The 57,671-nt window shown below is 58.0% G+C and carries 47 protein-coding genes and 2 tRNA genes (1 of these 49 cut by a window edge); 26 read left to right on the forward strand and 23 right to left on the reverse strand.

The features are described 5' to 3' along the window. Window positions 1-92 precede the first annotated feature (92 nt). From rplI to HMPREF3160_RS05480, 7 genes are all read right to left on the reverse strand, one after another. Window positions 93-554, reverse strand: a complete 462-nt coding sequence (gene rplI / locus HMPREF3160_RS05450) for a 50S ribosomal protein L9 (protein ID WP_070491295.1) — start codon at window positions 552-554, stop codon at window positions 93-95. Window positions 555-577: 23 nt separating this feature from the next. Continuing rightward, entirely contained in the window at window positions 578-817 is a 240-nt protein-coding gene (gene rpsR, locus HMPREF3160_RS05455; RefSeq protein WP_035755765.1) for a 30S ribosomal protein S18, read from the reverse strand. A 70-nt stretch (window positions 818-887) separates the two neighbouring features. After that, window positions 888-1,487: a single-stranded DNA-binding protein gene (locus tag HMPREF3160_RS05460; RefSeq protein ID WP_035755763.1), complete on the reverse strand. Its 600-nt coding sequence runs from the start codon at window positions 1,485-1,487 to the stop codon at window positions 888-890. Between the two features lie 53 nt (window positions 1,488-1,540). Continuing rightward, entirely contained in the window at window positions 1,541-1,840 is a 300-nt protein-coding gene (gene rpsF / locus HMPREF3160_RS05465) for a 30S ribosomal protein S6 (protein ID WP_035755761.1), read from the reverse strand. A 252-nt stretch (window positions 1,841-2,092) separates the two neighbouring features. Further along, window positions 2,093-4,342, reverse strand: a complete 2,250-nt coding sequence (locus HMPREF3160_RS05470; protein WP_070507514.1) for an acyltransferase family protein — start codon at window positions 4,340-4,342, stop codon at window positions 2,093-2,095. Between the two features lie 66 nt (window positions 4,343-4,408). Further along, window positions 4,409-5,695, reverse strand: a complete 1,287-nt coding sequence (locus HMPREF3160_RS05475) for a M18 family aminopeptidase (protein ID WP_070507516.1) — start codon at window positions 5,693-5,695, stop codon at window positions 4,409-4,411. After that, entirely contained in the window at window positions 5,692-7,287 is a 1,596-nt protein-coding gene (locus HMPREF3160_RS05480; RefSeq protein ID WP_083285462.1) for a glycosyltransferase family 87 protein, read from the reverse strand. Before HMPREF3160_RS05480 ends, HMPREF3160_RS05475 begins: the two co-directional genes overlap by 4 nt. Window positions 7,288-7,404: 117 nt before the next feature. Here HMPREF3160_RS05480 and HMPREF3160_RS05485 point away from each other — a divergent pair, with 117 nt between their 5' ends. The 7 genes from HMPREF3160_RS05485 to HMPREF3160_RS05515 all read left to right on the forward strand — a co-directional run bounded on the left by HMPREF3160_RS05485 (window position 7,405) and on the right by HMPREF3160_RS05515 (window position 16,244). Beyond that, a complete protein-coding gene (locus HMPREF3160_RS05485; RefSeq protein WP_083285463.1) occupies window positions 7,405-8,709 on the forward strand; it encodes an acylneuraminate cytidylyltransferase in 1,305 nt (434 codons plus the stop codon). A 76-nt stretch (window positions 8,710-8,785) separates the two neighbouring features. Continuing rightward, on the forward strand, window positions 8,786-9,697 hold the full coding sequence (locus HMPREF3160_RS05490; protein WP_070491302.1) for an N-acetylneuraminate synthase family protein: 912 nt from the start codon (window positions 8,786-8,788) through the stop codon (window positions 9,695-9,697). A 56-nt stretch (window positions 9,698-9,753) separates the two neighbouring features. Then, the gene (locus tag HMPREF3160_RS05495) at window positions 9,754-10,878 is read left to right on the forward strand and encodes a glycosyltransferase family 2 protein (RefSeq protein WP_070507520.1); all 1,125 of its coding nucleotides are present in this window, start codon (window positions 9,754-9,756) and stop codon (window positions 10,876-10,878) included. Next, the gene (locus HMPREF3160_RS05500) at window positions 10,875-12,377 is read left to right on the forward strand and encodes a polysialyltransferase family glycosyltransferase (RefSeq protein ID WP_070507521.1); all 1,503 of its coding nucleotides are present in this window, start codon (window positions 10,875-10,877) and stop codon (window positions 12,375-12,377) included. Before HMPREF3160_RS05495 ends, HMPREF3160_RS05500 begins: the two co-directional genes overlap by 4 nt. Then, window positions 12,374-13,441 (forward strand): hypothetical protein, encoded by a 1,068-nt coding sequence (locus tag HMPREF3160_RS05505; protein ID WP_070491308.1) that lies wholly within the window; start codon window positions 12,374-12,376, stop codon window positions 13,439-13,441. The genes HMPREF3160_RS05500 and HMPREF3160_RS05505 overlap by 4 nt, the downstream gene beginning before the upstream one ends. Continuing rightward, a complete protein-coding gene (locus HMPREF3160_RS05510; protein ID WP_052048385.1) occupies window positions 13,431-14,945 on the forward strand; it encodes a DUF6716 putative glycosyltransferase in 1,515 nt (504 codons plus the stop codon). Before HMPREF3160_RS05505 ends, HMPREF3160_RS05510 begins: the two co-directional genes overlap by 11 nt. A gap of 213 nt (window positions 14,946-15,158) precedes the next feature. Continuing rightward, the gene (locus HMPREF3160_RS05515) at window positions 15,159-16,244 is read left to right on the forward strand and encodes an inositol-3-phosphate synthase (RefSeq protein ID WP_035755750.1); all 1,086 of its coding nucleotides are present in this window, start codon (window positions 15,159-15,161) and stop codon (window positions 16,242-16,244) included. Window positions 16,245-16,341: 97 nt separating this feature from the next. Here the strand turns inward: HMPREF3160_RS05515 and HMPREF3160_RS05520 are convergent, their stop codons facing one another. Continuing rightward, window positions 16,342-17,754 carry a CCA tRNA nucleotidyltransferase gene (locus tag HMPREF3160_RS05520; protein WP_083285465.1) on the reverse strand — a complete coding sequence of 471 codons (1,413 nt, stop codon included), beginning with the start codon at window positions 17,752-17,754 and terminating at the stop codon, window positions 16,342-16,344. 113 nt (window positions 17,755-17,867) lie between these two features. Here HMPREF3160_RS05520 and HMPREF3160_RS05525 point away from each other — a divergent pair, with 113 nt between their 5' ends. The 5 genes from HMPREF3160_RS05525 to trxA all read left to right on the forward strand — a co-directional run bounded on the left by HMPREF3160_RS05525 (window position 17,868) and on the right by trxA (window position 23,830). After that, window positions 17,868-18,419, forward strand: coding sequence for an NUDIX hydrolase (locus tag HMPREF3160_RS05525; protein ID WP_083285482.1), 552 nt, complete (start codon window positions 17,868-17,870; stop codon window positions 18,417-18,419). Continuing rightward, complete coding sequence (murJ, locus tag HMPREF3160_RS05530; RefSeq protein ID WP_083285466.1) at window positions 18,409-20,130, forward strand: murein biosynthesis integral membrane protein MurJ; 1,722 nt, start codon at window positions 18,409-18,411, stop codon at window positions 20,128-20,130. The genes HMPREF3160_RS05525 and murJ overlap by 11 nt, the downstream gene beginning before the upstream one ends. 119 nt (window positions 20,131-20,249) lie before the next feature. Beyond that, window positions 20,250-22,130 carry a hypothetical protein gene (locus tag HMPREF3160_RS10015; protein WP_070491311.1) on the forward strand — a complete coding sequence of 627 codons (1,881 nt, stop codon included), beginning with the start codon at window positions 20,250-20,252 and terminating at the stop codon, window positions 22,128-22,130. 292 nt (window positions 22,131-22,422) lie between these two features. Further along, window positions 22,423-23,367, forward strand: a complete 945-nt coding sequence (gene trxB / locus HMPREF3160_RS05540) for a thioredoxin-disulfide reductase (protein WP_035755745.1) — start codon at window positions 22,423-22,425, stop codon at window positions 23,365-23,367. A gap of 139 nt (window positions 23,368-23,506) precedes the next feature. Further along, window positions 23,507-23,830, forward strand: coding sequence for a thioredoxin (gene trxA / locus HMPREF3160_RS05545; protein ID WP_070507522.1), 324 nt, complete (start codon window positions 23,507-23,509; stop codon window positions 23,828-23,830). A gap of 1,586 nt (window positions 23,831-25,416) precedes the next feature. Here trxA and HMPREF3160_RS09670 read toward each other — a convergent pair. From HMPREF3160_RS09670 to rpmH, 8 genes are all read right to left on the reverse strand, one after another. Then, window positions 25,417-26,961: a ParB/RepB/Spo0J family partition protein gene (locus tag HMPREF3160_RS09670; RefSeq protein ID WP_083285469.1), complete on the reverse strand. Its 1,545-nt coding sequence runs from the start codon at window positions 26,959-26,961 to the stop codon at window positions 25,417-25,419. Between the two features lie 1,586 nt (window positions 26,962-28,547). Beyond that, on the reverse strand, window positions 28,548-29,348 hold the full coding sequence (locus tag HMPREF3160_RS05555; RefSeq protein ID WP_070491389.1) for a ParA family protein: 801 nt from the start codon (window positions 29,346-29,348) through the stop codon (window positions 28,548-28,550). 118 nt (window positions 29,349-29,466) lie between these two features. Beyond that, complete coding sequence (gene rsmG / locus HMPREF3160_RS05560) at window positions 29,467-30,228, reverse strand: 16S rRNA (guanine(527)-N(7))-methyltransferase RsmG (RefSeq protein ID WP_083285470.1); 762 nt, start codon at window positions 30,226-30,228, stop codon at window positions 29,467-29,469. Further along, window positions 30,228-30,812: a Jag family protein gene (locus tag HMPREF3160_RS05565; protein WP_035755738.1), complete on the reverse strand. Its 585-nt coding sequence runs from the start codon at window positions 30,810-30,812 to the stop codon at window positions 30,228-30,230. Before HMPREF3160_RS05565 ends, rsmG begins: the two co-directional genes overlap by 1 nt. After that, on the reverse strand, window positions 30,812-31,783 hold the full coding sequence (gene yidC, locus HMPREF3160_RS05570; protein WP_035755736.1) for a membrane protein insertase YidC: 972 nt from the start codon (window positions 31,781-31,783) through the stop codon (window positions 30,812-30,814). Before yidC ends, HMPREF3160_RS05565 begins: the two co-directional genes overlap by 1 nt. After that, complete coding sequence (gene yidD, locus HMPREF3160_RS10320; RefSeq protein WP_370977480.1) at window positions 31,780-32,448, reverse strand: membrane protein insertion efficiency factor YidD; 669 nt, start codon at window positions 32,446-32,448, stop codon at window positions 31,780-31,782. The genes yidC and yidD overlap by 4 nt, the downstream gene beginning before the upstream one ends. Next, window positions 32,342-32,698 carry a ribonuclease P protein component gene (gene rnpA, locus HMPREF3160_RS09675; protein ID WP_083285471.1) on the reverse strand — a complete coding sequence of 119 codons (357 nt, stop codon included), beginning with the start codon at window positions 32,696-32,698 and terminating at the stop codon, window positions 32,342-32,344. The genes yidD and rnpA overlap by 107 nt, the downstream gene beginning before the upstream one ends. A 72-nt stretch (window positions 32,699-32,770) precedes the next feature. Beyond that, window positions 32,771-32,908, reverse strand: coding sequence for a 50S ribosomal protein L34 (gene rpmH / locus HMPREF3160_RS05580; RefSeq protein WP_035755734.1), 138 nt, complete (start codon window positions 32,906-32,908; stop codon window positions 32,771-32,773). 588 nt (window positions 32,909-33,496) lie between these two features. Here rpmH and dnaA point away from each other — a divergent pair. From dnaA to HMPREF3160_RS05625, 9 genes are all read left to right on the forward strand, one after another. Continuing rightward, the gene (dnaA, locus tag HMPREF3160_RS05585; protein WP_035755733.1) at window positions 33,497-35,233 is read left to right on the forward strand and encodes a chromosomal replication initiator protein DnaA; all 1,737 of its coding nucleotides are present in this window, start codon (window positions 33,497-33,499) and stop codon (window positions 35,231-35,233) included. A gap of 472 nt (window positions 35,234-35,705) precedes the next feature. Beyond that, the gene (gene dnaN / locus HMPREF3160_RS05590; protein WP_070507523.1) at window positions 35,706-36,830 is read left to right on the forward strand and encodes a DNA polymerase III subunit beta; all 1,125 of its coding nucleotides are present in this window, start codon (window positions 35,706-35,708) and stop codon (window positions 36,828-36,830) included. Window positions 36,831-36,837: 7 nt separating this feature from the next. Then, entirely contained in the window at window positions 36,838-38,031 is a 1,194-nt protein-coding gene (recF, locus tag HMPREF3160_RS05595) for a DNA replication/repair protein RecF (protein WP_070507525.1), read from the forward strand. Further along, entirely contained in the window at window positions 38,012-38,668 is a 657-nt protein-coding gene (locus HMPREF3160_RS05600) for a DciA family protein (RefSeq protein ID WP_083285472.1), read from the forward strand. The genes recF and HMPREF3160_RS05600 overlap by 20 nt, the downstream gene beginning before the upstream one ends. Window positions 38,669-39,097: 429 nt before the next feature. Further along, window positions 39,098-41,104 carry a DNA topoisomerase (ATP-hydrolyzing) subunit B gene (gene gyrB, locus HMPREF3160_RS05605; RefSeq protein WP_141739851.1) on the forward strand — a complete coding sequence of 669 codons (2,007 nt, stop codon included), beginning with the start codon at window positions 39,098-39,100 and terminating at the stop codon, window positions 41,102-41,104. Between the two features lie 114 nt (window positions 41,105-41,218). Then, window positions 41,219-43,888, forward strand: a complete 2,670-nt coding sequence (gene gyrA, locus HMPREF3160_RS05610; RefSeq protein WP_035755729.1) for a DNA gyrase subunit A — start codon at window positions 41,219-41,221, stop codon at window positions 43,886-43,888. After that, window positions 43,885-44,424, forward strand: coding sequence for a DUF3566 domain-containing protein (locus tag HMPREF3160_RS10190; protein ID WP_083285473.1), 540 nt, complete (start codon window positions 43,885-43,887; stop codon window positions 44,422-44,424). The genes gyrA and HMPREF3160_RS10190 overlap by 4 nt, the downstream gene beginning before the upstream one ends. 298 nt (window positions 44,425-44,722) lie before the next feature. After that, a tRNA-Ile gene (locus tag HMPREF3160_RS05620) sits at window positions 44,723-44,799 on the forward strand. 1 nt (window position 44,800) lies between these two features. Beyond that, window positions 44,801-44,873: transfer RNA gene (locus HMPREF3160_RS05625), tRNA-Ala, on the forward strand. Window positions 44,874-45,209: 336 nt separating this feature from the next. Here the strand turns inward: HMPREF3160_RS05625 and HMPREF3160_RS05630 are convergent. Next, on the reverse strand, window positions 45,210-46,154 hold the full coding sequence (locus tag HMPREF3160_RS05630) for a hypothetical protein (RefSeq protein WP_052048439.1): 945 nt from the start codon (window positions 46,152-46,154) through the stop codon (window positions 45,210-45,212). 175 nt (window positions 46,155-46,329) lie between these two features. Here HMPREF3160_RS05630 and HMPREF3160_RS05635 point away from each other — a divergent pair, with 175 nt between their 5' ends. The 3 genes from HMPREF3160_RS05635 to HMPREF3160_RS05645 all read left to right on the forward strand — a co-directional run bounded on the left by HMPREF3160_RS05635 (window position 46,330) and on the right by HMPREF3160_RS05645 (window position 48,540). After that, window positions 46,330-46,872, forward strand: a complete 543-nt coding sequence (locus HMPREF3160_RS05635; RefSeq protein WP_035756067.1) for a peptidylprolyl isomerase — start codon at window positions 46,330-46,332, stop codon at window positions 46,870-46,872. A 97-nt stretch (window positions 46,873-46,969) separates the two neighbouring features. Continuing rightward, the gene (locus tag HMPREF3160_RS05640; RefSeq protein WP_070507528.1) at window positions 46,970-47,716 is read left to right on the forward strand and encodes a rhomboid family intramembrane serine protease; all 747 of its coding nucleotides are present in this window, start codon (window positions 46,970-46,972) and stop codon (window positions 47,714-47,716) included. 653 nt (window positions 47,717-48,369) lie between these two features. Next, window positions 48,370-48,540: a DMT family transporter gene (locus HMPREF3160_RS05645; RefSeq protein WP_070491326.1), complete on the forward strand. Its 171-nt coding sequence runs from the start codon at window positions 48,370-48,372 to the stop codon at window positions 48,538-48,540. A 97-nt stretch (window positions 48,541-48,637) separates the two neighbouring features. Here the strand turns inward: HMPREF3160_RS05645 and HMPREF3160_RS05650 are convergent, their stop codons facing one another. After that, window positions 48,638-48,955 (reverse strand): cell division protein CrgA, encoded by a 318-nt coding sequence (locus tag HMPREF3160_RS05650; protein WP_232219275.1) that lies wholly within the window; start codon window positions 48,953-48,955, stop codon window positions 48,638-48,640. Window positions 48,956-49,137: 182 nt separating this feature from the next. Between HMPREF3160_RS05650 and HMPREF3160_RS05655 the strand changes: the two genes are divergently transcribed. Next, on the forward strand, window positions 49,138-49,878 hold the full coding sequence (locus tag HMPREF3160_RS05655) for a class E sortase (protein WP_070491328.1): 741 nt from the start codon (window positions 49,138-49,140) through the stop codon (window positions 49,876-49,878). Between the two features lie 259 nt (window positions 49,879-50,137). Continuing rightward, window positions 50,138-50,791: an anthranilate synthase component II gene (locus HMPREF3160_RS05665; RefSeq protein ID WP_070507588.1), complete on the forward strand. Its 654-nt coding sequence runs from the start codon at window positions 50,138-50,140 to the stop codon at window positions 50,789-50,791. 122 nt (window positions 50,792-50,913) lie between these two features. Here HMPREF3160_RS05665 and pknB read toward each other — a convergent pair whose 3' ends face one another. The 5 genes in view from pknB to HMPREF3160_RS05690 are tightly spaced (at most 8 nt apart) and all read right to left on the reverse strand, a layout consistent with a single transcriptional unit that may run on beyond the window. Then, window positions 50,914-52,842 carry a Stk1 family PASTA domain-containing Ser/Thr kinase gene (pknB, locus tag HMPREF3160_RS05670; protein ID WP_070507529.1) on the reverse strand — a complete coding sequence of 643 codons (1,929 nt, stop codon included), beginning with the start codon at window positions 52,840-52,842 and terminating at the stop codon, window positions 50,914-50,916. Window positions 52,843-52,850: 8 nt separating this feature from the next. Then, window positions 52,851-54,551 (reverse strand): protein kinase domain-containing protein, encoded by a 1,701-nt coding sequence (locus HMPREF3160_RS05675; protein WP_052048436.1) that lies wholly within the window; start codon window positions 54,549-54,551, stop codon window positions 52,851-52,853. Continuing rightward, on the reverse strand, window positions 54,548-56,005 hold the full coding sequence (locus HMPREF3160_RS05680; protein WP_035756059.1) for a penicillin-binding transpeptidase domain-containing protein: 1,458 nt from the start codon (window positions 56,003-56,005) through the stop codon (window positions 54,548-54,550). The genes HMPREF3160_RS05675 and HMPREF3160_RS05680 overlap by 4 nt, the downstream gene beginning before the upstream one ends. Next, on the reverse strand, window positions 56,002-57,627 hold the full coding sequence (locus tag HMPREF3160_RS05685) for an FtsW/RodA/SpoVE family cell cycle protein (RefSeq protein WP_070507531.1): 1,626 nt from the start codon (window positions 57,625-57,627) through the stop codon (window positions 56,002-56,004). The genes HMPREF3160_RS05680 and HMPREF3160_RS05685 overlap by 4 nt, the downstream gene beginning before the upstream one ends. Then, on the reverse strand, window positions 57,624-57,671 hold the 3' end of the coding sequence (locus tag HMPREF3160_RS05690; protein WP_070507534.1) for a PP2C family protein-serine/threonine phosphatase. The gene runs 1,434 nt beyond the window's last position; 48 of the gene's 1,482 nt are visible here — the last part of the coding sequence; its start codon lies off the right edge, out of view; the stop codon is at window positions 57,624-57,626. The genes HMPREF3160_RS05685 and HMPREF3160_RS05690 overlap by 4 nt, the downstream gene beginning before the upstream one ends.

Raw genomic sequence — 57,671 nt, forward strand, 5'->3', positions numbered from 1 at the left:
TTCACGCCCCTCGCGGGGCGCGTCTCAGACTGTTTCACACGTGAGCTGACACGCGGTTCACATTATGGTTCCGCGCGCTGAGTGCTTGAGTGTTACTTGCCCTTTGGTGCTGCAACAACGTGCAGCGTGGTGTTCGCGAGAACGTCTTCGTGCAGGCGGACGGTGGCTTTGTAGTGGCCAGTGGTCTTGACCTGCTGTGCGATCTCGATGGTGCGCTTGTCGACCTTGCCCAGGCCGGCAGCCTCGATTGCTGCTGCAACGTCGGCCTGCTTGACGGTACCGAACAGGCGGCCGGTGTCACCAGCTTTAACCTCGATGCGGATCTCAGCGTCCTTGAGGCCGTCTGCGATCTTCTGTGCTTCTTCGAGGTTCGCGATGCGGTGGGCCTCGCGAGCAGCCTTGATGGACTCGATGTCCTTCTCGCCACCCTTGGTCCAGGTGATCGCGTAGCCGCGTGGCAGCAGGTAGTTGCGTGCGTAGCCGTCGCGTACTTCGACGATGTCGCCCGCAGCACCCAGGCCGGTTACCTCATGCGTGAGAATAAGCTTTGCCATGTTTCTTCTCTCCTCCTTCTTGCTTAGCCGCGGCCAGCGCCGGAGTATGGAAGCAGGGCAACTTCGCGCGCATTCTTGATCGCCTGAGCGATCTTGCGCTGCTCCTGCACGGTAACGCCAGTTACACGACGAGCGCGGATCTTGCCGCGGTCGGAGATGAACTTGCGAAGAAGGGCGACATCTTTGTAGTCAATGTAGTCGATGTCGGCGGCCTTGAGCGGGTTGGCCTTAGGCTTAGGCTTGCGAATTTCAGGCTTAGCCATCGTGGAGCTCCTTAGTTTGTTTTGGAGCCCGCAGTGTCAGCTGCGGGATGGGTATTGGTTTGAAAACGATTTAGAACGGTGGTGCGGACTGGCCGGGGTTTGCGCCCCAGTCGCTTGAGCCGCCAGAGTTACCCCACGGGTCGTTAGCTGGAGATTGCTGAGGCGCACCCCAGTCTCCGCCGCCGCCCTGGTTCTGCTGGCCGCCGAAGCCTCCGCCTTGGTTGCCGCCACCAAAGCCGCCGCCGGTGTTTCCACCGAAGCCGCCCTGGTTGCCGCCGAAACCGCCTTGGTTACCCCCGCCGCCTCGCTGGTTGCGGGTGACTTGTGCGGTTGCGTAGCGCAGGGCTGGGCCGACTTCGTCGACGTCCAGTTCCCATGCGGTACGGCGGTTGCCGTTCTGATCGTCATAGCTGCGGGCACGGAGACGACCCTGGGCGATGACGCGCATGCCCTTGGTCAGTGATTCCGCCACGTTTTCGGCGTGTTCGCGCCATACGCTGCAGCGCATGAAGAGGGCTTCGCCGTCTTTGAACTCGTTGGCCTGACGGTCGAAGATCCGCGGCGTAGAAGCGACCGTGAAGTTCGCTACCGCGGCACCGGAGGGCGTGAAACGCAGTTCCGGATCAGCGGTGAGGTTACCCACCACAGTGATGATGGTTTCTCCAGCCATGATTCCCCTTAGCGTGAAGCGTTGAAACGTGGTTGTGCCCGCTGAGGACGCGCTTACTTGATGCGCTGGTCCTCTGGGCGGATGATCTTGGTGCGCATGATGGACTCGTTGAGGCCCAAAACACGGTCAAGTTCGGATGCGGTCTGTGGCTCAGCGGTGAAGTTAACCACTGCGTAGATGGCCTCAGCCTTCTTGTTGATTTCGTAGGCCATGCGGCGACGGCCCCAGATGTCGATGTTCTCGACGGTTCCGCCGTCCTTGGTGACGACCTCGAGGAACTTGTTGAGCGTCGGTTCAACGGTGCGCTCGTCGACCTCGGGGTCAACCAGCAGCATCAGTTCGTAGTTACGCAAGTGAACCCACCTCCTTTGGACATAAAGCGGGCACGGTCTTTCCGTACCAGGAGGTTCTATTGCGGTAGCCCCTACCCTGCCATGCAGGGCGTGCAAGCCTGCTGAAGTGCGCATCACGATGCGGTTACCAGCAAAACTTGAAAGTGGGCAACAGCACCAGTCTACCCGCAGTACGGCTCAAGCCATAACTCTTCACTGTGCGTGTGGGTGCCATCATGCACTGCGATGTGCAGCGCGCGTGGGCGGGAGGAGTCAGTCCTTGTGGTCGCGTAGCTGTTGAGGGAGGCGGCGCTCCAGGACGGGTGCGAGGCTTCTCAGGTACGTGTTGGTCACGTGATTTCCATCCCTGTAGATCAGCGTGTTGCCCGCGACCACGGAGCATTCGTCTTTGCTGCAGAAGTAATCGGTCATATCAAGGAAGTAGACGTCATCGAGCCGCCCGGCCGCCTCTACCGCCGGGTCATCAAGCAAACCTTGTTCAACACTGAAATCGCACTCGTGTGGCTTGTCCATGCTACCGGAAACGCACGTGCGTGGAATCGGAATATCGTCATCACGCGACGGGACCGGGGTGTCTCGAACCACCACAAGCTGCGCCCCGCTCTTCTGCAGTTCCTTGAACGTGCGTTCGTAACCGTCCGCCGCATCGCCGCGGAATGTTGATCCTGCAAAGTTCTTGGTGATGATCACATCAGGCTCATCCTCAATTACCCGCTGGATGGATTCCTTATTCGGTTCAACGCACCGCTCATCAGCTTTACCGAGCTCACGAGGTTCAAGTGACATGGGGCATGAAGCCTTGGTGTAGGTGATGATCCGCCAATCGTGGTGCTTCGCTAGCTCCTCTAGCGGCTCCACGAGCATCCGGGCGTGAGAATCACCCATTATCGCGATCGTCTTCTCGCCGTCTTCCTTACCCTTCACGCAGCGCGGCGTGTGTTTCTTGCCGTTGCCCGCGAAACACTCCTGATCCGTGCGCGCATCGTCCTCAGCTTCCGCAGGGGTGGGCGTGATGACCGAGCCATACGTGAGCGCCGCTGGAAGCTCGTCTGCGCGCTCCCCTTCAGTGACCAACCGGCCGCCCGGGCTATCCGGATGCCCCGCATCGAGCTTTTGAGCCCCGGACTTCTTGATGACCGGATCCCAACTACCGGCAGCGAACTCCGGCCGCTCACCTTTTAGAAGCTCCGCAGCGAGCTCCTTCTGTTCGCGATTGATCGCATCCGCACGCACAATCGGAGTCACAGCAACCGCAACAGCAACGAGCGTTGCCACGCCACCTGCGATCCACGCTGGCGCAGGCGAGACCTTCAAACGCTTCCACTGGCGTGCAGGCTCCTCAACCCAACGCCACGAAACGTGCGCGAGCACACACGAGATCAGCATCAGCACGGGCACTTGCCACCAATACGGCTTATGCTCCGTGATCTGCACGAAAACCATGTACACCGGCCAGTGCCACAAATACAGCGAGAAAGACACCTTGCCCAGCCACTGAACCGGCGCCCAATCAACCAGCCAATTCAGCGACAACGCACCACTGGTACGGCCCGCGATGATCACCGCCACAGCCCCCAGTACGGGAACCGCCGCGCTAGCACCCGGGAACGGGGTCGCGTGCGTGTACGTGAGGATCGACCAGCACATCGCCGCAAGACCTGCCAGCGCTAGCACCGCACGCCACGAAACGCCGCCGCCCATCCGTTGCTTGCCCTTGCCGGAATCGTCCTTGAGGATGTAGGGCGCCAGGGCTGCGATCAAGCCGCCTAAGGCGAGCTCCCACACGCGCGTTGTCGTGATGAAATAAGCCGCCGGATCGTTTGAACGGACCCTATATTCAGCCCACACGAACGAGGCGAGGATCACCGCCGAAAACAGGACGATCGCATAGGCACGCACAGTGAGCCCGATGCGGCGGGCGAGCCATACGGCCAGGATCACCACGAGCGGCCAGAGAACATAGAACTGTTCCTCAACGCTGAGTGACCAATAGTGTTGGAAAGCGGTCGGCGCATTGTCTGAGGCCAGATAATCCACGGAATCAACGGCCAAAACCCAGTTCACGATGCTCAACAGGCTCGCGATGCCTTGCCGCGAAACCTGTTCCCACTGCTCCGTGGGCCACCATATGAACGTTGCAACGATGATCACGCACGCGGTCACTGTCGCGGCCGGCATGATGCGGCGGATGCGGGCAGCCCAGAACTCAGCGAGGTTGATCTTGCCGTGCACTTCGGCGTCCCGCAGAAGCTTCGATGTGATCAAAAACCCTGAGATCACAAAGAAGATATCGACACCAACAAAGCCGCCCGGAACTGCCCTGGGGTAGAAATGCCACGCCACAACGGCGAAGACGGCAAGCGCCCGCAGGGCTTGGACCTCCGGGAGGAACTTCCGGCCGTCTCTGCGTTTCTGGGGCGCATCCTGCCCATGCGTGTTCTGCCCTCGCCTATCTAGTCCGCGAGCACCGTCCCCTTGGATCGTTGTGGCGTTGTTGGACATGCACGGCATTACATCACGTCTGGGTCCCCATCTCTACAAGCCCAGGTGAAGCGCAAGTGAACTAAGTTATGCGGTATAGAAAACCTTCGCAACCTTATATAGGTCGTGAAGATCGCTCACGCCTGCAAGCTCGCGGGCCGAATGCATCGACAGAATCGGGATACCCACATCCACGGTGCGAATCCCTAGGCGGGTCGCCGCGATCGGGCCGATCGTGGAACCGCACGGGATATTGTTATTCGACACGAACTCCTGGCTCTCAACCCCAGCCTCGCGGCACCAGCTAGCCCACGCTGCAGCACCGAGCGCATCAGTCGCATAACGCTGATTAGCGTTGATCTTCAAGATCGGGCCAGACCCCAGAAGTGGCTTGACCACCGGATCATGATGCCCCGCATAATTCGGGTGGATCGAATGCCCCACATCCGATGACACATGCCAGGATTCTGCGTACGCCCGCGCCTGATCCACAGCGGATGCACCCAAACCCGCATAAATACGGTTCAAAACATCCTCAAGGAACGGGCCAGCAGCACCCGAACGGGACGCCGAACCCAGCTCCTCGTGGTCAAAAGCCGCGAACATCGCAACCCGCTGAGCATCCTGGCCCACACCTGCATCCGCTACCTCACCGAGGGCAACGCAACCGGCGTGAACGGAAGCCAAGTTATCCAGGCGGCCCGCCGCGAAAAACGCTTTATCCTTGCCGAAAGCCTGACCACGAGCCGAGTCAGCGACCACCGCATCGAACCCATCGATCTGTTCAGGATCAACACCGGCGGACGAGGCGAGCTCGGCCAACAGATCATGCTCAGCAGGCACACCCAGACCCCACACCGGCTGAGTCTGGACCTGCTTATCCAACGCGAGTTTCTCATTCACGCCGCGGTCCAAGTGGATCGCAAGCTGCGGCAAACGCAGCAGCGCGCCCGTATCAGCCAAAACCACAGAACCGTCACGCATCGCCAAGCGGCCCGCCAAGCGCAGTTCACGGTCCAGCCACGAATTCAAAAGCGGGCCACCATAGATCTCAACGCCGGCCTGCAACCAGCCGTGGTTACCCGTGGTCGGCTTCGGTTTGAGCTTGAAGCCCGGGGAATCCGTGTGCCCACCAAAAATATTCGCTGGTGTACACGGGTCCGCATTCGCCGGGACCGTCCACGCGATGACCGCGCCATCACGCACCACCACGAACTTCCCGCTCGGCTGCGCGGGCCACTCATCATGTTCAGCGAGACGCGTGAAACCCTGTTCTTCGAGGCGGCGAGCGCTTTCTTCCGCCGCGTGATAGCTCGAAGGGGACGCGTCAATGAAGTCCGCGAGGTCCTCTACATGGGTCAACGCCTGGGTCATGACTCTCCTTGTTCACTCGAAGCCGCGCGGGATGCGGATGCGCGGGTTGGGGACGTGCGGGTTGCGGATGCATCAGTTGCGGATGCGCGCGCCCGCGTTGGCTCGCTTGTGCCTGTTCTGGCTCGGGTCGGCTCGCTTGTGCTTCTACGGGGTTTGGTTCCGGCTTTGCGTCGGCCTTTCGCGGCCCTGGCACCCCGCCGTTGTGGGCTCGCGAACAGGCCGCCGAGCGGATCATCCAGCCCGACGCGCCGTACAGGGTCTTCCTCAGGGCGGAGGATGCATCTGATGACGAGGAACATCAGGGCACCGAGCGAGGCGATGTGGCCCAGGACGGTCATGCTGAAGATCCAGTCTGGGAAGAAGCCGCGCGCTTGATCCGGCTGCGCCATCCCGTAGAGGCGCATCCAGATCGCTACAAAGTGGAACACCTCAAACAGTTGCCACAGCAACAGTGCGCGCCAGCGCGGATACGCAAGGACAGCGAGTGGGACGAGCCACATCACAAACTGCGGCGAGTAGACCTTACCGATCAGCACGAACATCGCCAGGATCAAGAACGAAAGCTGTGCAACGCGCGGCCTATATGGAGCGATGAGCCCCAGCATCAAAACGCCGAGGCACCAGAAGCCAAAGAAGATGATGCCCAGCAGGGAGATCGTATCCGCCGTCAACACAAGATCAGGTGCGCTGCGGCCGATCGTCATGTTCCACAGTTCCCACGTCGAGGAGAAGCCCGCGCCGCGGTCGGAGGAGAACGTATAGAAAACAGCCCACCGTTTCGGGTCAATCAGATAGACCGGCAAGTTGATCACGAGCCAACCGATGCCAGCACCGCCTGCGATCTTGCCGAAAACATGCCAGCGGCGGGTGCGCCACGCCAACGTGAAAAACGCACCCAAAACCAGTAGCGGGAACAGTTTGACCGCCCCACCTATACCGATCAATATCCCGCCAAGCCACGGATGCTCGCGCGCAACCGCGAGCAAGCCAGTGACCATGAGGGCGATCGCCCACATGTCCCAGTTGACGGTCAACGCGAGGATGATCGCGGGAGACAACGCAACCATCGCGGCATCCCAGATGCGGCGAGAACTCATCTTCGCAACCGCGATAACAACAACCGCCCACAAAACCACCGCGAGGAACGCGTTGATGTCAAAGTAAAGGAGGCTCTGTTGGCGGGGTTCAAGTGAACGCGGCACAAACAGTGAAACGAGTGATGCGATGATCGCCATGCCCGCCGGGTACTCGAAAGGCTCCTGCCCGGAATCGAACGGCGCGAACGGGGTCTCGTTGAACCCGCGGGCCCCCCACAGTGCCGTCCAGTCCGAATAGCACATCCCTATATAGCGGTACGGGTCACCCCAACCGTTGACGCGGCACGTGGTCTTGGTGAAAATAGCAATCACGCCAGCGATCGCGACCAGCACCAACAACACCCGTTCGATGCGCCAGAACCCAGGCGAAACAACCCCCGGAGCGGTTCTGCGCCCCAGCGGACCGCCGATCGCTCCCACCAGGGACTTCACCACGGAGTCATTGCGACTCGGCACCGTTACACGCAACGGCCCCTTCTTAGGTCCTTTACTCATGCCTCTAAGCCTACTTTGAGCTAGTTAATCTATCGTTCACGCTGGCTGCGATGAGCTTCATTTACAGTTCACGTCGAGCATGAACTCCGGACACATCAAGCCCATACCTTGTCATATGTGACCACAGAAACGACTCCCCCACAGCAAGCCGCTGCACCGCAGGCCACACCGGCCAGTGTAGCCGCGCCAGACTCCCGAAGCGGCGCGACCGTCATCATCCCGGCCCGCGGCGGTTCCAAAGGTGTGCCGTTGAAGAACCTGCGCCCTATCGCAGGCCGTTCACTCGTAGGCCGCGCGATCGATGCCGCACTTGCAGCGGAATCGGTCACCACAGTCTACGTATCTACCGACCACCCAGGCATCGCTGACGAAGCCCGCCGATGCGGAGCCGGAGTCATCGAACGCCCCGCGGCGCTGTCCGGTGACACCGCATCGAGCGAATCCGCTCTGCTGCACGCCCTGGAAATCCTCGAAGCCCGCGGCGAACGCCCAGCCGTGACCGTGCTAGTGCAGTGCACATCGCCGTTCATCCGGCCAGAAGACCTCCAGGCGGCCGTGACCGCGGTAGAGACGAAGTCGGCTGATGTAGCGTTCTCGACCGTCGAAGACCACGGCTTCCTCTGGACCCGCACACCCAACGGCAACGTGACCGCGGTAGGCCATCAAGTCGCCTACCGGCCACGCCGCCAAGACCGTGCGCCTCAGATGCGTGAAACCGGTGCGTTCTACGCGATGAACACTGAAGGGTTCATCGAAACCCGCCACCGTTTCTTCGGAACCCTCACCGCGATCGAGGTTCCAGCGTGGACCGCACCGGAAATCGACACCCTCGATGACCTCGAACACGCGATCCGCATCGCCGAACTACATGAAGCACCCGTCCAAGCGCTCGATGTTGACGCGCTCATCATGGACTTCGACGGCGTCCACACCGATGATTCGGTGACCATAACCCAAGACGGAACCGAATCCGTGAAGGTGTCCCGCTCTGACGGCATGGGCATCAAGATGCTGCGCCAAGCGGGCATCCCGATGGTCATCGTCTCCACCGAAACCAACCCTGTAGTGACAGCCCGGGGCAAGAAGCTCAAGGTCGAAGTCATGCAGGGCGTGGAACACAAAGCCGAAGCCGTATCCACGTGGATCAAAGAACACGGCCTCGACCCGGCCCGGGTCGCGTTCCTCGGCAACGACATCAACGATCTTCCGGCGTTTGCCGAGGTCGGCTGGCCGCTGGCTGTCGCAGACGCTCAGCCGCTGGTGACCCGCGCGGCCCGCATCTCCATCTCCGCGCCCGGCGGACACGGCGCAGTACGCGAAGTATGCGACCGGATTCTGGCGGCACGCAACGAAAACCGCGAAGTCAATGACCCAGCGGGGCTACTGCCACGATCCATCCCCCAACCGGCACATATTGCCTAAACAGTTCAAACGTCCAAACAGTTCAACAACCAAAACTTCAAGCCATAACGGCTCCCTTGTGAAAGGACTCAAAGAAATGACGAAGCACCCAGCTAAGACCGTTCAGATCGGCGAGAAGACCCTCGGCGTAGACCAGCCTGTCTACGTCATCGGTGAAATCGGCATCAACCACAACGGTGACGTCGACATCGCAAAGCAGCTCATCGACGTGGCAGCTGACGCCGGCGCCGATGCAGTGAAGTTCCAGAAGCGCACCCCGGAGATCGCTGTCCCGGAGCACATGCGCAACAAGCCACGCCAGACCCCATGGGGCGAAATGACCTACATGGAGTACAAGCACCGCGTCGAGTTCGGTGAGAAGGAATACAAGGAGCTCATGCAGTACGCGGCAGCGCAGGACCTGCACTGCTTCGCTTCCCCATGGGACGTCCCATCCGTTGAGTTCCTCGAAGACTTGGGCGTTGTCACCCACAAGATCGCGTCCGCATCCGTGACCGATAAGGAGATGCTGCGCGCACTCCAGCAGACCGGCAAGCCACTGCTGCTCTCGACCGGCATGTCCACCCTGGCTGAGATCGACGAGGCCGTAGCGATCCTCGGAACCGATAACCTCGTTCTGATGCACTCGTGCTCGACCTACCCGATGCCACCAGAGGAAGCCAACCTCCGCTCGATCACGACCCTCGAAGACCGCTACGGCGTCCCAGTGGGCTACTCGGGCCACGAGGACGGCCTGCAGATCTCCCTGGCGGCTGTCGCTCTAGGCGCTGTGACCGTGGAACGCCACATCACCCTCGACCGCACGATGTGGGGCTCCGACCAGGCCGCTTCCCTTGAGCCACGCGCTTTCGAGCAGCTGGTCACCGACATCCGCATCCTTGAAAAGGCAATGGGTGACGGCCGCAAGCGCGTCATGCCAGGCGAGGCAGCTAAGAAGGATTCGCTGCGCCGCGTGACCGAAGACCCAATGGCTGTCAAGGTCGGCTAAGCGCACATCAACCCAGACCGCGTTTCAACCCAGACCGCGTAGATATTGGAGGAGCCGTGACTGCTGCCGCAGCACCAACCGAGGCACGCTCGGATCAGCCCGAGCAGATCTCGCTGATTGTGACAACCCACAATCAGAAACACCTGCTACCGGACACGCTCGTCTCCACAACCCGGCAGATGCCTGCCGGTCAAGAAGATCAGCTGCACGTCATCGTGGTCGATGACGGTTCCGAGGAAGACGTAGAGGACGTCATCGATTCGTTCCGTCCGCTGCTTCCGCGTCTGACACTTCTGAGGAACCCGGTTGCGCTCGGCGTCTCTGCCGCCCGCAACCGGGGCCTCGAAGTGGCCCGTGGAACCTATATCGCGTTCCTGGATGGGGACGACTGGCTTGAGCCACTCAGCCTAAGTGTTCGGGCTGAGGCGATGCAGAGGCTCGGCGTGGACTTCATCCGTGTGCCGATGATCGAGGAGAAAAACGGGACACGCACTGTACGCAACTTGCCAACCGGGCGCATCGGGACCGTGGAAAACCCGCGGGACTTCATCATGCCGCCCAACAACAGCACCATTATCGATAACCCGTGGGTCGCTGCCGGAATGTATCACCGCCGTCTCCACGACGTACTCGACGTGATGCGTTTCGACGAAAGCCTCTCGACCGCCGAAGACCGCTTGTGGCTGTGGGGCGTGATGCTCGCGGCATCCACGTGCGCTTTCATCGAAGGCCCAACCACGATGTGGCGCCGCGGCCTTGCCACAACGCTCACCCAGGTCGGCGACGAACGTCAGCTGCACTTCGCCCGCGCGTTCGGGAAGATGGCTGATCTGCTCATCAAGGACCCCGAAGGCGAGCGTTTCATGCCGAAGCTCGCCCGCCAGTTCCTAGCGATCACGTGCTTCCAGCTTGAACGTAAGGATCGGTTGAGCAGCGAACTCCAGGAACAAATGAGAACCGAGGTCCGGGCCACTGCAGCCAAGTTCGATCAAGAGCTCATCATCCAGACCGTGAAAGAGATGGGCCCTAAACGCCTCAAGCTCCTGGGCCCCGTGCTACCGGAAGTGAAAAAGGAAATTGAGGGCGCAGGTTTCATGGCCGCTTTGCTCTCGTTCCGGCCTTCCGCTTCCCCCGCCTCTGATACCGCCCCCGCTTCTGATACAGCAAAGAGCAGCCGATGACTCAGCTTTTCCAGGCTTCAACCCTCTACCAGGTGGCCTCTCTCGCCGCGATGATCGACGCCGGCGCAGTCCCTGAAGACGGCGACCGCGTGCTGTGCGTGGTTGACTCAACCCGCCAACCAGAACTGGTCCCCGGGATCACCGGGGCGACCGGTTTCGAAGAGCTCGCCTCACGCTTTGACCGTGTCATCAACCTCGGCGAATTCATTCGCCCGCTGCGTCCGCACCAGTTCTCCCCACGCCAAGTAGAGGCGCCGATGTGGCGGAAACTGTTCTGCAAGTATTTCGATCTGCCCCTGACCCAGCCGGGCCACGCATCGGAAATCTCTTTGTGGCTTGAATCCCTCCAGGTCAACCCTGGCCGGGCGCTCGCGACCGTCTTCCACGACGCGCCTATCACCGTCCACGCCGACGGGCTCATGGCCTACGGGCCGCTGCGTGATCCCCTGCCCATCGAGATCGGTTCGCGTTTGGACCGCGTGGTGCACCTGGACATCGTGCCTGGCCTCAAGCCGCTCTACGGCGCGGAATGGGGTGCAGCCTCCGATGCGGTGGGGCTTGAACACTTCACTCGCGTGATCGATGCGTGGGCTAACAAGGTTGAACCGTCAGCTGCGTGCGCGAGCATCATGGCCTCGGGTAAACCTGCCGGGCTGATCCTGGGGCAATACCTCAATGAGTTGCGGCTCATCACCGATGAAGAAGAGCACGAACTGACCACCCGCATGGCGCAGGCAGCGCTCGATGCCGGCGCAGGGGTCATCGCGTTCAAGCCGCACCCATCGGCCTCCTACACTTCACGCATCGTGACCCGGGAAGTCGTGGAATCCCTCGGCCTCGAATACGTCGAGATCACCGATACCGTGCCGGCAGAAATCGTCGCCACCTGGATCAAACCAGTCGTGGCGGTCTCGATCTTCTCGACCGCACTAGCAACACTGCGCTACGGCTACAACATCCCCGCGGTAGCGGTAGGGGCCGAGGATGTGATCCACAACCTCAACCCGTACCCGAACTCCAACCGCGTACCCGTCATGCTTGCTGACGCGCTGTTCCACCGCGGCATCCCAGCACCAGCGGACGACCCTTCCAAGGAAGGCCGCCTCCAGGCACTTCTGAACACGGTCGCTTACACGATGCAGCCCGAACGGATGAAGGCACTCTACCCAGAGGCGTTCGAGTTCTGCACATCAGACCCCGAGTTGCGAAAGCTCTACCTGCGTAAAACCCGGCTGTATCAGCTCAACCTCATGAAAACCAACCCGACCAACACCTACGAGCGCCTCGTAGGTCACCTCGGTAACGCGATGGGAGCCAAAAACTTTAACGCCCTCAAGAACAAGGTTCAGACCTCCAAACTGCTCAAGGTCCCATCCAAGGCGGCCGTCAAAGCCCTCTCCGCGCTGGGTAACCGGAACGCACAGGGTAACCGAAAAGCACAGGGTAATCGGACAGCGCAGGGTAACCGGAAACCGCCAGGCCACCAGAAACAACAATGAAAAACTCACGCAAGCCCCGGTCACCGCGCGCGGCTCGCGCCCAACAGGAAACACCTCGCCCCAGGCTCGGCACGAGCGAAATCTGGGTTGAATCCCCACTCCAGCTGCTCAGCGCCATCGAAGCTCACGCGGCCGGCCTCACCGGAACCTCAACCACCGTGCGCATCCGCCCTGGCATCCCAGGTATCGGGAAAACAGTCGAAGTCCTCAACCGGCACGTACCCGAAGGCGTCACCATCAGCGCCGAAGGCCAAGACATCACCCCCATCGGCTCAACCCCCATGAACCGGTGGGGTGCCGGGGATATGCTCTCCGGGCGAGTCCAAAGAGCGATGCTGGGCCCACTCGGCGAGCGTGAAATCATCATCGTCGATGACGGCCTCGCCACGCTCGCGTTCCTCGATAAACTCACCGACCCCAAGCCGACGCCGCTCGTGCGAGACCGCGGTAAGAAAACCATCGGGCGCCTCGCCCTCGGGCTCACGGCGTGGCACCGGCTCCGGTGGGCTGCCAAAAACAACCGCGTACTGCTCATCACCGCGCTACCGCTCGTACCGGAACTCTCGCAGCGGCTCACCAACATCGGCGTACGCGTTGAACACCATGCTTTCGAATGGGCCAGAAGCCAACCTGCAGAAGAGACCTTCTGCGAACAAACCATGCTGATCGGTTCAGCCCTCGCCTATGACGGCCTCATCGGCGCCGAGCCCTACATCGACTGGATCACCCAACTAGCCGCCGACACCCCGTTGGCCTACTTCCCGCACCGGCGAGAAAAAGGCGAACTGCTCGAGAAGATCCGCGCGATCCCGGGCGTCAACGTCCAAGACGTCACAACCCCGGTAGAACTGCGGCTCAGCGGCTTACGCCCCCTCCAACGCGTCATATCCCTGCCCTCGACCGCGGTGACTTCGCTACGCATCCTGCTGGCCGGGCGCGGCATCGACGTGACATATAAACGCATCCCAGACTCGTGGTGGACCCCGCAGGCGACACCAGCACTCAGGCAACACCTTCTTTCATCCGTCTCACTCAAACAAGGTAAGGAAAAACATGACGGTTAGGACCATCGCGGCCATCGCAGACTCCGACTCATACCTCAAATACGCCGTCCATTTCCTTGACCAGCTCAAAGACTGGCGGCGCCAAGTAGTGGTCGTGCGCTCACACGTGATCCCGACCTCCGTACAAACCCGTGCTGCACTAGCCGGAACGTTCCTCGAAGGCCGGCCGCCCGCCGTCGTACCGGTGCGCAAGCTCTCCACCAACCTCAACCCGATGCCGGACGTCGTGCTGGTTGCCGCTACCGGGCCGATCGCCCGCGAAGTACTCATCCACTTCGCGTCCCTCAAAAACCGCCCGGCGCTGATCACCGCGCTACCAGGCATCGCTTTCCCGGCAACCTCGCGCGCGCTGGGCTTCCGTGAACTCTCCGACACGTTCATGGTCCACTCCCTCGCAGAAGCCGACGCGTTTGCAATCCTCGGTGAGAAGATGAGCCTCGACGGGATCACCCCGCGCGCAGTCCTCCCGAACGGTAGCTTCGACAGCGGATTCGCTAGCCACAGCAGCTTTGGCGGCAATGGATTCGGCGCCGGGGCCTATGAAGACGAGGTCGGGGCCTATGATGGCGGGGCCGCCGGTAACGCTGAGGCCGACGAGGACGCCGAGGCTGTGGAGGAGGCCGGCTTGGACCCTGAACGCCCAGCAATCGACGAGCCAGACCCAGCCGACGCGCCAGAAATCGTCAAAGCGGCTCAAGAGCAAGGCCACGCCCCCACCCCGCCGCTCGAGGAAGAGAACATCCTTCCGCCGAGCTTCGCAGTCGGCAGGCTCCCGATGCTAAGCCACCACGAGCCGCCCGAGCCAGACGAGACCCCCGTCAACCGCATCGTCTTCGCGCCACAAGCGAAAATGCCGTTCAAGCAATTCCAGCGCCTCGAAATCCTCAAAGCCCTGGCAGAAACCAAGCGCAAACATCCTGAGGTTGAGGTTATCGTCAAGCTACGTGCGTTGCGTGGGGAACCGCAGACCCACATCGAACGCTTCCCTTACGACTACCTGTGGGAGAACTACTGCGCCGAAACCGGCGAGGACCAGAGCCTGCTGGACTTCCAGACCGGTTCACTCGCCGAACGCCTCACGCCAGGTTCGGCACTCGTGACCGTGTCTTCGACGGCGGCGGTCGAGGCGATCGACCGCGGGCTGCGGGTCGGGATCATCTCCGACTTCGGCGTCACCAAGAAGCTGCTCAACGCGATGTTCAGCGAATCCGGCCTCCTCATGACACTCGAGGAAATGCAGGACCTCAACATCCCGCACGCCAACCAACAGTGGCTGCGCCGCAACTACTTCCACACCCCGGAAGACGTCAAGGCCGCACACCGCCGCGACATGGAACACGAACTCGCAGCACTAGCCGATGCTGCACGCAAAGGCTACCTCGACGTCTCAGCAGCCGCGATGGCCCGCGCCCGCACCCGCGCATGGCGCGCACGCCTGAAAACCGCCCTTCCGGCACCGGTGTGGAAAGCGGCACGCAACGTACGCAACGCCGTCCGCGCCTAGCCGCTTCAGCACACGCGCTCAATACGGCTCACGCGTGTGCGGGATGCCGCACACGCGTGAGCCGCGTTGCCCGGCGACATGTTGCCCCTGTGACGTCGTGTTGCACCCTGTGACATAGACGAACTTTGCGCGGGCCATGAACTAAACTGAGCGCAGATCTCAAGTGCCGCTTTCGCGGTGCCTTTATTCTCTATTTCCAAGGAGACGGTTTCCGTGTCGGATAACGCAATCCGCGTCGCTATCGTGGGCGTCGGCAATTGTGCGACCTCGCTCGTGCAAGGCGTTGAATACTACAAAGACGCCGCAGTAGACCAGACCATCCCGGGTCTGATGCACGTGCAGTTCGGCGACTACCACGTCAACGATGTGAACTTCGTTGCGGCATTCGATGTTGACGCCAAGAAAGTTGGGCTCGACCTCGCCGACGCGATTCAAGCATCCGAAAATAACACGATCAAACTCTGCGACGTCCCGAAAACCGGTGTGACGGTCCAGCGCGGCCACACCCTCGACGGCCTCGGCAAGTACTACCGCGAGACCATCGAAGAGTCCACCGAAGAACCAGTTGACGTCGTCGCGGCTCTCAAAGAAGCCGACGTTGACGTTTTGGTCTCCTACCTGCCTGTCGGCTCCGAGGAAGCAAATAAGTTCTACGCCCAGTGTGCCATTGACGCCCGCGTCGCGTTCGTCAACGCGCTCCCAGTGTTCATCGCCGGAACCACCGAATGGGCCGAGAAGTTCCGTGAAGCCGGCGTGCCCATCGTCGGTGACGACATCAAGTCCCAGATCGGCGCAACCATCACGCACCGCGTCATGGCCAAGCTTTTCGAAGACCGCGGCGTGATCCTTGACCGCACCTACCAGCTCAACGTGGGCGGCAACATGGACTTCAAGAACATGCTCGAGCGTGAACGCCTCGAATCCAAGAAGATCTCCAAGACCCAGGCCGTCACCTCGAACACGTCCGCGAAGCTCGCCGAACGCGACGTTCACATCGGCCCATCCGACTATGTTGGCTGGCTCGATGACCGCAAGTGGGCTTTCGTACGCCTCGAAGGCCGCAACTTCGGCGATGCCCCGGTCTCGCTCGAATACAAGCTCGAAGTGTGGGACTCCCCTAACTCCGCTGGTGTCATCATCGACGCGATCCGCGCCGCGAAGATCGGCCTGGACCGCGGCATCGGCGGCCCGCTGCTTTCAGCTTCCTCCTACTTCATGAAGTCGCCTCCAGTGCAGGTCAACGACGAACAAGCACACGCCGACGTCGAAGCCTTCATCCGCGGCGAAAAAGACTCCTAAACTTGAAGTCTTGGCCCCAGGGCAACGGCCGATAGGGAGAACGATGCGGGGCGCCACCAACAGTTGGTGGCGCCCCTCATCGCTGTAAGTAGTTGGCCTAGGCGTCCTGTTCAGCCCACCACTCGAGCAGCTCTTGTTTCGCTTGCTCCTCTGAAACCGGCCCGCGGTCCAGGCGCCTCTCAAGCAAGAACTTATAGGCCCGCCCCACAACAGGGCCCGGCTTGATGTCTAGGATCTCCATGATCTGCTGCCCATTCAGGTCTGGGCGGATCGCATCCAACGCCTCCTGCTCGGCGAGCTCCTCGATGCGGCGCTCAAGATCGTCATAGGCATGCTCAAGCCGTTCAGCCTTACGCCGATTCTGCGTCGTCACATCAGAACGGGTGAGCAAATGTAGGCGGCTCAAAACATCACCGGCATCATTCACGTAACGGCGCACCGCAGAATCCGACCACGCGACATCCGCATAACCATAAAAACGCATATGCAACTCAACCAGCCGCACCACGGCCTTGATCGTCGCATTGTCATAACGCAACGCACGCAAACGCTTACGCGCCATCTTCGCGCCCACAACCTCGTGGTTACGGAAACTCACCGCACCGTTCTCGAACCGGCGCGTAGCCGGCTTACCGATATCGTGCAGAAGTGCAGCCAAACGCAACACCAGGTCAGGGCCAGGCACCGCATCGCCAGCAGACGTCCCCTCATGCTCGATCGCTTGCCGCAAAACAGTCAACGAATGCTGATACACATCCTTATGGTGATGATTCGCATCCGTCGCCATCTGCAACGCAGGCAACTCAGGGAGCACATAGTCAGCCAAACCCGTTGTCACCATCACATGCAAGCCCAAGGCCGGATCAGAACCCAACATCAACTTATTCAGCTCGTCCCGAACCCGCTCAGCAGAGACAATCTCCAAGCGCGCTGCCATTTGCTGCATCGCCGAACGCTCCGGCCCAGCCAACTCAAAACCCAGCTGAGACACGAAACGGGCGCCCCGCATCATCCGCAAAGGATCATCCGAAAACGAAATCTCCGGGCCAGACGGGGTACGCAAAACCCCGGCCTCGACATCCGCGCGCCCACCAAACGGATCCACCAACTCACCTGCAGGCAACCGCAACGCCATCGCATTGACCGTGAAATCACGGCGAGCCAAATCATCCTCGAGCTTCTCACCAAACCGCACATGCGGCTTACGCGAACCCGCATCGTAGACATCAGCCCTATACGTAGTGATCTCAATATCCTCACCACGCTTACGCAAAGCGATCGTGCCGAACTCACGGCCCACATCCCACGTCGCCTCAGCCCAACCACGCACCACATCCAGAATCTGATCCGGAGTCGCGTTCGTCGTAAAATCCAAATCAGGTGCCGCCCGCCCCAAAAACAGGTCACGCACCGGCCCACCAACCAGCGCCAACTCAAAACCGGCAGCAATAAACCGCTCACCCAACTCAAGGGCAAGCGCCGGCAACTGCACATCACGTAGCTGAATCACGCTCCTTATCTTTCCAGATATCGCGGAAAGAACCCGAGCCGAGCCAACCAAAATTACCTCTAAACGGCACGGCACCCTGAGAGCCTCAAGCTGTATTAGCTAAAGTGTCCGATATGAGTGACCACGTTCCGAACCCACAGCGCCGCACGCCGTTGACGGCTGCTTTGGCGTGGGAACGTACCCGCACACTGCGGGCATCACAGCGTTTATCCCCCTCAACACCAACAGTTGAAGAGGTATCCGCAGGCGGAATCGTCATCGATCCCGACTCCCCTGACCTGCGCGTAGCCATCATTGCGCGCTACAACCGCGCAGGCCGCCTCGAATGGTGTCTACCTAAAGGACACCCAGAAGGCCAAGAAACACACGAACAAGCCGCAGTACGCGAAATCGCTGAAGAAACCGGCATCCAAGGGCAAATCCTCGTGCCCCTCGGATCCATCGACTACTGGTTCATGGTCCCCCAATACAGGGTCCACAAAACCGTTCACCACTTCCTTCTTATAGCAACCGGTGGCGAACTCACCATCGAAAACGACCCAGACCATGAGGCTGTTGACGTGGACTGGGTCCCCCTAGTCGAGCTCCCGCGCCGACTCACCTTCCTCAACGAACGCAGAATCGCCGAAATGGCCCGAGAGGTAATCGAGACGCATGAGCTCTGAGAGCACTAACGCCTCCGCACAGTCCAAGACCCCCGACCTCGGAAACGAAACAAGCGCAGGCGCATCCAATCGCCGAGGCAAAGCAGTCGCCCTCATGGCCTCCGGTACCCTCATCTCCCGGGTACTCGGATTCATGCGCACCGCGATGCTCGCCATCGCGATCGGCTCAACAACCCACGTGGCAGACATCTTCGAGAAATCGAATACGATGCCCACGATCATCTTCATGCTGCTGGCAGGCGGCGTTTTCAACGTCATCCTCGTGCCGCAGCTGATCAAAGCGTCAAAGAACGCTGACCGCGGCAGCGAATACACGTCCAAGCTACTGACGCTCACGATCCTCGTGATGGCTACGTTCACCGCAGTCTTGACCGCCAGCGCCCACACACTCACAAGAATCTTGTCCTCCGGGTGGTCAGAAGCGATGATCGCGCTCGGAACCGTATTCACCTATTGGTGCATGCCGCAGGTCTTCTTCTACGGGGTATACGCCGTTGTGGGCCAGGTCTTGAACGCCCACCACCGCTTCGGCGCCTACATGTGGGCACCTGTGGCTAACAACGTCATCCAGGTCGCCTCATTAGCGATCTACATATTCTTCTTCGGCGCCTATACCGGCCGTTCTGATCTGTACTTCGCCAACTGGACCACCCACCAGACCGTGGTGCTTGCCGGTGGCGCAACCCTGGGCGTGGCAGCGCAAGCGCTCATATTGTTCTGGCCATTGAAACGGCTCGGGCTCAACCTACGTCCTGACTTCCGCTTCCGCGGAATGGGCCTGCGTAAAGTCGGCCAGATGGCTGCCTGGACTCTGTTAGCCATGGCGCTTGGCAACATCGTCAACCTCTACACCGGTAAGGTCGTCTCCGGCGCAACCGCGGTCCGTGAAGGCAACCCGTCCATCCCTGGTGAAACCGCGTTCAATCAGGCCCAGTTGATTGTGGTCCTCCCCCACAGCCTTTTCGCGCTATCGCTGGCTACCGTGCTGTTCAACGAGTTCAGCAACGCGTTCAGCGAGAAACGCGACAAGGACGTAGGCCACTTGCTTTCGCATGGCCTGAGGACCATCGCCATCCCGATGCTGTTCTCAACGGTCGCTTTGGTCGTTTTGGCTGGTCCGCTTGGAAGGCTTTTCGGCGGTACCAGCGTGCAGTCCGCGGCAGCCGGTTCCGCAACGGCGACGTTGATTCTTTTGATGGCGCTGGGGCTTCCGTGGCAGTCTTATAACTTCTTCCTTATGCGCGTCTTCTATGCAAAAGAAGATACTTTTACCCCGATGTTGTTGCAGGTGTTCTACTCCGCGCTGACCCTGGCAGCCGCCATTTTGGTCGCCTACAGCGTGCCATGGGAAATCCGCGCACAAGCCCTGTGCATCTCATTCCCCATCGCGCACATCTCACTCACCATCGTCGCCCACCTCACCATCCGTAAAAAATACGGCCACTACGGGGCCGGGCACGTCATGGACCAATACATCAAAATCGGGTGGTGCGCCGTCGGCGCCGGCCTCATCGGAGCAACACTGGCCTACAGCTTCGGCGCCTACGACTACGGGTGGGCCTGGAGCGGATACCTGCCAGCCATCGCCACCATCTGCATGACCGGCATCGTGATGCTCGCCGCCTACCTCGGAATCCTCAAACTGGCACGCATCCCAGAACTCGACGACTTCCTCGCCCCTGTTTTGCGCAAACTCAAGGTTTCGCGCTAACACATCCGCAGGAACTTCCCCGGTAGCATGAACAATAGAAACAGTTTCCAACACAAACGCACCAGCCGCACCGCACACCAACCAGGACCGGCAAGGCTGGTCGAGTTCGAGGAGTAAACGTGTCGGAAGAGATCGACAGCGGCACCGTATTAGGCGGGCGCTATCAGGTTGGCGAGCTCATCGTCGCGACCGAAGAAGGCGACCGCGTGTACGCAGGCACCGACCAAGTCCTCAACCGCGCCGTCTCCATCCTCACTGCGGCACCGCATAACGCGACCCGACTCGCCGTAGCCGCCCGCGAAATCGCGATCGAAACCCGGCCCTCCCCGGTGAAGGTCCTCGACCTCGGCATCAGTCAGTCCACTACCTACCTCATCGCCGCTGACGCTGAAGCGGCAGACATGCTTGACCTGGTCATCGAGAACGGCACTCCCTACGTTGAACCGTTCATGACCGACACACTCGGTTCCGAGATCTTCGGCGAATCCCGCTCCTACGAACCACAGGTCTACGACGACGACGCCGAATACTACGAAGAACTCGCCCACGAACAAGCCCGCAAACCGTTGTTCTCAGGTTTCGCCGGCCGGTTCCGCAACCGCCGCAACAGGAATCAGGAAGTCTACGACGACTCCTGGGACACCGATGATGAGAGCAATGACGAGCAGGGTTCCGGCGCCTGGGCAGCAGGTTTCGGCGCTGGCGCAGCGGCAGGTGCAGGTTCTGGCGCCGGTGCAGGTTCTGGCGCCGGGACTGGCAGTAGCGCCGGCACTGGCACTGGCAGTGACGCCGGGGCTGGGGCTGGATCGCAGCATCCAGCGATCAGCGACCCACACGAGACTCAGCCCGAGAACCTAGGCTCCTCGGAGCTTCCACCTGTTGAGCCATCGTCTGCCGGTGCTTCTGATTCTTATCAGAGCGGCCCGATCGCGAGCGTGCCCACCTCAGCCAGCGAGGCTTCCCAGGAGTCCGCACGGAACCGGGACACTGGTCGGGGTACCGGTCGCAGCGGTAGCAGGGGTACTGATGGAAGGGGTACTGGCGGGGGCGCAGCCGCGGGTGGTTTCACTGGGTTCGGCGGCTTTGACTTCGCTGATGTCCCGACTGAGATGAACCCCATCGTCACCCCTGGCATGCGTGAAAGCCGTGAGGATGCAGATGCGCGTGCCGCCCGTGAAGCTTCTGAGCGCGATGGCGAGATGCGTCCTGCATCTCGTTTCCCACGCCAGGCGTTCGGTGCCGGAGCTGCTGCGGGTGCTGGCGCGGGCGCAAGCGGCGCGGCCGCTTCCGCAGATGGCACTCAGTCGCAGGCGTTCGAAGATGCTGAACCGGAAGATAGCGGCAACAAGTTGACCCGTGTGATCGTCGGGGGTCTGCTTGGCCTGCTGATGATCGGCGGTGTCGTCTTCGCTGTCGGAAACCTCACCAAAGACAAGGAATCCCCGGCACCTGTTGCTTCTGCTTCTCAGGAGAACAAGAAGAAGCCGGAGAACTCAGGGGGTTCTGAGTCTCCATCTCCTTCCGAGAAGGAAAAGGAGAAGGAAGTTAAACCGGCTGTTCAGTCCATCAGCCGTCTGGTTCCTGGCGCGCCTGAATTGAATGCGGATACTGACGGCGAGTTGCCGAAGGCGATCGATGGCTCGCTAGCGACGTCCTATCAGACGTACAGCTACACCACGCCGCAGTTCGGTAACTACGCTCAGTCGATGGCTTTGGTTCTGGAGCTTGAAGAGACCGCGTCTGTCAAGCAAGTCAAGCTTGAGGGCTTGAATGGTGTTGGCGGAAACATGCAGATTCTAGTGGGTGACACGGAGAACATTTCTGATGCTAAGGAAGCCTATTCAGGCTCGTTCTCTGGCCCAACCCTAGAAGCCGGGCTCGGTAAAGGCGTTGAAGGGAAGTATGTTTTCGTCAACATTACCGAGCTTCCAAAGATTGCTAGCGGTGGCCCTTCTGGACGCCCTTATGGTTTCACTGTCGCAGAGATCAACGTCGAGTAAATGTACCGTTCCGCGACACCGTGGACGCCGTGCTGGACCACTTTGTAGATTCAGCACATCAGAATGGATAACGCGCCTCAGTGGACTAGCACTGTGGGCGCGTTATTCGTTTCCGCTCTGGAATAGCTCACCTGCGTTTCTTGTTTCTATTAACGAGTGAGCGCAGCTTGTGTTGGCGTTGCATTCTGCCCACGCTGGGCGGTCCTCCTAGGGTTTTGTAACGTCATGTGCGGCTGCCGGTCAGTACCGTGGGACCCATGACGGGTGGGTCCTCTATGAAAGGCCATGTTAGGTGAGCACTGAAAAGATTCATGATGTGGTGATTGTCGGTTCCGGTCCTGCCGGTTACACGGCAGCGATCTATACCGCCCGCGCTGATCTTAAACCGATCGTTATTGCGAGCTCCGTCGACGCCGGCGGTGAGCTCATGAAGACCACTGAGATCGAGAACTTCCCTGGCTTCCCTGAAGCGATCATGGGTCCTGATCTGATGACGAATATGCAGCAGCAGGCTGAACGCTTTGGCGCTGAAGTTATCTACGATGACGCTACCGCTCTTGAGCTCGATGGCGAGGTCAAGAAGGTTGTGCTCAGTGACGGCACTATCTACCAGGCGCGTTCTGTGATTGTCGCTTCTGGCTCGGCGTATCGTGAGCTTGGGCTGGAGTCGGAGACGCGACTCACCGGTCATGGTGTGAGCTGGTGCGCCACGTGCGATGGTTTCTTCTTCCGTGATCAGGAGATCGTTGTTGTTGGCGGCGGAGATTCTGCCATGGAGGAGGCGCTCTTCCTGACGAAGTTCGCTTCCAAGGTTACGATCGTTCACCGCCGTGATTCGTTCCGTGCCTCGGAGATCATGGCTGATCGGGCACTGAACCATCCTTCCATCGAAGTTCGGTGGAACAGCGAAGTCACAGAGATTCTGGGTGATGACAAGGTTTCAGGTGTTCGTCTACGTGACACGGTGACGGGCGCGGAGAGTGAACTGGACGCATCTGGCGTTTTCATCGCTATTGGTTCCGATCCTCGCGTTTCGTTGGTTGCCGGGCAGCTCGATATCACCGACGAGGGCACTATCGCAGTTGAAGGCCGTACCTCTAAGACCAAGATTCCTGGCGTATTCGCTGCGGGTGATGTTGTGGACCCAACCTATAGGCAAGCCATCACGGCTGCAGGTTCTGGTTGTACCGCAGCCATTGACGTGGAGCACTACTTGGCTTCGCTGAAGGAGAGCTAGGCCGCACTCTCCCCCCATAGATCTGTACACCGAGTTCCGTACATAGAGATCTGTACACAGTTCCGCAGCCGCCTCGCTGGTAGAGCGTGCGTCTGTCCCGAACCCAACAATCTTTTCCCATCGAGTTTTAGGAGTAGATATGAGCAACGTTATTGATGTAACTGAAGCAGATTTCGAGGAGAAGGTCCTCAAGAATGAGAAGGCCGTTCTGGTGGACTTCTGGGCCGAATGGTGCGGCCCTTGCCGCGCCCTTGGACCGGTTCTCGAGGAGATCCAGGAAGAGAACGGAGAGAAGCTGCAGGTAGTCAAGGTCAACGTTGACGAGAACCAAGGTATCGCCGCGAAGTACGGGATCACCTCGATCCCTGCTGTGTTCGCTTTCAAGGGTGGCCAGCACGTCGCTACCTCTATCGGTGCGAAGCCAAAGGCTCAGCTGCTCGACGCCTTCAAGGACTACATCTAATCGACCGGGCTTGTTTCACATGAAACATGCCCAGCTCGGCCGGTCTTTTGTTCCACGTGAAACACGGCGGATACTAGCTAGCGTTTCACGTGAAACGTAAACATGCACGAGGGAGTCAGTTCCAGTGGGAACTGACTCCCTCATTTCTTATCCACTCGCTTCGCATACGCAATCGCGTTCCTAACCGACCCTCCGTTCCGACCCTTCTGCTCCGGTCTGCTGTTCTGAGTTGTCTGTTCTGAGTCTGCTGTTCGGAGCCTTCTGTTCGGCGTCTGTGTTCTGAGCCTTCTATACTGAGGCATTGAGCCGCCCCGATACTCCGTTCCTTTCCGTGTCTCCTACTTGGCCTGCGCGTCGATGGAGAGACCCTGTTGTATGTGCAACGAGCCTGGCTTGTTCGACCGTCGCTTGCAATCACTTGTTTGTGCCTTCTTCAGCTTTCACAGCGTGAACTTGGTCTGGGCACACGGGTACGAGTGCGCACGCATGTGGACGCCCACGAAAGACTGGCAATCAGGACGCGTGAGTGACAGTGCTATCTGCAGACAGGCGCCGGTCCTATTAGCTGATGTAGCCGCCATGTACTGGCCCAGCGTTCCTTCGTCCTGTCTTATCCGGCGCCTCTACCACTCCCCCGCATCGGCCTCGAACGTACCGCTTCTGATATTCCACGCAACCTATGCTCGCCTCGCATAGCGTAACGATGACGCGACTCAGTACATTCTGTTTCGTGCTGGCTAACAGTCTTCTTCTGTTGTATCTGCAGTTGATGTGCACTGCCGACGCCACTCATTACTTCTGTCCTGGAAACCAGATTCTGCGTGTTGCTGCGTGGTCCTGCGTCGACGTGGTTGCCAGGAACGGCCGGCACACCTTGCCTCATGAAGAATCTGAACGCTGCCCGACGGACAATCCGCGTCCAATGTTTCACATGAAACAACCACTCCCCTGCTACCGCGTATCTCGGTGGGCGCTCATTTCATACAACGGGATCCACACCGTCTGCAACTATGAAGTCAATGGCACGGATCAATGTGTTGAGGTCATGACCCACTGCAGCAACAATGTGCAGGTCTGAGAAGTGTTTGGTTTCCCGACAGGGTTCACTCGCAACCACCCTGTCCACCCCAGAGATCTCTCATGACACCCTTCCAATCACGTCTCACGACTTCTTCACCCATGTGTCACGACATCGTTCACATCACGAGGCGAGGTGCGAGCCTTCCGTCATTGCATCCCACGTCAAGACACGGGCGGCGGCAAAATGAGCTTGTCCCGGCGGTCAGGAACAACGAATACATCAGTGTGCAGTAGCGGCAACCGGAACAAAACAGCCCTGGGAACACCGGAATCCGCAATACTGCAGAGACGTTCCCTAGCCGTCTTTGCTGACCGCACAACGCGGAACGATGTCCTGAAACATCCACCAAGAAGCGGAAGGCGGAACTACCACATCAATACGGTCACGACACATCACCACTATGGGACACAAAAGGTAGGGCCTGGTTCGGATAGCTTCCGAACCAGGCCCTACCTCGTTTCACGGTCAACACGTCAGTCAAGGACTCACGCGGGCAATACAAGAGCTACTCTCCGAGACCTGTCTCGCCCTTGATGATGCCCATGATGCGGTTGAGGTCATCAACTGAGGCGAAGTCAATTTGCACCTTACCCTTGCGGGCGCCAAGCGTGATCTTGACGTTAGTCTCGAGCCGGTCTTGGAGTTGGTTGGCGAAGAAGTCCAACCGCTCCTGCCTGCGAGGCTCAGCAACCTTCCGACGTTTCTGAGGCTCACCCTGACGTTCAGTAGCCTGAGCGAGCTCTTCAGTCGCACGTACAGAAAGGCCTTCGTTGACTACACGTTGCGCCAGCTTTTCCATATCCTCGGTGCTGCTCAGGGCCAGGATGGCGCGCGCATGACCTGCCGAGAGAACCCCTGCGGCCACACGGCGCTGTACCAACGCTGGCAGGCGTAGCAACCGGATCGTATTGGAGATCTGAGGACGGGAACGACCGATGCGTTCAGACAACTCCTCCTGAGTACACTCAAACTCAGCCATCAACTGCTGATACGCGGCTGCTTCTTCAAGCGGGTTGAGTTGAGACCTGTGAAGGTTTTCGAGCAGGGCGTCCCTGAGCAGGTCAGAGTCATCGGTCTCCCGAATAATGGCAGGGATGACATCGAAACCTGCTTCTTGGGTGGCGCGCCAGCGGCGTTCACCCATCACCAACTCATACCGTGGTCCACCTTCTTCGCGTGAAGGCCGCACGACTACCGGTTGAAGCAGGCCGATCTCTTTGATCGAATGAACTAGCTCAGCGAGTTCTTCTTCGTCGAATACCTGCCGCGGCTGTTTACGGTTCGGGTGAATGTCATCGACGGGAATTTCGCTGAACGTCGCGCCTGGCACTGCAACTAAGTCGTCACCTGCCGTCGCCGTCTCAATGTCGCCGCTACCAGCAGAGCCTCTCGTTCCACGTGAAACACTCTCTTGACTCCGAGTCGAGAGCACGTCTGGTACAGACATTCGTGATCGCGAGTCTCGCCTAGTCTCGTGGGCGCCACTGCCGTCTACTGAATCATGTTCAGTGCTGCGATCCGCCTCGGTGGTGAAGAAGAAGTCCACAGGGCGCCGCTTGTGGTTAGCTTTATCCCCCGTTGCTTTCCGCGCGGATTTACCACCCTGGACATTGGAGGCTGAAGTTGCCTGCGTTTCACGTGAAACCTCAGACGCCTTAGAGCGTCCAGTTGTGTTGCTTGCTATAGATTTCGCAGCGGGTGTACGCGCCTCACTCTTGGTTGCCTTCGCATCATCTTTGGTCGACGTGGGCTTACTCTGCGACGCCTGAGCGTTACCTGTCTTGGTCGTCGCAGATTTTGCCTTAGGGGTGGAAGACTTTTGTGTTGCTTGAGTCTTCGACTTTTTAGACCCGGTCTCGGCAGATGTAGCCGAGGACTGAGAAGATGCCTTCGTACGAGTCACGTCCTTCGCAGCCTCTGTACGGGTCTTGGCTTGTTGCTCTGTATCTTCGTTGTTCGCTGTAGTTTCGCTGGCGGATTGCTGCGGGGTGCTCGCCCCGATGAGTGCACCTAGTCCCCTACCGAGACCGCGCCTACGTGGTGTGGCCATCTAAACGCTCCTTCGCTCGCAACTAGTTTATCCGCTTTGGCGCTAATCGCGGCCTTGGATTCGGCAGGTTTCCCCGCAAGACATCTTTTCTGGTCAGTACAGTGAGCCGTGGGCTCCGCCTCATACGGATTCCATCCCTATTGGCGGCTAGTTTCATGCCTGGGTTTCACGTGAAACGGTCCAACGAGCACGTTTATCTCTCGCAGCGTTTCGTGTACTTACAGGACAAATGTAATGTGCCGGGACATCGTTCCGCTTAGCGCGGTTAACAAAGGCGGCCCGGCAACGTACTTGCAGTCTTGCGGATCCCGGTTCTCCAGGACGACTTTGCTGCCGCTGCGGCTGATGTACGCCGGTGTTGTCGTTCCTCCTTGACACCGGGATAGGCGCGTTTTTATGCAACCTCTGTCTCGGCATGGGCTACGTCGGCGGACTAGTCCCACCCTCTCTCGCGGTGGGAACGATGTCGTAACAGATGGGTGAAGGATGTCGTGAAACATGGTTTGAAGGATGACGTGAGAGATACGTGAACAGGTTGAGGTGACTAGAGGCTCACAATGGCGTGAACCAAAGATTCTGGCAGGAAGTAGCCAAGAAGCTGCGTCTACTCTCACCTTGCGCCCGTCCTAACTGCATATGGTAAGTAGGCAGGGATCCCCTTCGTTGCAGGCGTCCCCGCATAGCTCTCTGAGGTCATGTGCGCGAGAACTGAGACGCCTTCAAACGCACAAGACCCTATTTCAGTTAGCGTTGCAACGCTGCAACAATTCGCCTTGTCGCTTACCTGCTAACCACTCTACTCCCTGCGTTTCACGTGAAACGGGCACTGGCATTCAGCATCACCGGGTTCTCATAACATCACCTAGTTGCCACGTTCCTGCGGAAACAAGAACTACGCTCCTGCCGTTACTGAAGAACGCCGGGCTTCAAGGACAGAAAGCCGAACAACCGGGAAGATTGTCTGCCTATTGTTCAGAAGCACTCACGCACACCGGAGCCTACTCACCTGGCTCAACAGCTACGTGCATGGATCGTGCAGGTCGGAAGGGAACCTCCTACCCCACTGGCATCGTTTAGACCAGAGAACTAGTGCACATACGCAGTCAGCTAGTTAGACCAGAGCCATTCACCAGCTAGGCGGCATCTACCTCGACGAGTCAATGTCTCCAGTGACGCCCGGAGAATCCCTACAGCATGTATCCGAAGTCTAACTATCTACAGCTCTACCTCCGGATCAGCTTATGAACGCGTGAAAGCTAATAGAACTGACTCCACGCTGCAGCAAACCACTATGGATTCCGTCCGCTCCCCTGCCGGTTCGAAAGGTTCCGATCTGCGCCCATCGCATTGATGCGCCCGCCGCATTCAGAAGCGCGTTGCATTCATGAGTCCGTCGTACTCGTAGACGCGTTGTATCCGTAGGTCCGCGTTTCACGTGAAACGCTCCGAAAGACTCGAATGGCCGAGAAGTGAGCCGAAATACGGAAATTGCGCCTTGGATACCCTTAGGGCAGGTCAGGTAAAAGGACTCGATCAAGGAATCCACTGTTGACAGCGGATCAACAGTGCACTCAAGTAAAAATGCTTTATTTGTTCAGAAGTTCCCGCGCAACGTTGATATATGCCAAGGCGCCAGTGGACGTCGGGTCATACGTCAGCACAGTCTGCTGGAAACTTGGCGCCTCTGAAATACGCACCGAACGTGGAATCACGGAATCTAGGGCCTGATCAGGGAAATGCCCCCGAACCTCTTCGGCAACCTGCGAGGACAAGTTGGTGCGGCCATCGTACATGGTCAACAAGATAGCGCTCACCGCAAGCTCAGGGTTCAGATGCTCACGGATCAACTCGATATTGCTCAACAGCTGGCTCAAACCCTCGAGTGCATAGTACTCACTCTGGATCGGGATCAGAACCTCACGCGCTGCAACGAAAGCGTTAACCGTCAACAGACCCAACGACGGCGGGCAGTCAATGAAAACGAAATCAAGACGAGGGAGGCCGTTGGCCTCACGGTACTCGGCGTAGTCCCGGATAGCTGTAGCCAACCGCACGTTACGGTCCTCAAGGGAGACCAACTCAATTTCGGCGCCAGCAAGATCGATCGTCGCAGGAGCAACAACCAAGTTGTCCACGTCAGGGCAATTCTGAACAACGTCAGACAAGGGTGTCCCCTCAATCAGGACGTCGTAGGTCGAGGGAACTTCAGAAGAGTGAGGAACATTCAACGCGGTGGAGGCGTTACCCTGGGGATCGTTATCGATCACCAGAACCTGCATGCCCTCTAAAGCAAGCGCGGCAGCCAGGTTCACGGTTGTGGTGGTTTTCCCTACCCCGCCCTTCTGGTTGCTCACCGTAATAACGCGGGTCGCTTCGGGACGCTTCATATCGCCTGCAGGAAAAGAGACCTCAGCGGCAGAATTCGAATCACCAGAAATATTGTCGCCGGCCTGATTATTATCGAGCATTCCTGCGCCTCTCATCCATAACCTTCAGAGTTCAACCTTATCGAGGATCAACCACGATCCGCACTACGGTTGACGGCTCGGCGAGCCATTCCTCACCCACAGTTTCAATCCGGACATCGCGGCCCTTATATTTCCGGATCACCTTCGCAGCCTTTTCAACCTCAGCCGCAGCCGAACGGCCCTTCAACGCGATCAGCTCCCCTCCCCCACGCATCAGAGGAAGAGTCAAAGGAACCAGCTGACGCATCGCAGTCACTGCGCGGGCCGTCACCACATCAACATCTAAGGTTTCGACCATCTGTTCGGCGCGAGCCTGAACCACATCGACTCGGTCGCTCAGGCCTAAGTCCTCGATCACTTCATCAAGCCACTGACAACGGCGCTGTAGCGGTTCAATCAAGACAAGAGTCAGGTCAGGGCGCGCTAGAGCCAAAACGATACCCGGCAATCCAGCGCCGGAACCGACGTCAGCAACCAGTGCGCCTTCGGGCATCACATCGGCCAAAGCAGCACAGTTGAGAACATGCCGCGACCACAGAATAGGGATCTCGCGTGGACCAAGCAGGCCACGCTCAATACCAGTGGAAGCCAGATGCCCCACGTATCTCTGAGCGAGCCCCGCGCGGTCACCAAAATAGTGTTCAACCGCGGGAAGCTCCTGCTCACTCGGTCGCGGTGCATCTTCAGGAGCTACCGCGATCTCCGAGGAATCAACCCGCGGGCCTTCCGGGCCAGTACCGGGACGGCGCTGCTCATCATCCTGTGGACGATGCTGCTCACCGTTGGTCTGTGGAGTCATTAGCTCGCGTCCTCAGCAGGGTGCACGACGACGTGGCGGCGGGTGCCTTCACCTTCAGATTCGGAAACAAGCCCAGCTTCCGCAATGACGTCGTGAACGATCTTGCGTTCATACGGGGTCATCGGTTCCAGGGATTCCGGCTCACCTGTCTCGTTGACGGCGTCGATAGCTTTCTTCGCGATGTCCTTGAGTTCTTCGGCGCGTTCCTTGCGGTAGCCGGCAATGTCTAGAACGAAACGTGAACGCTGGCCGGTGTGCGCCAGAACTGCCAGGCGGGTTAGTTCCTGCAGGGCGTCCAAGACCCGGCCGTCGCGGCCCACGAGTTCTTGAAGGTCCGCATCGTCATCTTCGGTTTCTACTGAAACGTAGACGCGTCCGCCACGAACCTCGATGTCGATGTCGCCATCCAAGTCAGCGATGTCGAGGAGTTCTTCGAGATAGTCAGCTGCGGCGTCGCCTTCTTCTTCGAGGCGCTGCATCGTGAGGGATTTACCGGTTTCACGCTCAGGCTGGGCATCATCCGAGGCGCGCTCGGCGTCATTTTCGGAGGTGACTTCGAGGTCCTGCAACTGTTCGTTATTCATCACTTACGCTTCCTCCGGTTCTTACGCTGCGGCTGGATACGCTGGCCACGCACGTGCGTCTGATTTGTTTTAGTGTTCTCTTCTTTTGCAGGTGCATCCTTCTGCCCGATGGGCGGAAGACCGCGTGCGGCGCGGCGGATGTTGAGTTCCTTTTCGGCAAGCGAACCAGGCGTTGGGTTGTGCTTGATAACCCACATCTGCTGGGCCAGTACCCACATGTTGGTTGCAGTCCAGTAAACCAGCAGACCCAGTGGGAAGTTAATACCACCGATACCGAAGACCACTGGCAGGAAGTACATCATCATGCGCTGTTGGCGTGCGAACTGGCCCTGCTGGGATTCAGGGGTCATGTTCTTGGTCATCAGCTGGCGCTGCGTGATGAACATGAGGGCGACCATCGCGATGATCAGGATGATCGCGACGATGATCACGGATGCCTTAGGTGAGCCGCTACCGAGCGTGCCAACGAAGGTGTCGGAGAGGCGGGCGCCGAAGATCGTGGCGTCGTGGAAGGAGCGGACTTTCTCTGCGGAGAGTGCCGCGATGTTTTCGTTGGCGTTAGCCGCGTGAGTCGAGCCGTTCAGCACCTGGAAGAGCGCGAAGAAGAACGGCATCTGAATCAGCAGCGGCATACAGGACGCGAACATCGAGGTGTTGTGCTTCTTGAACAGTGCACGCTGTTCGGCAAGCATCGCCTGCTGCGAAAGCTGGTCTCGTTTGCCCTTGTATTTCTGCTGGAGCTTGCGTAGCTCTGGCTGCACAACCTGCATTGCGCGCTGGGCACGGATTTGGCGTGCGAACACAGGGATCAAAGCGGCGCGGACCGTGACCGTGACCAGCACGATCGCGAGAGTCCAGGTCCAGCCGGAGTCCCGGTCCATCCCAATCAGGGTGAAGAAGCTGTGGAACATGTCCATGAGGAAGGACATGACCCAGCGGAATGGGGTCAGAAGCCAGTTAAAGAAATTCATAAAGCGCCGCTTTGCTCCTTAGCCGCGGTGTGCGGCTGAGATGAATTCAGGGGATGGTTTAACACCATGATCTTCGGTGCCTTCGACTCTGGCCAAATCCGTTTGCCGGGTGGCACCGGGTCGATTCCCCCTTTGGTCCATGGGTGGCATCGAGCGATTCTCGATACGGTGAGCCACGAGCCTTTGATGGCGCCGTGGCTTGTTACTGCTTCTAGCCCGTAGGCGGAGCAGGTTGGATAGTAGGGGCACACATCTCCGTAGAGCGGGGAGATGGCTAGCCGCCAAAACTTGATGAAGCCGATGATGAGGTTGCGTGGGATGTCCACGATGTGGCGCCACCACGGTACTGCGGGTGCCTGGTTGTCAGGGACGATGGGTGCGGGACCCAGCTGCTCGGCAAGGCTACGCTCATCATTGCGGCTGTGAAGTTCCGCTGAACTGTGTTGTTCAGCTAAGCCGCGCTGTTCGGCTGAGTCGCACTGTTCAGCTGCTTTGTGCTGTCGGGTTGAGTTTGATTCCGTTGCGCAGGCATGGTTGAGGTGGGTGTGTGGTGTGCGTCTATTTTTGTTGCGTGCCACTGATGTCCACCCCGATTCTGCGTAGTCCGTTGCGGAGGTCGGTGTTGAGGGTGTTGTAGTCTGCGTGCGCTGCGGCGGGTAGGCCACGTACCACCACGTCGTGGTTTGAGATGCCTTCTTTAATGATCTCCCATGCGCTGGCGCGTAGTCGACGCTTGACTTGGTTTCGTACTGCCGCGTTTCCTACTTTTTTGGAGACGATGAATCCAAAGCGTGGAACCGGGTTGTTGGTAGGTCTAGCGAAGACAACGACGTTCCGGCACCCTTTACGGGTACCGGAACGCATTACGTTTCGCAGTTCGTTGCCTTTGCGTACTCGATGTTGTTGTGGGAGCACGAAAACACCCGTTGTTGGGTTCGCTTGAGCTGGTCCGGTTACCGTGTGGTTCCGGACGCGGGCTCGAGCGGGTTAGGCAGAGAGGCTCTTGCGACCCTTGTTGCGGCGGGTCGAGAGGATTGCGCGGCCGGCGCGGGTGCGCATGCGCAGGCGGAAGCCGTGCTTCTTGCTGCGGCGGCGGTTATTCGGCTGGAAAGTCCGCTTGGTCACGTTGAACACTCCGAGACGTCAGTTAGGGCATCGCCCGCTGTGCCTGAGGGGTTGTGCCTGAGGAATGTAACGGGATGGATGCGTTGTATCACGTTTACAACCGTGCTCTAACGAGGACTAACCGGGACGATGTTGTATCCGTTTGGCCAGTTCATTGTCAGGTTCGCGGATGCACCTTTTGGGCACGCCGCAACGCACGGAACTGATCCAGTGTAGCCAGTTTGATTGTTGCGGGTCAAACCCGGGTTAAGTGAATCACGCTGATGTGCGCAGCTGCATGCACGAAACAACTCAAATCACCTTAATTAGGCATTCTTTTCACACCCTGTTCACGAAAGTTATCCACAGCCTGGGGAGAACTCTGGGGATTACTTGCGTTTACAGTCCAAGTTATCCCCATTTTCCTGTGCATAAGTTCGTCAACCTGTGGTGGGTACGGGTACGGTAGTGCCGTTGGGGTCTATCTTTTGCACAGGCTGTACCGTAGTCTCAGCTGTGTGTTCGCTGTGTCGGCGCCGAGTCCTTTCTTGACTCCCCGCCTGATCGCACCGTTCACGTCATCTATGCGCTAACAGAAGGGAAACTGGGATGAGCACTCAGGACGCAACCGCCGATCAGTGGCGGAAAGTGGTCCAAGAGTTGCGTGCAGACCCGCGCGTTACACCCCGTCAGCGCGGCTACCTCGAATTAGCGCAACCACAGGGGCGTGTTGGAACCACGTTCCTGGTAGCTGTCCCTAACGAATTGACTCGCGACACTCTGCAAAGCGTGCTGAGTGAACCGCTCGATGATGCTCTGCGCACCGTTTTTGGTCAGGACATGCTGTGCGCTTTCTCAATCGATGCAACCATCGAAACCCGTGCTGACGATGCGGATACCTCAGTTGCGGAAAGCCCCGACCGCTACCGCGGCAACGAGGTCTCCCCCGCCAACGAGCTGCAAATCCTGGATCCACACCCCGTTTCTTCGAATGTGGATCCGCGCCGTCGGTTCGATCGCGGTGAATATGATGACCGCGGCGAGTATGCCGCAGCTGAGCGGCCGCGCGAGAACTTCAACCACCAGGAATTTGATAGCAACCGCTATCAGACAATTGCCCCTTACCCTCTTGAGCACGAGGACACATCGAGACAGCCGCACGATAACGGTGAATTCTTGCGTGCAGAAGCGGATGTGCAGCGTTTCCAACGCGCGGCTGAAAGGCTCGATGCGAGCCAGGGCGCGGCATCTGGCTCAGCCATGCTTCCGGTTGGCCGTGCCGTGCCGCAGCCCCCATCGACATCGGCGGAATTTGGGCGGCTGAACCCTAAATACGTTTTCGATTCGTTCGTGATCGGTTCATCGAACCGTTTCGCCCACGCCGCGGCCGTGGCTGTAGCGGAGGCGCCCGCTAAGGCATATAACCCACTTTTCATATACGGGGGTTCGGGGCTCGGTAAAACCCACTTGTTGCACGCCATCGGGCACTATGCACGCGATCTGTATCGCGGAATCCGGGTGCGCTACGTCAACTCGGAAGAGTTCACGAACGACTTCATCAACTCGATTCGTGATGACGAGGGCACTAGCTTCAAGGCGATGTACCGCAACGTAGACATCCTGCTGATTGACGACATCCAGTTCCTTGCGAACAAGGACGCAACTCAGGAAGAGTTCTTCCATACGTTCAACGCGTTGCACAACCACAACAAGCAGGTTGTGATCACCTCGGATTTGCCGCCCAAGCAACTCTCAGGCTTTGAAGACCGCATGCGTTCGCGCTTCGAGTGGGGTTTGACCACTGATATTCAGCCGCCTGAGCTGGAGACGCGTATCGCGATTCTGCGTAAGAAGGCTGAGGCTGAAGATCTTTCGGTGCCTCCCGAGGTTTTGGAAGCGATCGCCTCGCGAATCTCAACGAACATCCGTGAGCTTGAGGGCGCATTAATTCGCGTGACGGCATATGCCTCGTTGAACCAACAGCCCGCCACTTTAGAAGTGGCCGAACATGTGCTGAAGGACCTTGTCACGGATGAGGGCGCGCAAACGCTGACGCCTGAAACGATCATTCACACAACTGCCGAGTACTTCGGGTTCACAGTGGCTGAGCTCAATTCCAAGTCGCGTACCCGGGCTCTGGTTACCTCACGGCAGATCGCGATGTATCTGTTGCGTGAGCTGACAGAGATGTCGCTTCCGAAGATCGGTGAGTTGATGGGCGGACGCGACCACACAACTGTGATCCATGCTGAGCGCAAGATCCGTGAGCTGATGGCTGAGAGGCGCGAGATCTATAACCAGGTCACGGAACTGACCAATACGATGCGCCAGCAGCAGCGGGATTAACCCTGTAACTACGCGGTTAAATCCGAATATTTTGTAGTTATCCGCAAGAAATGTGCAAAGAGCTGTGGATAACTGTGGGTAACATGCCTTTCGCTTCGCATAGTCCTAGCTCACTCTTATATGCTTCACAGTGATGGGAATAATGCGTTAGAGTTCTCCACACTTTATCCACACTCAGTGGATAGCTGAATCATGCGGATCTGACGGGTTTTACACAAACTCCACAACGGTTACTACTCCTCCCACCTTTAAACATCTATCCAAATTACATTTTGTGATTCGACCGGACCCGGCTCGAACTACATGCCCCTACAGGCTGATTTCTAAATCTCAGTGAACAAGTTATTTGAACCAGGTAGGCTAAACACGTGCCCTGTGTGACTTTTGAGCACAAGAGTGAATAAGGTCTTACTCTTGTGCTTGAATCTCATGCGCACCGAAAGCCTCGTATTTCGCATCGGAAGGTGAATCTGTGAAGATCAGCGTGGACCGTGATGTGCTCACTGAAGCCGTGACGTGGACTGCTCGAGCACTCGCTCCTCGTCCAGCGACCCCTGTACTTTCCGGTATTTTGATCACTGCCGCGGATAACACTCTGACGTTTGAGGCTTTTGACTACACGACTTCGGCACACCTTGACGTGGATGCCAACATCGAAACGGAAGGTTCGGTGCTTGTCTCTGGCAAGATGCTCGCCGACATCGCCCGTACTTTGCCTGCGGCTCCAGTCACTCTTGAACTTGAGAACGCTAAGCTCACGGTTTCGTGTGGCCGTTCCCGTTTCCACTTGGCCACCATGCCGGTTGATGAATACCCGAGCCTGCCTAAGATGCCCGATGTTCTTGGCACTGTTGATGGCGCAGAATTCTCTCGGGCTGTTGCTCAGGTTTCGGTTGCTGCTGCTCGTGATGAAACCTTGCCGATCCTCACTGGCATCAAGGTTGAGTTTGAAGATGACACGATGACACTATTGGCGACTGACCGCTATCGTCTTGCGATGCGTGAGTTGAATTGGAAGCCAGCTGAATCGAGCGTTTCAACTTCGGCTCTCGTGAAGGCTAAGACCCTTTCGGATGTCGCTAAGACGTTAGGTTCTGCTGGTGAGCTCAGCATCTGCATGGAGGAAAACGGCGATATTGTCGGTTTCGTTTCGGGTTCGCGCCGCACCACTACGCTTTTGGTTGATGGTGATTACCCTAAGATTCGCTCTCTGTTCCCGGAGGAATCGCTTATTCACGCATCGGTTTCTACTCCTGAGCTGATTGAGGCCGTTCGCCGTGTTTCGATCGTGGCTGAGCGAAACACCCCTGTGCGTTTGCAATTCACTGATGCCCAGGTCGCGCTCGATGCGGGAACGGGTGAAGAGGCCCAAGCTGAAGAAGCCATCGAAAGCCAGCTCAACGGCGATGAGATCACGGTCGCTTTCAACCCTCCGTTCTTGTCCGAGGGTTTGTCTGCTTTTGACACTGAGAATGTTCAGTTTGCGTTCACTACCGCGCCGAAGCCTGCGATGTTGACCGCGCTTGATCAGGAAACCGGCCAGCCGGATATGTCTTTCCGCTATTTGGTGATGCCGGTGCGACTGCCTAACGCGTGATGTTTAGGTGTATCTGACGCATCTTTCGCTGCACGATTTCCGTACGTATCAGCATCTCGAGTTGCCTTTGAGCCCTGGCACTACTGTTTTGGTGGGGCCCAATGGTGTGGGTAAAACCAACATTGTTGAGGCAATCGGCTATTTGGCTACACAGGATTCTCACCGTGTGAGCCAGGATGCACCGCTGGTGCGTTTCGGTGCGGAGCGCGCGTTGATCGCGGGCCAGGTTAACCGCGGGGACCGCCTGACGCGTGTTGAAGTTGAGATTAATCCGCGGCGTCGGAACCGGGCACGGGTCAATCGCGCTGATTTTTCGCGAGCTCGTGAGGCTTTAGGCATTCTCCGTTCGATCCTGTTTGTCCCTGAAGATCTGGAGCTGGTCAAGGGCGAGCCGGAGGTTCGGCGCCGTTTCCTTGATGATCTTGTGGTGCAGCTTCGGCCGGATCAGGCCGCGGTGCGCAACGAATTTGACCGGGTATTGCGTCAACGCAACGCACTTTTGAAGTCGGCTCGCGCATCGGGCGGTTTCACTGAAGCCCACGAGGCCACTCTTGATGTGTGGGATATGCATTTCGCGCAAGCTGCGGCACCGCTTATGCGGAACCGGATTCATGTGGCGAAATTGTTGGCTCCGCATGTTGCCCAGGCTTATTCGGAGCTGACGAATGGGGCTAAGGCGGCTACGTTGCGTTATTTCGCGACAGTGGTTGATGAGGCGGAAACGCTGGGTTCGGTTGATGGCCCGGTCGCGGAGCAGACGTTGTTGACCCCTGATATGGTGCACATCACTGATGTGGTGAGCCAAGCGTTGGAGGCTTCCCGCGCCCGTGATATTGAGCGTGCCACGACAACGGTTGGTCCGCATCGTGATGATGTGATGTTGGGGCTTGGGTCCGCGCCGGCTAAGGGTTTTGCCTCTCACGGGGAGACGTGGTCGTTGGCGCTGGCCTTGCGGTTGGCGGCGTTTCGGGTTCTGATGGAGGATGACCCTTCCGATGCGGCGCGTCCTGTATTGATTCTGGACGATGTGTTCGCTGAGTTGGATGAGTTCCGGCGGCAGCGTCTGGTGGCGGCGCTGGCGGATGCCGAGCAGGTTGTGGTTACTGCCGCGGTGGGTAGCGAGATTCCTCAAGGGTTGGATGCCACGGTGGTGCGTGTTTCGCCTGGGGAGGTGATGATCGATGACGCCACAAACGCCTGAGCCGTGCCCTGAAGAGGACAGTTTTGAAACGCAGGGTTGTGATTTTGAAACGCAGGGTTGTGATGCGCAGCCGAATGAGGTTGAGGTGTTCGAAGCTGAACTTGAGGGGCTTGATGCTTTGGTGGATGACGCCCCGGCGGTGGTTTTGGCTCGCGCGCGGAAGCTTGCTTTGTCCCAAGGTGATGTGCGCCGTGATGCGGCGATGGTTCAGCGCGCTAAGCAGAAGGCACGGGCCCGTAAGAGCCGTAAGCAGAAGTGGGATGATCCTGATGCTGGCGGGCGTGATCCGGTGGGTTTGGGTGAGCTACTGGAGCGGATGATGCGTTCGCGGGGCTGGGCTGAACCGGTTGCGGTGGGTTCTGTTTTGGCTCGGTGGCCTGAGATTGTGGGGCCGCAGGTTGCCGCGCACGCGGTTGCTGAGTCTTTTGAGGATTCGGTTGTGGTGGTTCGGTGTTCTTCTACTGCGTGGGCTACGAATCTGCAGCTGATGCAGCATGATTTGTTGAAGCGTTTGGATGCTGCGGTGGGTCATGGCGTGGTGACGCGGATCAAGGCTTTGGGGCCGGCGGCGCCTTCGTGGCGTAAGGGGCCGCGGTCTGCTCCGGGCGGGCGGGGCCCGCGGGACACATACGGGTGAGGCACGCGAGGCATCGTGTGTTTCGCACCCGGCGCATCGTTCCCACCACTGCCCTTCCGAACCCCGCATTCTGAGCCTTGTATTGCGTACTCCGCATCCCGCTCGATCGGTTCTGAGGGGATGGGAGGGCCGGAGGGGATGCCCTACATATATGGGGATGCATCGTGTCTAAGGGGCGTTTACGGGCCTGCTAACGCGACGAACGTACTTATTCCGCGCTAGAATGGATCTAAATTGGCGTTTTTGTGTGCCCGCGTGCTTGTTGTTGTGCGTGTGGTGCAGGCGCCCGCTGTAGATGATTGAAGAACTGGGAGTACCGTGGCGGAGGATATCCAGCCGGAGAACGGCGTTTCGGAACACCATGAGGGGTCTGGGGATCAGACTCATGGTGAGACACATGAGGGCACCGGCCATGTCGGCAACCATAAGGTGACTGAGGAATACGGTGCGTCTGCGATTACGGTGCTTGAGGGGCTTGAGGCTGTCCGGAAGCGCCCGGGTATGTACATCGGTTCGACCGGCCCGCGTGGTTTGCATCACCTCGTGTATGAGGTGGTTGATAACTCGGTCGATGAGGCGTTGGCCGGGTATGCGGACACGATCCGGGTGACCCTGCAGGACGATGGTGGCGTCCGTGTTGAGGATAACGGCCGCGGTATCCCGGTGGATATGCACCCGACGGAGGGCCGCCCGACCGTTGAGGTCGTGATGACCATTTTGCATGCTGGCGGTAAGTTCGGCGGCGGCGGTTATGCGGTTTCGGGTGGTTTGCACGGTGTTGGTATTTCGGTTGTGAACGCGCTTTCGCGCCGCATTGACACGTGTGTTAAGCGTCAGGGTTACGAGTGGAATGTGACGTTTGAGAACGGCGGCCACGTTGTGGGTGAGGGGCTCACGCGTGGTGCTGCGACTGATGAGACGGGCACGATCCAGACGTTCTATCCGGATCCGGAGATTTTCGAATCGGTTGAGTTCGATTTTGAGACCCTACGTGCGCGCTTGCAGCAGATGGCGTTTTTGAACAAGGGTTTGCGCATCGTTTTGACTGATGAGCGCAGTCTTGATGATGCCGGTGATGAGGTTGTTGATGAGGCCGATGCGGACGCAGGCGAGGCTGAGAAGAAGCCGCAGCATCGCACGGTGGATTATAAGTATGACGAGGGCTTGCTTGATTACGTCAAGTTCCTGAACGCGTCGAAGAAGGCTGAGCTGATCCATGAAGACGTGATCGCTTTTGAGGCCGAGGATACTGACCGGAAGATTTCGGTTGAGATCGCGATGCAGTGGACTTCGGCGTATTCGGAGTCGGTGCACACGTATGCGAACACGATTAACACTCATGAGGGTGGTACTCATGAGGAGGGTTTCCGTGCCGCGTTGACCTCGTTGATTAACCGTTATGCGCGTGAGAATAACCTTCTGAAGGAGAAGGATGACAACCTCACGGGTGACGATATCCGTGAGGGTCTTACCGCGGTGGTTTCGATCAAGCTGGGTGAGCCGCAGTTTGAGGGCCAGACCAAGACGAAGCTGGGTAACTCGATTGCGCGTGGGTTTGTGCAGGGTGTTATTCACGACGGTTTGGGTGACTGGCTGGAGCGTAACCCGATGCCGGCGCGGGATGTGATCCGGAAGGCGATGCTTTCGGCGCAGGCTCGTATGGCTGCGCGGAAGGCTCGTGATCAGGCTCGGCGTAAGTCTCCGTTGGAGACGTTCGGTATGCCGGGTAAGTTGTCGGATTGCTCGTCGAAGAACCCGGCTGAGTGCGAGATCTACATTGTTGAGGGTGACTCCGCGGGTGGTTCGGCTAAGCGTGGCCGTGATCCGCGGACTCAGGCGATTTTGCCGTTGCGCGGCAAGATCCTGAATGTTGAGCGTGCGCGTCTGGATAAGGCGTTGGCTAACCGTGAGGTTCAGTCGATGATTACCGCGTTCGGTACGAACATCGGTGAAGAGTTCGATATTGAGAAGTTGCGGTATCACAAGATTGTTTTGATGGCGGATGCGGATGTTGACGGTCAGCACATCACCACGTTGTTGTTGACGGTGTTGTTCCGGTTTATGCGTCCGCTGATTGAGCGCGGTTATGTGTATTTGGCGCAGCCGCCGCTGTATCGCATCAAGTGGTCGAACGCTCCGCACGATTATGTGTTTACTGACGCTGAGCGTGATGAGGCGTTGGAGAAGGGCCGCGCGGCTGGCCAGCGTTTGCCTAAGGATAATGCGATCCAGCGTTATAAGGGTTTGGGCGAGATGGATTATTCGGAGTTGTGGGATACAACTATGAACCCGGAATTCCGTACGTTGAAGCAGGTCACGATGGATGATGCTGCGGCTGTGGATCAGGTGTTTTCTGTTCTGATGGGTGAGGACGTTGAGTCTCGCCGTGAGTTTATTCAGCAGAATGCCCGTGATGTGAGGTTCCTGGATATTTAGGTTCGTCAGGGTGCGCGGCGTTCTATGGTGTGGATCGAGTACATGGATCTGACGGTGGCGCTGTTGCTGAGGAAGACTTTTGGATTTTGAGGCTAAGGAAGAAGCTGTAATTCGATGAGTGAGAACAACACTCCTGATCCGGATGTGAACGCTGAGGGCGTCGGGGAGTCTTTGGCTCCAGCGGTGGTTGCTGGTGACCGTGTTTCGCAGGTTGATCTGCAGACTGAGATGCAGCAGTCGTATCTGGATTATGCGATGGCTGTCATTGTTGGTCGTGCGTTGCCGGATGTGCGTGATGGTTTGAAGCCGGTGCATCGTCGTGTGATTTATGCGATGTATGACGGCGGGTATCGGCCGGATCGCGGGTTCAATAAGTGTGCCCGTGTTGTTGGTGAGGTGATGGGTCACTTCCACCCGCACGGTGATTCGGCGATTTATGACACGTTGGTGCGTCTGACTCAGGACTGGGTCATGCGCTACCCGTTGGCTACGGGCCAGGGTAACTTCGGTTCTCCGGGTAACGATGGCGCTGCGGCTCCTCGTTATACGGAGACGAAGATGGCTCCGTTGGCTATGGAGATGGTTCGGGATATCCACGAGGACACCGTGGATTTCATGCCGAACTATGACGGCAAGAATCAGGAGCCGACTGTTTTGCCGGCCCGTTTCCCGAACCTGTTGGCTAATGGTTCGGCTGGTATTGCCGTTGGTATGGCAACGAATATTCCTCCGCATAATATGCGTGAGCTTGCCGATGGTGTGCAGTGGGCTCTGCAACATCCGGATGCGAGCCGTGAGGAGTTGCTTGAGGCGCTGATGCAGCGCATTCAGGGCCCGGACTTCCCTACGGGTGCCCGTATTTTGGGGCGTAAGGGTATTGAGGATATGTACCGCACTGGTCGCGGTTCTATCCCGATGCGTGCGGTGGTTAATGTCGAGGAGATCGACGGCCGTACGTGCTTGGTTGTGACTGAGCTTCCGTATCAGGCGAATCCGGATAATTTGGCGATCAAGATCGCTGATCTTGTGAAGGACCACAAGATTCAGGGCATCGCGGACTTGCGGGATGAGACCTCTGGCCGTACTGGTCAGCGTCTGGTGATTGTCCTGAAGCGGGACGCTGTCCCGAAGGTTGTATTGAACAACCTGTATAAGCACACGGAGCTGCAGCAGAATTTCTCGGCGAACATGTTGGCGCTCGTGGACGGTGTTCCGCGCACACTTTCGCTGGATGCGTTCATTATTCACTGGATTAATCACCAGATCGATGTGATTGTCCGCCGCACTAAGCATCGTTTGAAGAAGGCCAAGGCTTTGGCGCATATTCAGGTTGCTTTGTTGATGGCGCTGGATGTGCTCGATGACGTGATTGCGTTGATCCGGAAGTCACCGACTGTTGATGAGTCGCGTGAGGGTTTGAAGAAGCTCTTGGGGATCGATGATGATCAGGCGAACGCGATTCTGGATATGCAGTTGCGCCGGCTGGCTGCGTTGGAGCGTCAGAAGATCCAGGACACGTATGACGCGTTGATGGAGGAGATCGCGCGTTATGAGCGGATCCTTGCTTCTGAGACGTTGCAGCGTGAGGTGATTTCTGAGGAGCTCACGGATATTGTGGAGCGTTTCGGTGATGACCGCCGCACTGAGATTGTGCGTGGCTATGACGGGGATATGTCTGTTGAGGATTTGATCCCTGTTGAGGAAATGGTTGTCACGATCACTCAGGGTGGCTACGTCAAGCGGACGCGTTCTGATAATTATCGGGCGCAGAACCGTGGCGGTAAGGGCATTCGTGGCGCGCAGTTGCGTGGCCAGGATGTTGTGGAGCATTTCTTTGTGACCACGACCCACCATTGGATTGCGTTCTTCACGAACTTCGGCCGCGTCTATCGCTTGAAGTGTTACGAGTTGGCGGAGGCTGCGCGCGATGCGCGGGGTCAGCATGTGGCGAATGTGTTGGCTTTCCAGCCTGGCGAGCAGATTCAGCAGGTTTTGGCGCTGGAGAATTATGAGCAGTCGCCGTATCTGGTGTTGGCTACCCGTAATGGTTTGGTTAAGAAGACTCGTTTGGAGGAGTACGACACGAACCGTACGGCCGGTGTGATCGCGGTGAATCTGCGTGAGGGTGATGAGCTTGTTTCGGCTGGTTTGGCCAGCGAGCATGATGATCTGATGCTGGTTTCGAAGAAGGGTATGTCGGTTCGTTTCACGGCTACTGATGACGCTCTTCGCCCGATGGGTCGCGCGACGTCTGGTGTTACGGGTATGAAGTTCCGCGCAGGCGATGAACTGTTGGGTATGAGTGTTGTTCGTGACGATGAGGCTTCGTTTGTCTTCACTGTCACGGATAGCGGTTATGCCAAGCGCAGCCCGGTATCGGATTACCGTGTTCAGGGTCGTGGCGGCCTCGGGATTAAGGTTGCGAACTTGCCTGAGGATCGTGGCGAGCTGGTTGGTTTCAAGGTTGTTCAGGAAGATGACGAGATCCTGGTTGTGATGCAGTCGGGCAAGGTTGTCCGTACGGCTGTGAACCAGGTTTCGCCTACTGGCCGTGACACGATGGGCGTGATTTTCGCTAAGCCGGACAAGAAGGATCACATTCTTGCGGTTGCGAAGAACGCTAATCATGACTTGGAAGCTGCCGGTGAGGAAGCCGGCGATGACGAGACTGATACTTCAGGTGTAGACGTGGAGGGTACCGAAGCGGGTACAGTTGCTGAAGTGCAGATAGATGATCAGGGCGAGGGCGCTGATTCTGAGCCAACTGACGGAGGAGACGAGTGAGTACCTCAAAGAATCCTGGTGCGCAGCGGCCTAACGCGTCGTCTGGGAAGGGTCGTAGCCCGGCCCCGCAAACGGTGAGTTCGCAGGGGAAGGCTCGTCCGGCGTCGTCGGGGGCTCGCCCAGCTAATGCGCGTGGCAGTAACCCTACCCTGGTGCGCCCTGCGCCTAAGGCGAAGGTGCGTAAGGCACGCCTCATGGTGTCCAAGGTGGACATCTGGAGCGTTTTGAAGCTTGCGTTCTTGTTGTCTGTGGCTTTGGGCGTGGTCACGGTTGTTGCGACTGTGGTGCTCTGGGCTATCTTCGACGTCGCTGGTGTTCTTGACCAGATCAACAACTTCTTGGGCACGATTATGGGTGAAGGCAAGAAGTTTGATGTCAAGGATTATGTGTCGATGGGTAACGTCACGAGCTTCTCGGTGATCATCGCGGTAGTCAACGTGATTCTGTTGACGGTGCTTTCGATGGTGGCTGCCGTGATCTATAACTTGTCGGCTTCCCTTGTTGGCGGAATTACGGTAACGTTAACTGACGACTAGACGCCTGCAGTGACGTTGGCGGTCTCGTCCGGTTTACGTGAGTTTCACATCACATCACGTTCGATTTGGAACTTAGAAAGAAACCAGGTAGAGTCTTTCAACGTTGCTCCTGCTAAGGAAACAAAACGAATGAGAACTGAATACTGAATCTCTTGAAAATTGAGAGATGCAAAGTTGAAGTTTAGATTTCGTTTCGATTTTGTTCAAGAAGGTTCTAGGAATAGAATCGACTGAAGAAAGATTCCTTAGCGGAATTCCGTAGCAAAACTCCTCACGGAGTGAGAGACGGAAATGGTGCGGGCGTATAGCTCAGACGGTTAGAGCGCATCGCTGATAACGATGAGGTCCCTGGTTCAATTCCAGGTACGCCCACCATGGGGGATTGGCGCAATTGGTAGCGCATCTGCTTTGCAAGCAGAGGGTTAGGGGTTCGAGTCCCCTATCCTCCACAAAGTGAAGGTCCGGATGATCGAAAGGTCAGCCGGACCTTCGTCATTTAACTCACGGCCACTGCGCAACCAGGCTGCGGGACAGCCCTATGCCCCGCGCGGCCCCTTTTGACCCTTAACCCTGGTTGCCTGTGGAGCCTTAGGCGCAGACTGATGGGCCGGTGGCTCAGGAGGGCCTCAGGGGAAGGGCCTGAGCGCCTTGACGCCCCGTGGGCCTGTTGACGCCCTTGTGAGGGCCGTTAAAGGAAGCGAGGCATAAAGAGAGCGCCCCCTCACCAACGTGTGGTGAGGGGGCGCTCTCGCGTCTTTGAGCTCGCTGTCTGCGAGCGGGAACGCTTACTTGTTCAGTGGGTTATCCGAACCGGTGCTTGCGTTCTTCAGCGGCTTCTCCGCAGCCGGCTTCTCAGCAACTGGCTTATCGGCTGCGCGGCGGCCGGACTGCTTAGGCTTCTCGCCAGTGACCTTCTCCTTGACGTCTGCAGCCTTGTCCTTGGCGGCGTCAACTGCGGTGCCAGCGGCGTCCTTAGCCTTGCCAGCAGCCTCCTTGACGGCGTGCTTAGCGTCGTCGCTGGCTACCTTGTCTTTGACGTCTGCAGCTTTGTCCTTAGCGGCATCGACACCGGTCTTAGCGGCGTCCTTAGCCTTCTCCACAGTGGACTCCTTCTCGGAAGCTGGCTTCGAAGCCAAGGTCGGGGCCTTCTCCTGAGGAGCAGGGTTCTTCCAAGGGTCCTCGACTGGACGGGATGCACGCCAAGCAGCAACAGCGGCAGCACCAATCGCTGCGAAGAGGACGAACAAGAAGAACTTCTTGCCGCCGGACTTCTTCTGCTTCTTACGCTCCTTAGCGGCTGCCTTACGAGCCGCCTCGGCCGCCTGCTTAGCCTGCTTCTTCAACTGACGCTTGGACATCTTCTTGCCCTTCTTCGCTTTCTTAGCGGACTTTTCCAACTCTGCACGGCCAGCGTTAGCTCCAGCCTGAGCCTGGGCTGCCAGCTCGGAAGCTTTAGTCTTAGCGTTCGTAAAGGTCTCGCTAGCGGTTTCTTGCGCGCGGGAGGCGAAATCCTTAGCTGCGGGGACGACGTCGTCCTGAACCTTTTCCATCATGTCTGCTGCCTTCTCCTTAGCGGTGTTCAAACCATCGGCAATAACCGGGGAAACCTGCTCATAACCGTGAGCAAGCGCTTCGGTGGCCGCATGGAGCTTAGGAGCAGCCCAATCGCGTACATTCTCGACAGTGCTGGCAATTGCGCCTTCTGTCTTCTTAACTGAACGGTCTTTCATGACTGCTCTCCTGTTTTAGTTGTTCGTCCACACATGAGTAGACGTTGTTCCATACATTTACCCTAGACGGAAAACGAGGTGTTGTGTTGGGATTTGTAGAACTTGCCCCAACCTGTTCACTGAACGCGTATGATTCGGCCACATAAACAGGGGCGCCTCATGGGATGATGGGGGCATGAGCATTGCAACGCATGAAGCAACTATTCATACGAGCTTGGGCGACGTAGTTCTGAATCTGTTCGGCAACCACGCGCCACAGACTGTTGAGAACTTTGTTGGTTTGGCAACCGGCGAGAAAGAATGGACCGACCCTGCAACGGGTGAAGCCCGTAAAGGCACTCCCCTGTACAACGGCACCATCTTCCACCGCATCATCAAGGACTTCATGATCCAGGGCGGTGACCCTCTGGGTCGCGGCATCGGTGGCCCGGGCTACCAGTTTGATGACGAGATCCATCCCGAACTGACGTTCGCTGAACCGTATAAGCTCGCGATGGCCAACGCAGGTAAGCGGATGGGCCGCGGCACCAACGGTTCCCAGTTCTTCATCACGACCGTGCCAACCACATGGCTGCAGGGCAACCACACCATCTTCGGTGAGGTTGTGGACGATGCGTCCAAGGCCGTCGTGGATAAGCTCAACGCAGTCCCTACGGGCCCGGCCGATAAGCCACTCGAGGACGTCGTTATTTCCTCGATCGATATTAAGAAGCTGTAACTTGTGGCTCGCTTAGGTGCCCCGGTGCTGTAACAGCGCCGGGGCACCTGCCTTTAAGGGCTCTCACCATGGAGACATCGAACGAACGGGGATATCAATGAGGAATCTGCTGGCGCGTTACCCGGGAACAATCATCATCACTGTGGTCTTGGTGGCGTTCTATATCGTCCAGCTTGTGGTGGAAAGCTTCACCGAGGACATGTTGATCCGCGGGGTCTACGTTAACGAGCAACCGTGGCGTCTATTGAGTTCAGGGTTTGTCCACAGCACCGAGTTCCTGCCTTCAGCGCACCTACTGAGTAACCTGCTGATGCTGTGGTACGTGGGGCTGCTGCTCGAACGGATCCTAGGCACAATCCGGTTCATAGCAGTCTTCCTCGTAGGCGTCGTGGGAGGAAGTGCCGCGGTCGTATTGCTAACAAGCCCCATCGACGGGGCGCTGGGTGCCTCCGGCGGGATCTTCGCCCTGTGCACTTCCCTACTCATGGTCCTGCGTAAAGGAGCAACCACGGCGTTCGCAAGCCTCACGACCGTTGTGGTCATCATGTTTCTCCAGGGGCTGTTCATGCCAGGAGTTTCGTGGGAAGGCCACCTCGGCGGAGCAATCACAGGTATCGTGCTGGGCGCGACCGCACGCTTCCAGCCCTATGTTCTTGAACGTGTAAGCGACCTCTTCGATGTGACAGAAGGAATCAAACCCTCCGTGTCGCGGCAGAAGATCGTGACGGAAGTACCGCGCCGCATTGCAGAAGTTGCGATCTATGCCGGAGTGGTTGCCCTCGCCGTATGGCTGAGCACGAGCCACGTAACATCAACGCTCACGAAATACGGCATCACACCGTGATGTGCAACACCGTGACGTACAACATTGCGAGCTAAGCCTTGTGAGCCTGACCTAGGGCAGAGGACTGACCCTGACCTCTGCTCCTGATGGCGACCCCTGTCCCTCATCCTGACTGACCTCTAGCCCAGACGCCGCGTAAAGCACGCGGCGTCTTTACTTATCCACAGTGGTTCTCCACAGTGTGGACAAGAACACAACGGTGTAATTCGAATAAGGGACAAATATTCGAAGAAAAACTGTGCTAACTATAACCTAGGCCAAGATCCAGCTTAAAGATTACTTAAAGCAAGCACTAGCGAAGATGTGTTCGAATGTTTTCCCACTTTTTATCCCCACCTGTGGATAACTTTGTGCACGGGTGTTGACAGAATCTTGGAATTCTCGTTAATTTTCGCCACCTGCCGTTATCTTCATGTTTATCCACAGTCGTTTTCCACAGTGTGGAGAACTTACACCGTTGTGATTTATGAAAGATCTTTCAGATCTTAAGATACGGGGATGACTGTGATTCCGGGGATCCGGACATCTTTCTGTGCATAGACTGTGAGAATATTTCGCAATCCACACACTTTATCCCCACCTGTGGATAACTCAAGTTCACAGGTCCACAGCTCTTGTAATCCACAGTCGCCGTTTCTCGGCCTGCATGGGCCATGAAAACCCTGCCAACCGGTTCGGCTTACGCCATCTGGGTCTCTATAGGAGCCTCCGCGGCCGTCGCCTACGGGATGATCACCGGTGACGAAAACTTCAGCATCATCAAAGTGCTTCTCCTGTTAGGGATGATCGCGTGCGTGATTGGGCTCAAACTCGTATCGAGCTGAGCACACGCACCTATTGAGGCAGATACGAAAGAGGCGGAAGCCCGCAACTCATGCGAACTTCCGCCCCTCAAAAGCTGAGTAGACAGGACGACTGGCTCTATTCTCGCCAGCCGAACATCATGATGAAGCCGATCATGGAGATACCGAAGCCAATCAGAATGTTCCAGTTACCGATCTTCGGGATCGGCAACTCGACACCGACCATGTGGGCAACATAGAACGTCACGATCCACACCAGACCGAGAATCATGAAGCCAAACATGATGGCCTTATATACAGGAGAAACAGGCTGGAACTCGCTGGCTTCACGGCGCTGACGACGAGTCAGCTCCTGCTGCTTGATCGCAGCGTTACGTGCAGCAGGGTTCCCAATCTTCTTCGGATTAGAAGATGCGCGCTTGGAAGATTCAGACACGTGTCCTCCTCAACCCATTCAACGTAGCGGTGTCAACGGCTCAGTGTTCAACACCTGGATATGAACAGGTTGTAATATTGGTTAGTGTTCCCGGGCTCGGGCTCAACATCACATTCTAACGGTACATAACCCTGAAAATGCTAAAGAGTCCACAATAGAGCTAACAAACTCAGGAGGGGCTTGTGACAGCAGAGCCAATTGCCCGACGGCCTCGCAGGCGACGCAGCGTCGGGTCAGTGATCATCGGGATCATCGCTGAACTTTTGCTCACCGCAGGTCTCTTCGTCCTCCTCTTCATTGGTTGGCAGCTGTGGTGGACCAACATCGAAGCCGAATCCGTTCAGCAAAACGCCATCAGCCAGGTCACCCAAGAATGGGATCAAGCCGAGAAGAAGAGCAAGGACGGTAAACCCACTACCCCGATCGAAGGGGAAACCTGGGGAATCCTCTATATCCCTAAATTCGGCCACAACTATGCCAAGCCCATTGCTGAAGGCATTGGGATGGATGTCCTCAACACCGTGGGCGTAGGCCGCTACCCACAAACCCAAATGATTGGCGAGAAGGGCAACGTAGCGTTCGCTGGCCACCGCCAAACCCACGGGCAAGTGTTCTGGGACATGGACAAACTCAGCGAAGGCGACACCGCCTACATTCAAACCAAGGACGGCATCTACTCATATAAGCTCCGGCAACTCCAGTACGTCAGCCCGGAGCAATCCGACGTACTACTTCCAGTACCTGGCCAGCCCGGAGCGAAACCGCAAGAGAAACTTATGACGCTGACAACCTGCCATCCGCCGTTCAGTATGGCCGAGCGCATCATCTCAACCTTCGAACAAACCGACTTCTCTAAACGCGGTGAACCAATCCCTGCCGAAATCGAAGACATCGTCACTAAAACTACGGGAGGAAACGGCTGATGTACGGCTTCATTTTCAGGCTCCTACCTGGCCCACTATGGATCCGGGTACTCCAAGCGATCCTCCTTGCAGTCTTTGTGATCCTCTTGCTCATGAACTACGTCTTCCCTCTGCTGAACCCCTATAGCCCGTGGCAAGACTCCACGGTTAGCGGGAGCATTCTGGGAACGTTAGGCGGAGGCAAGTGACACACGGGTACCAACTAGGGGGCCGTGCGCACGAGCGGCTGAGCCCTGAGGCAGCGCAGCGTCAGGAATCGTTGCAGGGTGGTCGGGTACTTGTTGTCGACAACTATGACTCGTTCGTCTATACGCTGGTGGGTTATCTCCGTGAGCTCGGAGCGCAAGTCAGAGTTATTCGCAATGACGAATATTCACTCGAAGAAGCCCGGAATCTAGCAGAAGATTTCGATGGCGTACTCATCTCCCCCGGCCCAGGCAATCCACTAAATGCCGGAATAAGCATAGGTCTAATCCGTATATGTGTTGAACGGAATATTCCGCTGTATGGGGTCTGCTTAGGTCTGCAGTCTCAAGCTGAGGCGTTCGGCGGCATAGTGAGCCACGCAGAACAGCTTATGCACGGGCGAACCTCACTCGTAGAACACACGGGCCACCCCATGTTCGAAGGGGTCGCCAATCCGTTCACAGCAACCCGGTACCACTCGCTGGCAGTGCAAGCCGGTACGGTCCCAGATGATCTCGAGGTAACCGCCCAAACCAAGGACGGGGTGATCATGGGGCTAGCTCACAAGACCGCACTGGCATGGTGTGTGCAGTTCCACCCCGAGTCCGTCCTGACACAAGACGGCTATCGGATGCTCGGTAACTGGCTCGAAGCCCTTGGCCTGCCGGGCGCAGCAGAGCGGGCTGAGAAACTCAGCCCGCTCATCAGTAGTGTCAATCAGCGCTAGTCAGCGGCCTCTACGGCATAAGAGAGCAACCGGTGTGGCAAGGCCGAACGCTGATATGACCATCGGCCGCTGATACTAGATAGCGGCCGATGATCAACGGTGACTACTCGACGATTCCGAGACTATTCGTCGGCTCCGATGGTTGAGGACGGGGATTCCTCAGAATCCTCTCCGGAATCGGATTCATCTCCCCCATCTTCAGACTCATCGGACGGGCTTTCACTCGGTTGTTCCGGAGCCTCCGCAACCACGATCACAACGATGCTACCCGGCGAGGTCTTAGTGCCCTTGCCTGGACGCTGAGAAACCACGGTCCCCTCGTCAACAGAATCATCCACGGCGCGGGTCACCTGGACCTCAAGCTTGTACTCATCCGAGGTCAACTTCTTGACGGCTTCGGATTCCTCAAGCCCCGTCACGTCAGGAAGGCTGACCTCACCCGAGGAAATCGTCAACTGGACTTCGTCACCGAAACGCAACTCAGTCCCAGGTTTCGGGCTCACCTCAAGCACGGTCCCCTGCGATTCGTTAGCGGAGTCCTTCGTCTTGACGTCATCCGAAACCGTGAGCTTCGCTTCTTCCAAGATTCGACGGGCTTCGCGCTCGTTCTTACCGATCACGCCGCGGGGAACCTTAACCTTATCGGTACCCTCAGAAACCATGAGCGTCACCACGGTCTGCTTCTTCACGCTCGTGCCAGCCGCAGGGTCAGTCGAGATCACATGGCCCTCATCAACGGAATCCGAATGTTCTTCCTTGACCTCATAATTTAGTTCAAGCTCAGTCAGCTTCGCTTGCGCCTGCTCGAGAGAGAGGTTCTCCAAAGAAGGAATGTTGACGGGCGCGTTCCTTTCGCGTTCAGCCTGCATCCACAGCAGCCCGAACACCACACCGACGATCAGCAACACACCGAAGATCGAAGAAGCGATCCACAGCCCCTTCCGGCTGCGCTTATCGCGTTCCTCAAGCTCCTCATCGTCATTGCTTTCCTGTAACGCAACCGGCTGCGCGTTCAAAGGCTGCCCGTTCATGGCATGCCCAGAGGCGTTCTGCGGCATCTGGGCTGCACCCATAATCGCTGCAGCAGGTGCCGCGGCAGGCAACGTGCGAGTGGCGAGCGTAGCCGGCGACGGCGGTGTCTCTCCACGCTGCACGGAACGCAACGCAGCGGCGAACTCATCCGCCGTCTGGTAGCGGTCCTCGCGGTCCTTGGCTAACGCAACCTGCAAAAGCTCTTCCATAGCCTGCGGGATCTCAGGGTTGAAACGCTGAGCACGCGGGGGAGCTTCACTCACGTGCTGATACGCGACTGAAACTGGAGAATCGCCTTGGAAAGGAGGGCGGCCTGTCAACAGCTCAAACAGCAAGCAACCGGCCGAATACAGGTCCGAACGCTGATCAACATCATCGCCGCGAGCCTGCTCAGGTGAAAGATACTGGGCCGTACCCACAACCGTTTGTGGTTGCGTCATGGTCGCGGCGGAATCCGCCAACGCACGCGCAATACCAAAGTCCATGACCTTGATAGAGCCGGAGTTGGTGACCATCACGTTGGCAGGCTTAATGTCACGGTGCACAATGCCTTGCTTATGCGATGACGATAACGCAGCCAGAACACCGAGGGTCGCGTTGATCGCGTCCTTCTGCGACAGCGGGCCATGCTTGAGGCGTTCCTTGAGCGTATGGCCGGCCACGTACTCCATCACGATGAACGGGACCTTGAGGCTCGAATGCTCCCCCGGGATGCGAACATCCGTGTCACCAGTATCAAAAACAGAGACGATCGTAGGGTCATTCAGGCCAGCCACAGCCTTCGCTTCGCGGCGGAAACGAGCCTGGAAAATAGGGTCCCGCGCCAAATCGGAGCGCAGAATCTTCACGGCTACATCGCGGCCCAACAAAACGTCGCGAGCCAGCCACACATCGGCCATGCCCCCGCGGCCAATCAAGCGGTCAAGCTCATAACGATCATTCAGAGTGTGCTGGCGTGGCTGCGCCGCCTGCTCTTCCTCCCGATGACGGGGGCGGTCTTGCTGTTCGTCCTCAGTCACGAGTCACCTCAGTTGCTACTTGGAGGGTCAATGGATGGCAACGGCCTACCTGATCGTTGCGGGGCACTCTGGCTAGGCTCTGCGCTCGGCTGCGCAGTTTCGCTAGGCGGCTCCGAGGTCGGGCTTGGCTGCTCTGTCTGTGAAGGCTGCTCAGATTGAGTTGGGCTCGGCTGCTGCGTCCGCGAAGGGCGCGGCTGCTGAGTCGGTTGTTGCTGAGTTGGCGACGGGGCCGGCTGCGGAGAAGTGAACGCACCGTAATAGATGGTGATCTTGCTACCCTTCTCGAGCTCACCCGTCGGGTCGATATCCACAACCCGAGCCGCTTGAGACGCCGAGGAAACCTGACGAGGCTCTGCCTCAACCTTAAAGCCACGCGATTCAAGCTCACCCATGGCCTGTTGATACGGCTGGCCAAGGTACTTCGACTTGGTCACCAGCACAGTATCGTCCGCGCTCTTGGACTCAGACTCGGATTCCGATTCAGATTCGGATTCAGACTCTGACTCCGAAACAGACTCACTCACCGACGGGCTCGGCTTCGCCGAACCACCCGTCAACTTCGGAATCAGAACCGCGCCACCAATAATCAGCGCAAGCACCAGAAGACCAATGAGCCACCACAGCCACGTCTTCTTACCGCCATCATCCTCATCATCATCCGGATCCGAAGGCCCAGGGAAGCCGCCTTCTTCCTCACCCGATTCGAACATCGGGAAGGAAGGGGCCGCGGACCCAGAAACAGAATCCACTGCAGGCAACTGGGAGGTCGACGGGTTCGCGTCCTGAGAATCAACCACGGTCGTCGCGGCAGTAGGGGCGTCATTGGCGGCATCAGAGTCCTGATTCAGGAACAACTTCATCCCCGGCACCGCAGCAACCGCATCGGAGACACGACCCGCACGCAACGCATCGGCAGCAATCGCCAGCTTCGATGCGTTAGCCGGCCGGTTCAGAGGATCCTTAGCCAGCATCGACATGATGAGCGCATTCACCGGGGCATCCACCGTGTCAGGTAACGCCGGCGGGTTGTCATTGACCTGCGCCAACGCGATGGCGATCTGCGACTCACCCGTGAATGGGCGGCGACCAGCCAAGCACTCGTAACCGATAACGCCTAAGGAATACAGATCAGACTGGCCCGTAGCCTGCTGCCCGGTAGCCTGTTCCGGCGCTAAATACTGCGCTGTACCCATAACCTGGCCCGTAGCAGTCAACGGAACCTGATCAGCCAAACGCGCAATACCGAAATCAGTGATCTTGACCTTGCCGGACGGCATGATCAAAAGGTTGCCCGGCTTCACATCGCGGTGCACCAAACCACGCGCATGCGCAGACCCCAACGCGCGCGCCGTCTGAGCGATCACCGAAAGCGTGAAATCAGAGTTCAGGTTGCGTTCACGCTCAATGATGGTGGAAAGCGGCTCGCCGGGAACCAGCTCCATCACCAGATAAGCAGAGCCATCGGCCTCGCCGTAATCGTAAACATTCGCGATGCCGTCATTATTAAGCAGGGCCGTATGCCGAGCCTCAGCCCGGAAACGCTCCCTAAAGCCCGGGTCGCCCATATATTCCTCTTTGAGGATCTTGATGGCAACAACCCGGCCCAAGACATCGTCTAGAGCTTTCCAAACCTCACCCATACCGCCGATCGCGATGCGGTCAGTGAGCTTATAGCGGCTTCCAAGAACCATTCCGCTGGATGGTCTCATCGGTTCATCACCGCCCTCTCAATCTTGCTCATGATGGTGCTAGACAAGCCAGCGCTTTCCTCATAAGTGACGTTCTTGACAACAATCGTGACCGCATATTGAGGCTCATCTGCTGGGAAGAAACCGGTGATCCAGCCGTTGACCTTGCCTGATTCGCCAATATCTGCGGTACCGGTCTTGGCTGCAAGGTCCACACCGGACACACGCGCCCGCGTTGCGGTACCCGACTTCACAGGCTCGCGCATCAGCTTGGTCATATCCTGAGCTACCTCAGAGCTGGTGGCGCGGCCAAACTCCTCGGCCTTGAAACGCCTCAAAACACGCAGGTCAGGGCTCGTGACCTGCTTGATCAACTGCGGACGCATGATCACCCCGTCATTCGCGATACCCATCGCAACCATGTTCATCTGCAACGCGGTTGCCTGAACATCGAACTGGCCGAACGACGAGTACGCCAGCTGCGCGGGGTCGGAGGTGTCCGGCCACACCGATGCTGAGGTTGGAGCCAAACCCATCCAGTCCGGCTTCTCACCGAAACCGAACCGCTTGGTGACGTCCTTCATCTTGTCCGCACCGATGTCTTGAACAACCTGAGCGAACGGAGTGTTACAGGACTGCGCAACGATGAAGGTAAGCGGGGCCTTATCCGGCTTGCTAGCGCAAATACCGACGCTGAAGTTCTTCAACTCCCTCTCCGTACCAGGTGGTGACCAGGACGGAGGGTTGTCATATTCCTCATCCATCTGGAAATCGCCTGTCTCCAACCCCGCGATCAGGGTCAGCAACTTGAACGAGGAACCAGGCGGGATGCGGTCATAGACAGCGGGATTCCAGTTGACCGACAGCCCCGGAACAGATTCGAGCTTGGCGCGGTTCTGCTTAGCTTGATCCGCGTTCTCTACAGACAGCTCGTTCGCATCGAAGGTCGGCTTGTTGACCATCGCGAGAATCCGTCCGTCGCGGGGATCAGTCACAACAACGGAACCCTGCTTACCGTCCGGTAACGCATCGTAGGCGGCTTTCTGGATAGCCGGGTCGATGGTCAGCTCGATATCAGCGCCGCGGTCTTCCTTGCCCGTGAAGAGGTTGCTCAAACGGTCAAAGAACTGATCATCGGAGGTGCCAGACAAGGTCGACTCTTGAGTCGATTCAAGCTGGGTTGCGCCACTGTTGATCGAGTAGAAGCCCGTCAAGCCGGAGTACAGCTTGGAATCCGTGTAGGTTCGCTTGAACTTATATGGACCGTTTTCAGTCCTCACGCTCTGGGCGATCGGTTTGCCGTCCACAAGGATCGCGCCACGCGGGCGGTCATAGTTAGCGAGGATGGGTCGACTGTTCAACGGGTTGGTGTTGAGCTTCTCAGCACCGATGAACTGAACATAGGTTGTGCCCATGAGGATAACTACGAACAGGGTTACGACAGCCAGCCAGGTACGGCGGATTGCTGGATTCATGCTGACGTAGCACCTCCTGCGTTCGGACGGGCATCACTAGGGCGGGAATCATCACGATGGCCTTGGTGTCCTGCCCGATGTGCGGCGCGGCGGCCGCTTGGGCGAGCCGCTGGATGGGCACCTGGGCGAGCGTTGGACTGGTTCGGCCGGTTTGCCTGGCTAGTGTGGTTGCTTTCGGGGCGTGGCCGGTCGTCTTCACGCGCGTCCAGAGCAGACGGCGTCTCAGGTGCCGAAAGTTTGCTTGCCAGTAGCGAATCATCTTCGCTTGTGAGCAACCCACCGGTTGCTGGGCGCCGCGCATTGTGGCTGATGAGCAGCAGCACGGCCGCTAGAACCCAGTTAGCAAGCAAGGATGAACCACCTGCGGACATGAACGGGGTGGTCAAGCCGGTCAATGGGATGATGCGCAGCACGCCGCCTGTAACGATGAAGAACTGGAACGCGACCGCGAAAGACAGTCCGGTGGCTAGTAGCTTGCCGAAGCCATCACGGGCACCCAGGCCCGCGCGGATACCGCGCGAGGCAAACAGCAAGAAGAACATGACAACGGCGAAGAGGCCAACGAGGCCGATTTCTTCACCGAGAGCGGCATAGATCATGTCTGACTTCGCTACCGGGATGCGTTCAGGGGAGCCGGCGCCTAGTCCAGTGCCGCCAAGACCACCGTGAGCCATACCGAATAGGCCCTGAACCACCTGGTAGCTGCCGCCTGGGTCGCGGTAGTAGATGTCTGGGTTGAAAGCGTCGTACCAAATCTGGAAACGGGCCCGGACGTGCCTCATGAAGATGTAGGCGAAGAGGCCGCCGAGAGCAACGAGCCCACCGCCGATGAGGATCCAGGAGATCCTGCCGGTTGCTACATAGATCATGACCATGAAGAGGCCAAAGAACATCAGGGCGCTACCGAGGTCCGTCTGCAACACCATGATGCCCATAGCAATGCACCATGCGATCAACATGGGCGCTAGGTCGCGATAGCGAGGCAACTGGAGGGGACCGATCTTGTGGCCTGCCAGGAGGATGAGGTCACGTTTGGAAGCCAAATAGCTGGCGAAGAAGATTGCGAGGGTGACCTTGGCGAATTCACCAGGCTGAACCGAGAAGGAGCCGATGCGGATCCAAATTCGGGCGCCGTAGGTTGCGAAACCGAGGCCGGGAACCATCGGCAAGAGCAGCAATACGACGGAGACTGCGAGCCATACGTACGTGAACTTGCGTAGTACGCGGTGATCGCGGATGACCCACAGGATGATCACGGCAGAAGCCATGCCTACGCCGGAATATAGCAGCTGAGACGTAGCCGCGGTGGCTAATTCGGGCGGTCCAGCGAGGTCGAGGCGGTGAATCATCGCCAAGCCAATCCCGTTCAGCGCAACCAAAACAGGAAGTATGTAAGGGTCGGCATATTTAGCCCAGATGCGTAGCGAAATGTTCACGCCCACGCCAAAGGCGCCCAGAACGAGAATATTGGGAAGCCACGACTGATCATTACGCGAAGAACCCGCAGTTGTGGAAACCAAGAACTCCGCTAAAGCCGTGACACCCAACGCAAGAACGAGCAAGAAGAGCTCGGTATTACGCCGGGTTGGCAACTTCTTTGCACGATTCGCGGTAACGCTCACTCAACATCACCACGCAACTCATGGCACCACTCCGGAGCCTCATC

The organism is Arthrobacter sp. HMSC06H05 (assembly GCF_001807395.1).
Lineage (GTDB): Bacteria > Actinomycetota > Actinomycetes > Actinomycetales > Micrococcaceae > Pseudoglutamicibacter > Pseudoglutamicibacter albus.

Excerpts from the sequence above, each read along its gene's own strand:
- rplI (WP_070491295.1), bottom strand. The coding sequence starts at position 554 with ATGGCAAAGCTTATTCTCACGCATGAGGTAACCGGCCTGGGTGCTGCG.
- rpsR (WP_035755765.1), bottom strand. The coding sequence starts at position 817 with ATGGCTAAGCCTGAAATTCGCAAGCCTAAGCCTAAGGCCAACCCGCTC.
- HMPREF3160_RS05460 (WP_035755763.1), bottom strand. The coding sequence starts at position 1,487 with ATGGCTGGAGAAACCATCATCACTGTGGTGGGTAACCTCACCGCTGAT.
- HMPREF3160_RS05470 (WP_070507514.1), bottom strand. The coding sequence starts at position 4,342 with ATGTCCAACAACGCCACAACGATCCAAGGGGACGGTGCTCGCGGACTA.
- HMPREF3160_RS05475 (WP_070507516.1), bottom strand. The coding sequence starts at position 5,695 with ATGACCCAGGCGTTGACCCATGTAGAGGACCTCGCGGACTTCATTGAC.
- HMPREF3160_RS05480 (WP_083285462.1), bottom strand. The coding sequence starts at position 7,287 with ATGAGTAAAGGACCTAAGAAGGGGCCGTTGCGTGTAACGGTGCCGAGT.
- HMPREF3160_RS05490 (WP_070491302.1), top strand. The coding sequence starts at position 8,786 with ATGACGAAGCACCCAGCTAAGACCGTTCAGATCGGCGAGAAGACCCTC.
- HMPREF3160_RS05500 (WP_070507521.1), top strand. The coding sequence starts at position 10,875 with ATGACTCAGCTTTTCCAGGCTTCAACCCTCTACCAGGTGGCCTCTCTC.
- HMPREF3160_RS05505 (WP_070491308.1), top strand. The coding sequence starts at position 12,374 with ATGAAAAACTCACGCAAGCCCCGGTCACCGCGCGCGGCTCGCGCCCAA.
- HMPREF3160_RS05510 (WP_052048385.1), top strand. The coding sequence starts at position 13,431 with ATGACGGTTAGGACCATCGCGGCCATCGCAGACTCCGACTCATACCTC.
- HMPREF3160_RS05525 (WP_083285482.1), top strand. The coding sequence starts at position 17,868 with ATGAGTGACCACGTTCCGAACCCACAGCGCCGCACGCCGTTGACGGCT.
- murJ (WP_083285466.1), top strand. The coding sequence starts at position 18,409 with ATGAGCTCTGAGAGCACTAACGCCTCCGCACAGTCCAAGACCCCCGAC.
- trxA (WP_070507522.1), top strand. The coding sequence starts at position 23,507 with ATGAGCAACGTTATTGATGTAACTGAAGCAGATTTCGAGGAGAAGGTC.
- HMPREF3160_RS09670 (WP_083285469.1), bottom strand. The coding sequence starts at position 26,961 with ATGGCCACACCACGTAGGCGCGGTCTCGGTAGGGGACTAGGTGCACTC.
- HMPREF3160_RS05555 (WP_070491389.1), bottom strand. The coding sequence starts at position 29,348 with ATGAAGCGTCCCGAAGCGACCCGCGTTATTACGGTGAGCAACCAGAAG.
- rsmG (WP_083285470.1), bottom strand. The coding sequence starts at position 30,228 with ATGACTCCACAGACCAACGGTGAGCAGCATCGTCCACAGGATGATGAG.
- HMPREF3160_RS05565 (WP_035755738.1), bottom strand. The coding sequence starts at position 30,812 with ATGAATAACGAACAGTTGCAGGACCTCGAAGTCACCTCCGAAAATGAC.
- yidC (WP_035755736.1), bottom strand. The coding sequence starts at position 31,783 with ATGAATTTCTTTAACTGGCTTCTGACCCCATTCCGCTGGGTCATGTCC.
- dnaA (WP_035755733.1), top strand. The coding sequence starts at position 33,497 with ATGAGCACTCAGGACGCAACCGCCGATCAGTGGCGGAAAGTGGTCCAA.
- HMPREF3160_RS05600 (WP_083285472.1), top strand. The coding sequence starts at position 38,012 with ATGACGCCACAAACGCCTGAGCCGTGCCCTGAAGAGGACAGTTTTGAA.
- gyrA (WP_035755729.1), top strand. The coding sequence starts at position 41,219 with ATGAGTGAGAACAACACTCCTGATCCGGATGTGAACGCTGAGGGCGTC.
- HMPREF3160_RS05630 (WP_052048439.1), bottom strand. The coding sequence starts at position 46,154 with ATGAAAGACCGTTCAGTTAAGAAGACAGAAGGCGCAATTGCCAGCACT.
- HMPREF3160_RS05635 (WP_035756067.1), top strand. The coding sequence starts at position 46,330 with ATGAGCATTGCAACGCATGAAGCAACTATTCATACGAGCTTGGGCGAC.
- HMPREF3160_RS05640 (WP_070507528.1), top strand. The coding sequence starts at position 46,970 with ATGAGGAATCTGCTGGCGCGTTACCCGGGAACAATCATCATCACTGTG.
- HMPREF3160_RS05645 (WP_070491326.1), top strand. The coding sequence starts at position 48,370 with ATGAAAACCCTGCCAACCGGTTCGGCTTACGCCATCTGGGTCTCTATA.
- HMPREF3160_RS05675 (WP_052048436.1), bottom strand. The coding sequence starts at position 54,551 with ATGAGACCATCCAGCGGAATGGTTCTTGGAAGCCGCTATAAGCTCACT.
- HMPREF3160_RS05680 (WP_035756059.1), bottom strand. The coding sequence starts at position 56,005 with ATGAATCCAGCAATCCGCCGTACCTGGCTGGCTGTCGTAACCCTGTTC.